At 70.7% G+C, this 47,454-nt stretch carries 31 protein-coding genes, 1 rRNA gene and 1 pseudogene (1 of these 33 running past the window's edge); 25 read left to right on the top strand and 8 right to left on the bottom strand.

The window, feature by feature from the left end; genetic code table 11:
* The first annotated feature begins 143 nt into the window (after nucleotides 1–143).
* The 4 genes from rrf to EDF19_RS15390 all read left to right on the top strand — a co-directional run bounded on the left by rrf (nucleotide 144) and on the right by EDF19_RS15390 (nucleotide 5,759).
* Nucleotides 144–260 (top strand): 5S ribosomal RNA (rrf, locus tag EDF19_RS15405).
* A 97-nt stretch (nucleotides 261–357) separates the two neighbouring features.
* Nucleotides 358–1,488 carry an ROK family transcriptional regulator gene (locus EDF19_RS15400; protein ID WP_123681728.1) on the top strand — a complete coding sequence of 377 codons (1,131 nt, stop codon included), beginning with the start codon at nucleotides 358–360 and terminating at the stop codon, nucleotides 1,486–1,488.
* Between the two features lie 96 nt (nucleotides 1,489–1,584).
* The gene (locus EDF19_RS15395; RefSeq protein WP_123681727.1) at nucleotides 1,585–3,600 is read left to right on the top strand and encodes a beta-galactosidase; all 2,016 of its coding nucleotides are present in this window, start codon (nucleotides 1,585–1,587) and stop codon (nucleotides 3,598–3,600) included.
* The gene (locus EDF19_RS15390; protein WP_260217231.1) at nucleotides 3,597–5,759 is read left to right on the top strand and encodes an alpha-galactosidase; all 2,163 of its coding nucleotides are present in this window, start codon (nucleotides 3,597–3,599) and stop codon (nucleotides 5,757–5,759) included. Before EDF19_RS15395 ends, EDF19_RS15390 begins: the two co-directional genes overlap by 4 nt.
* A 340-nt stretch (nucleotides 5,760–6,099) precedes the next feature.
* On the opposite strand, the gene EDF19_RS15385 is transcribed toward EDF19_RS15390, so the two are convergent.
* On the bottom strand, nucleotides 6,100–8,757 hold the full coding sequence (locus EDF19_RS15385; RefSeq protein ID WP_123681726.1) for a glycoside hydrolase family 2 protein: 2,658 nt from the start codon (nucleotides 8,755–8,757) through the stop codon (nucleotides 6,100–6,102).
* A gap of 116 nt (nucleotides 8,758–8,873) precedes the next feature.
* Here EDF19_RS15385 and EDF19_RS15380 point away from each other — a divergent pair, with 116 nt between their 5' ends.
* The 6 genes from EDF19_RS15380 to EDF19_RS15355 are packed head-to-tail and all read left to right on the top strand — an operon-like array spanning nucleotide 8,874 to nucleotide 16,545.
* Nucleotides 8,874–10,559 (top strand): ABC transporter substrate-binding protein, encoded by a 1,686-nt coding sequence (locus tag EDF19_RS15380; protein WP_123681725.1) that lies wholly within the window; start codon nucleotides 8,874–8,876, stop codon nucleotides 10,557–10,559.
* A 34-nt stretch (nucleotides 10,560–10,593) separates the two neighbouring features.
* On the top strand, nucleotides 10,594–11,583 hold the full coding sequence (locus EDF19_RS15375; RefSeq protein WP_123681724.1) for an ABC transporter permease: 990 nt from the start codon (nucleotides 10,594–10,596) through the stop codon (nucleotides 11,581–11,583).
* A 12-nt stretch (nucleotides 11,584–11,595) separates the two neighbouring features.
* Complete coding sequence (locus tag EDF19_RS15370) at nucleotides 11,596–12,636, top strand: ABC transporter permease (protein WP_123681723.1); 1,041 nt, start codon at nucleotides 11,596–11,598, stop codon at nucleotides 12,634–12,636.
* Complete coding sequence (locus tag EDF19_RS15365; protein ID WP_123681722.1) at nucleotides 12,633–13,550, top strand: ABC transporter ATP-binding protein; 918 nt, start codon at nucleotides 12,633–12,635, stop codon at nucleotides 13,548–13,550. The genes EDF19_RS15370 and EDF19_RS15365 overlap by 4 nt, the downstream gene beginning before the upstream one ends.
* On the top strand, nucleotides 13,547–14,440 hold the full coding sequence (locus tag EDF19_RS15360) for an ABC transporter ATP-binding protein (RefSeq protein ID WP_123681721.1): 894 nt from the start codon (nucleotides 13,547–13,549) through the stop codon (nucleotides 14,438–14,440). Before EDF19_RS15365 ends, EDF19_RS15360 begins: the two co-directional genes overlap by 4 nt.
* Entirely contained in the window at nucleotides 14,437–16,545 is a 2,109-nt protein-coding gene (locus EDF19_RS15355; protein ID WP_148071117.1) for a glycoside hydrolase family 36 protein, read from the top strand. The genes EDF19_RS15360 and EDF19_RS15355 overlap by 4 nt, the downstream gene beginning before the upstream one ends.
* 255 nt (nucleotides 16,546–16,800) lie before the next feature.
* Here the strand turns inward: EDF19_RS15355 and EDF19_RS15350 are convergent, their stop codons facing one another.
* From EDF19_RS15350 to EDF19_RS15330, 5 genes and pseudogenes are all read right to left on the bottom strand, one after another.
* Nucleotides 16,801–18,510, bottom strand: coding sequence for an MFS transporter (locus EDF19_RS15350; RefSeq protein ID WP_123681719.1), 1,710 nt, complete (start codon nucleotides 18,508–18,510; stop codon nucleotides 16,801–16,803).
* Nucleotides 18,511–18,586: 76 nt separating this feature from the next.
* Nucleotides 18,587–19,223, bottom strand: a pseudogene (locus EDF19_RS15345) (response regulator).
* Entirely contained in the window at nucleotides 19,220–20,422 is a 1,203-nt protein-coding gene (locus tag EDF19_RS15340) for a sensor histidine kinase (protein WP_185022886.1), read from the bottom strand. Before EDF19_RS15340 ends, EDF19_RS15345 begins: the two are co-directional and overlap by 4 nt.
* 53 nt (nucleotides 20,423–20,475) lie before the next feature.
* Complete coding sequence (locus EDF19_RS15335; protein WP_123681717.1) at nucleotides 20,476–21,285, bottom strand: ABC transporter permease; 810 nt, start codon at nucleotides 21,283–21,285, stop codon at nucleotides 20,476–20,478.
* Nucleotides 21,282–22,121: an ABC transporter ATP-binding protein gene (locus EDF19_RS15330; RefSeq protein WP_123681716.1), complete on the bottom strand. Its 840-nt coding sequence runs from the start codon at nucleotides 22,119–22,121 to the stop codon at nucleotides 21,282–21,284. The genes EDF19_RS15335 and EDF19_RS15330 overlap by 4 nt, the downstream gene beginning before the upstream one ends.
* 153 nt (nucleotides 22,122–22,274) lie before the next feature.
* Here EDF19_RS15330 and EDF19_RS15325 point away from each other — a divergent pair, with 153 nt between their 5' ends.
* On the top strand, nucleotides 22,275–24,344 hold the full coding sequence (locus tag EDF19_RS15325) for a DUF262 domain-containing protein (RefSeq protein WP_123681715.1): 2,070 nt from the start codon (nucleotides 22,275–22,277) through the stop codon (nucleotides 24,342–24,344).
* 94 nt (nucleotides 24,345–24,438) lie between these two features.
* On the opposite strand, the gene EDF19_RS15320 is transcribed toward EDF19_RS15325, so the two are convergent.
* Nucleotides 24,439–25,011, bottom strand: a complete 573-nt coding sequence (locus tag EDF19_RS15320) for a hypothetical protein (RefSeq protein ID WP_123681714.1) — start codon at nucleotides 25,009–25,011, stop codon at nucleotides 24,439–24,441.
* Nucleotides 25,012–25,339: 328 nt separating this feature from the next.
* On the opposite strand from EDF19_RS15320, the gene EDF19_RS15315 reads away from it, so the two are divergent.
* The 10 genes from EDF19_RS15315 (at nucleotide 25,340) to EDF19_RS15270 (ending at nucleotide 43,572) form a co-directional block, all read left to right on the top strand.
* Complete coding sequence (locus EDF19_RS15315; protein ID WP_260217230.1) at nucleotides 25,340–26,083, top strand: NADP-dependent oxidoreductase; 744 nt, start codon at nucleotides 25,340–25,342, stop codon at nucleotides 26,081–26,083.
* A gap of 453 nt (nucleotides 26,084–26,536) precedes the next feature.
* Nucleotides 26,537–26,734 (top strand): DUF4190 domain-containing protein, encoded by a 198-nt coding sequence (locus tag EDF19_RS19420; RefSeq protein ID WP_258375073.1) that lies wholly within the window; start codon nucleotides 26,537–26,539, stop codon nucleotides 26,732–26,734.
* 70 nt (nucleotides 26,735–26,804) lie between these two features.
* Nucleotides 26,805–27,218: a hypothetical protein gene (locus EDF19_RS15305; protein WP_111224966.1), complete on the top strand. Its 414-nt coding sequence runs from the start codon at nucleotides 26,805–26,807 to the stop codon at nucleotides 27,216–27,218.
* A gap of 35 nt (nucleotides 27,219–27,253) precedes the next feature.
* On the top strand, nucleotides 27,254–30,025 hold the full coding sequence (locus EDF19_RS15300; protein ID WP_148071116.1) for a hypothetical protein: 2,772 nt from the start codon (nucleotides 27,254–27,256) through the stop codon (nucleotides 30,023–30,025).
* 55 nt (nucleotides 30,026–30,080) lie between these two features.
* Nucleotides 30,081–33,632: a tubulin-like doman-containing protein gene (locus EDF19_RS15295; RefSeq protein ID WP_123681712.1), complete on the top strand. Its 3,552-nt coding sequence runs from the start codon at nucleotides 30,081–30,083 to the stop codon at nucleotides 33,630–33,632.
* Nucleotides 33,632–36,232, top strand: a complete 2,601-nt coding sequence (locus tag EDF19_RS15290) for a hypothetical protein (RefSeq protein WP_123681711.1) — start codon at nucleotides 33,632–33,634, stop codon at nucleotides 36,230–36,232. Before EDF19_RS15295 ends, EDF19_RS15290 begins: the two co-directional genes overlap by 1 nt.
* Before the next feature lie 39 nt (nucleotides 36,233–36,271).
* The gene (locus EDF19_RS15285) at nucleotides 36,272–38,671 is read left to right on the top strand and encodes a hypothetical protein (RefSeq protein ID WP_123681710.1); all 2,400 of its coding nucleotides are present in this window, start codon (nucleotides 36,272–36,274) and stop codon (nucleotides 38,669–38,671) included.
* Nucleotides 38,661–41,411, top strand: coding sequence for a hypothetical protein (locus EDF19_RS15280; protein WP_123681709.1), 2,751 nt, complete (start codon nucleotides 38,661–38,663; stop codon nucleotides 41,409–41,411). Before EDF19_RS15285 ends, EDF19_RS15280 begins: the two co-directional genes overlap by 11 nt.
* Complete coding sequence (locus EDF19_RS15275) at nucleotides 41,411–42,406, top strand: hypothetical protein (protein WP_123681708.1); 996 nt, start codon at nucleotides 41,411–41,413, stop codon at nucleotides 42,404–42,406. Before EDF19_RS15280 ends, EDF19_RS15275 begins: the two co-directional genes overlap by 1 nt.
* Nucleotides 42,403–43,572, top strand: coding sequence for a TRAFAC clade GTPase domain-containing protein (locus EDF19_RS15270; RefSeq protein WP_148071115.1), 1,170 nt, complete (start codon nucleotides 42,403–42,405; stop codon nucleotides 43,570–43,572). The genes EDF19_RS15275 and EDF19_RS15270 overlap by 4 nt, the downstream gene beginning before the upstream one ends.
* Nucleotides 43,573–43,626: 54 nt before the next feature.
* On the opposite strand, the gene EDF19_RS15265 is transcribed toward EDF19_RS15270, so the two are convergent.
* Nucleotides 43,627–44,862, bottom strand: coding sequence for an excalibur calcium-binding domain-containing protein (locus EDF19_RS15265; RefSeq protein ID WP_260217229.1), 1,236 nt, complete (start codon nucleotides 44,860–44,862; stop codon nucleotides 43,627–43,629).
* An 89-nt stretch (nucleotides 44,863–44,951) separates the two neighbouring features.
* On the opposite strand from EDF19_RS15265, the gene EDF19_RS15260 reads away from it, so the two are divergent.
* The 4 genes from EDF19_RS15260 to EDF19_RS15245 form a co-directional block, all read left to right on the top strand.
* Nucleotides 44,952–45,467 (top strand): hypothetical protein, encoded by a 516-nt coding sequence (locus tag EDF19_RS15260; RefSeq protein ID WP_148071114.1) that lies wholly within the window; start codon nucleotides 44,952–44,954, stop codon nucleotides 45,465–45,467.
* Complete coding sequence (locus tag EDF19_RS15255; RefSeq protein ID WP_123681704.1) at nucleotides 45,464–45,877, top strand: hypothetical protein; 414 nt, start codon at nucleotides 45,464–45,466, stop codon at nucleotides 45,875–45,877. Before EDF19_RS15260 ends, EDF19_RS15255 begins: the two co-directional genes overlap by 4 nt.
* A 100-nt stretch (nucleotides 45,878–45,977) precedes the next feature.
* Nucleotides 45,978–47,249 carry an exonuclease domain-containing protein gene (locus EDF19_RS15250; RefSeq protein ID WP_123681703.1) on the top strand — a complete coding sequence of 424 codons (1,272 nt, stop codon included), beginning with the start codon at nucleotides 45,978–45,980 and terminating at the stop codon, nucleotides 47,247–47,249.
* Between the two features lie 166 nt (nucleotides 47,250–47,415).
* Nucleotides 47,416–47,454, top strand: the 5' portion of a protein-coding gene (locus EDF19_RS15245; protein WP_185022885.1) for a DUF4839 domain-containing protein. The gene runs 672 nt beyond the window's last position; 39 of the gene's 711 nt are visible here — the first part of the coding sequence; it begins with the start codon at nucleotides 47,416–47,418; its stop codon lies off the right edge, out of view.

Here is a 47,454-nt window from a genome sequence, read left to right as displayed (position 1 = left end):
ATTTCCGTGCACTTGTTGCACGGGCTCGCGTCCACTTTGTGGTTCCCGACAGACGATCGGGAATCAAACTGAATACACCGCTCTGGGTGGCGACACCCAGCAGTCGGGACATGTTTGAGACCGTGATTCATGGTCGACAGTGTTCCGGTGGTCATAGCGAGAGGGAAACGCCCGGTCACATTCCGAACCCGGAAGCTAAGCCTCTCAGCGCCGATGGTACTGCAAGGGGGACCTTGTGGGAGAGTAGGACGCCGCCGGACTTAACGTTGCAACACCAGGAAACCCCTGACCAAGTTTTGGTCAGGGGTTTTCTGCGTTTCCAGGGAAGCCGTAGGATCAGCCGACGACGGAGGAACGATGACCGAAGCCTGGCCGGCTCTCCCCGACGGCTCCAGACTGGCGCTGCGGGAGATCCTCATCCACGGGGTGCTCTCCCGTGCCGAGATCGCGCGGTCGCTCGGCCTGTCGCGAGCGAGCCTGACCCGGGCGATGCGGATCCTCGTCGCCCACCGGCTCGTCGTCGAGGTGGGCACGGACGTCCGCGGTGCAACAGGCCGGCCGTCGGAGCTCCTGCAGGCGAGTACCGGGGTGTGGGAGTTCCTCGGGGTCAAGCTCACGAAGGACCGCCTGTACGCCGCGGTGACGGACCTCGGCGGGCGGGTGCTCGCGCTGCACGAAGAGTCGATCGCGGCGACGGCGCCGGAGTCCCTCGCTGACCAGATCAGCGCCGTCACGGATCGGCTCCGCAAGGCCCACCCAGCACTCTGCGCGGTCGGGGTGTCGCTGCCCGGTGACGTGCTGTCGCGGGCCGGGGAGTCGATCGTCGCGGCGTCACCGTTCCTCGGGTGGCGGGACGTGCCGTTCGCCGGCATGGTGCTCGAGCGCACGGGCCTCGCGACGTTCACGGTGAACGACGTCCACGCCCTGACGGCGAAGGAGCACTGGTTCGGTGCCGGGGCCGGCCGTGACTCGATGGTGCTGGTGACGGTCGGCGAGGGCATCGGGCTCGGCCTCATCGCGAACGGGCAGGTCTCGACGGGGGAGCACGGACGGCTCGGTCGGATCGGACACCTGCCGGTGCTCGGCGGTGGCCCCGACTGCGGCGTCGGGCACTCGGGTTGTGCGTCGAGCTACCTGCCGAGCCCGGTGATCGTCCGGAACGCCGGCCACGAGGGATCGTCGTACGAACAGGTCGTCGAACTCGCGCGCAACGGTGACGCCGGTGCGTTGGCGGCGTTCGAGGATGCCGGCCGGGCGCTCGGTGCCGTGCTGGCGACTGCGGCGCACATCGCCGACCCCTCCGCGATCGTGCTGACGGGCGACGGGTTGCCCGTGTACGACCTCGCGCGGTCCACGGTGGACGAGTCGCTGCGCGCGGCACTGGCGCCGTACACCGAGCCGGTGACGGTCCAGGTGCAGCCGTTCGAGTTCTCGGAGTGGGCGCGGGCAGGTGCGGTGTTCGCGATCCGGCGACTGCTCGGAGAATGAGGGCATCCTCGCAGGACACGGGCCTTAGTTACACACGTTGACAAACTCGTGCGGAGACGGGAGGCTTGACTGGTCCACACCATCGAAGGAGATGCCGTGACCGCTGCCCCCACCGTCCCGTGGCCGACCGACGGCCTGTCGTTCGGCGGCGACTACAGCCCCGAACAATGGCCCCGCGAGACCTGGCACGAGGACGTGCGGCTGATGCGCGAGGCCGGGGTGAACCTGGTCACCGTCGGCGTCTTCTCGTGGGCGCTGCTCGAGCGGTCGCCGGGGGAGTTCACGTGGGAGTGGCTCGACGAGGTGCTCGACCTGCTGCACGCCAACGGCATCGCGGTCGACCTCGCAACGCCGACCGCCGCTCCGCCGAACTGGCTGCTGACGGCGCACCCCGAGATCCTGCCCGTGGACGCCACCGAACGGCGTGAGCGACCGGGTGGCCGCCTGGGGTGGTGCCCGGCCTCGGAGCTGTTCCGGGAGCACGCGCTCCGGATGGTCGACGCCCTCGCCGAACGGTACGGCCAGCACCCCGCGGTGCGGCTCTGGCACGTGAGCAACGAGCTCGGCGGCGGCAACGGCCGGTGCTACTGCGAGGAGTCGGCCGCGGACTTCCGGCACTGGCTCATCGCGAAGTACGGCGACGTCGAGGCCGCCAACGCCGCCTGGGGCACGGCCTTCTGGGGGCACACGTACACGTCCTTCGACGAGGTCTCACCCCCTCGTGGCGTCGGCGGTGCGCCCAACCCGGGCCTCTTCCTGGACTTCGAGCGCTACTCGTCCGACGCCCTCCTCCGGCAGTTCGACGCCGAGAAGGCCGTGATCGAGCAGTACTCCGCCGTCCCGGTGACAACGAACTTCATGGTCGGTGCCGGGTCGCAGGTGGTCGACTACGCCGGGTGGGCGAAGCACGTGGCCATCGTCGCGAACGACCACTACACACTCGTCGACGACGTCCGCCGCGAGCAGGACCTCGCGCTGGCCGGTGACCGGATGCGGGGCATGTCGGCGGACCGCCGTCCCTGGCTCCTGATGGAGCACTCGACGGGCGGCCCGAGCTGGCAGCAGCGCAACCGCGCGAAGGAACCCGCCGAACTCGTCCGGAACGCCCTGGCGCACGTGGCGCACGGGTCCGACGGGGCCCTGTTCTTCCAGTGGCGCGCCTCCACCGCGGGGGCAGAACAGTTCCACTCCGCGATGCTCCCGCACGCCGGCACCCGGACACGCATCTGGCGGGAGGTGCTCGCCCTCGGCCGAGCGCTCCGCGACCTCGCTCCGGTGCAGGGCAGTCGTGTCGAGCCGGCCCGGGTCGCCATCGTCGTCGACGAGGCCTCGGGCTGGGCGGTGCAGTCCGGCCTGAAGCCGCACCGCGGGCTCCGCTACTCGCGTGAGGTCCGCGCCTGGCACCGCGCGTTCCACGACCGCCAGGTCCTGACCGACGTGGTCCCCGCCGACGCCGACCTCGACGGGTACGACGTCGTCGTGGTGCCGACGATGCTCATCATCGACGACGCCACGGCCGCCCGCCTGTCCGCCGTCGTCGACCGGGGTGCGACCCTGGTCGTGACGTACCTGTCCGGGGTCGCCGACCAGGACGCCCGCATCCGCACCGGCGGGTACCCCGGAGCCTTCCGGCAGGTGCTCGGTGCGTGGTCCGAGGAGTTCACGCCCCTGCAGCGCGACGAGCAGTGGGCCCTCGACGACGGCGAGGTGGTCACCGACTGGGCCGAAGCGGTCGTGCTCGAGGACGCCGAAGCCGTCCTCCGCTACGCGGACGGCCCGCTCGCGGGGCGTCCGGCGGTCACCCGCCGCGCCGCCGGCGGCGGCGCCTGGTACGTGTCCGCGACGCTGTCCGACCAGAGCACCCAGCGGCTCGTGGACCGGATCGTCGAGGAGCGAGCGCTCCCGCGGACCGTCACCGCGCCTCCAGGCCTGGAGGCGGTGCGTCGCGTCCACGACGACGGATCCGCCTTCCTGTTCCTCGTCAACCACCGCGCTGACGACGTCACGGTCGCAGCGTCCGGTACGGACCTGCTCGACGGCTCCGGCCACGGGCCGGAGACCGTCGTGCCCGCCGGTCGCGTCCGCGTCCTGCGCGAGGAGCGTGCGTCGTGACCGTCCTGGAACGCGACCCGGCGCGCGCACAGCCCCGGGACGGACGCCGGCTGCACGTGCTCCGTGCCGCGGGGGTGTCCGTCGTCCTGGCGACCGCTGACGACGGACTGCCCGAGGTGCTGCACTGGGGGCGGGACGTCGGCGACCTCGGCGCGCGTGACACCGAGGAACTGCTCCTCGCACTCGGCCGGCCGCTCGGCCCGAGCGCCCTCGACGCCTCGTGGCCGCTCACGCTGCTGCCGACCGAACGCGACGGCTGGGAGGGTCGCCCGGGCATCGCCGGACACGTGGCCGGCGAACCGCTCGTTCCACGGTGGCGCGACGTCGAGGTCAGCGGGGACGCGGCCCGGATCGTCGTGACCGCGGTGTCCGAGGCCCTGACGCTCCGGAGCGAGCTCGACCTCGACACAGCCGGGGTGCTGCGCGTGCGGCACGCGGTGACGAACGGTCACGCCGAGCCCGTCCACCTGCAGGCACTCGAGGCCACACTCCCCGTGGACGAGCGTGTGGCCGAGGTCATGGACCTGGCCGGCCGGTGGACCCGGGAACGCACACCCCAGCGGCGTGCACTGACCGGCGGGAGCCACGCCCGCGAGAGCCGTCGCGGCCGGACCGGGCACGACGCCCCGACGCTGCTCGTGCTCGGGACGGCCGGGTTCTCGGACGCCGAGGGTGAAGTCTGGGCCGTGCACCTGGCGTGGAGCGCTGACTCCGTGCACCGCCAGGACGTCCTGGCCGAGGCCCGTCCGCTCCTCGGTGCCGGGGAACTCCTGCGCGCCGGCGAGGTCGTGCTCGGGCTGGGCGACTCGTTCACCACGCCCGATGCGGTGTTCGTCTGGAGCGACGCGGGGATCGACGGCATGTCGGACCGACTGCACGACTCGATCCGGAGCCGCCCTGGCCACCCACGACGACCGCGGCCCGTGGTGCTCAACACCTGGGAAGCCGTGTACTACCGCCAGGAGCTCGCGCCGCTGGTGGCCCTGGCCGAGACCGCGGCGGACATCGGCGTGGAGCGCTTCGTCCTCGACGACGGCTGGTTCCTCGGCCGGCGCTCCGACCGCACCTCGCTCGGCGACTGGCGCGTCGACACCGACGTCTGGCCGGACGGGCTCCGGCCCCTGGTCGACCGGGTCCGCGCGCTCGGCATGGAGTTCGGGCTGTGGTTCGAGCCCGAGATGGTCAGCCCGGTGTCAGAGCTCGCCCGGGCGCACCCCGAGTGGCTGCTGCAGCGACCCGGCGACGACGTGCGCACCTGGCGGAACCAGTACGTGCTCGACATGGCGAACCCGCTCGCCCGCGCGTTCGTCCTGGAGAGCATGTCCGCGGTGATCGGCGAGCACCACGTGGACTTCGTGAAGTGGGACCAGAACCGCGACATCGTGCACGCCGTGCACGCGGGACGAGCGGGCATCGACGCGCACACCCGGGGCGTCTACGCGCTGATGGACGCGCTCCGTGCCCGGCACCCGTGGCTCGAGATCGAGGCGTGCGCGAGCGGCGGAGCGCGCGTCGACCTCGGTGTGCTCGACCGCACCGACCGGGTGTGGGCGTCGGACTCCAACGACGCGTTCGAACGGCTGCCGATCCAGCGCTGGACCGAGGCTCTGCTGCCGCTGGAGCTGATCGGGTCGCACGTCGGGCCCGAGGTCTCGCACACCACCGGCCGGCACCTCGACCTGGACTTCCGGATGGCGGTGTCGCTGTTCGGCTCGGCGGGCATCGAGACCGACGTCACCCGGCTGTCACCGTCGGAACTCGACCGGCTGCGGGCGTGGACGGCGCTGTACAAGCGGGAGCGCGGACTGCTGCACACCGGTCGGCTCCGGCACCTGGCCCTCGGTGACCCCGGGCTCGTGGCGACCTCGGTGGTCGCGCCGGACCGCTCACGGGCGCTCGTGCGGGTCGCACGGACCGAGACCGGACCGCAGTCGCTCGCGGTGCCGCTCCGGATGCGGGGCCTCGACCGGGCCCGGCGCTACCGGGTCGCACCGGCGCAGGGCATCGGCGTGCCGCACGGGCTCGACATGGTGCCGCCGCCGTGGCTCGTCCGTGGAGGCGTGGAGCTTCCGGGTTCGGTGCTCGAGGACGTCGGCGTGCGGCTGCCGATGCTCGCGCCGGCCACCGCGATCGTGCTCGAGCTGCACGCCGTCGACTGACGCGCGCCGGCCGAGCGCCGTGGCGGTGCCGGCGCGCCGCCGCCGAGCGCGCCGCAGCCGAGCGCGCCGCAGCCGAGCGGGCGATACATCCGGGTGCGCGACGCGCGGATGCTGGTGTTTCGCCCGTTCGCGGTGGTGGGCGGCCGAGCGGGCGATACATCCGCGTGTGCGGCGCGCGGACGCTGGTGTTTCGCCCGCTCGCGGTGGTGGGTGCGAGGCTGCCGCGGCGCTGACGGTTCTGGTTCGCGACCGTCGAGGATCGTGAACCAGAACCGTCAGGCCGCTGGCAGAACTCGGCCTGCTCCGGGCACGGGCGAGGGTGCGAACGAGGGCGCCCTCGTCAGGGGAGGAGCGAGCCCGCGTGCCGGAGGACGAGCGGGCCGACGAGCGCCTCCGTGTCGATGCCGGGCGCACCCGTCACCGTGAAGGTCACGGACTCGCCGGCGAGCAAGGACACGAGGCCGTCGTCCACCCGGGCGGCCTGGTCCACGCGGTCCGGGAACAGCGAGACGTCGCGCGCGTAGGACGTCGCCGTCACCGTCACGACCGCGCCGTCGTCCGTCGCCACGACCGAGGTCGACAGCGGTGAGCGAGCGAGCACCTGGTCGACGACCTCGGCGCGGTCGAACACCGTGCGGGTGCCCGCGCCGGTGACGACGAGCACCTCGGACCCGGCGTCCCCGAACTGCGCGAGCGACGACGGCAGCACCACCCGGCCGGCATCGGCGGGACCGGCGGCGAGCGGGAACGACGACGAGTCGAGCACCGTGCCGTCGAACGCCACGCGGGACACCGTCACGTCGTCGGCGACCGGCACCCCCGAAGCGTTCACGAGCACGACCGCGAGCCCGGACGTACCCGCAGGGCCAGCAGCGCCGGCAGCGCCGTCCGCGCCGTCCGCGCCGGCAGGGCCGTCCGCGCCGTCAGCGCCCGCGGGCTGCACGGTCAGCAGCACCGGCTGGTACGCCTGCCGCACCGCGTACCAGACCGGCTTCCGGATGCCTGCGTGGTCCACGAGCGCCCAGGACACCACTGGCCAGTCGTCGTTGAGCTGCCAGACGATCATCCCGGTGTTGTCGGGCGTGCGGGACCGGAACCACTCCATGCCGAAGCGGATCGCGTGCGCCTGGTTGAGCTGCGCGGCGAAGAGCCAGTCCTCGATCGAGGTGGGCGCGGGCAGGTGTCCGCGCATGCCGTCGGCGAGCTTCCGGTTGCCCTGGTCGGCCTTCTGGTGCACGAGCATCTCGTGGCCGTCCGGGTCGAGGGGCTCGTCGTGCACCACGGCGGTCAGGGTCGACCAGGCGGGCGGGCCCTGGAACCCGAACTCCGCCACGAACCGCGGGTTCCAGTCGGCGTAGGCGCGGTAGTCGAGCCGGTTCCAGACGTCCCAGATGTGCACGCTGCCGTTCCGCTCGTCGTTCGGCGTCAGGTACTCGTCGAACGAGAACGGGCTGCCCGGCGTGTACGGACGGGTCGGGTCGAGCTCGGCGACGACCGCCGGCAGCAGGTCGCGGTAGTACCCGTTGCCCCAGGTCCGGCCGACGAGCGACGGCCGCCAGCCCCACTCGGCGTACGCGACGAGGTTCTCGTTGTTGCCGTTCCACACCACGAGCGACGGGTGCGGGCTGAGCCGGGTGACGGCCTCGCGGGCTTCGGGCTCGACCTCGTCGGCGAGCCAGGGCTCCTCGGCGTAGGCGGCACAGGCGAACAGGAAGTCCTGCCAGACGAGCACGCCGAGCTCGTCGCAGCGGTCGTACAGGTCGTCGGACTCGTAGATCCCGCCGCCCCAGATGCGGAGCAGGTTGACGTTCGCCTCGATCGCGTCGTCGATCCGGTCGGCGTAGCGCTCCGGGGTCATCTCTGTCAGGTAGGCGTGGTCGGGGATCCAGTTCGCGCCCCGCACGATGACGGGCCGGTCGTTCACCCGGAGCAGGAACGGCGCGCCGCCCGCGTCGGCCGCGGTGTCGAGCGTGACCGTGCGGAAGCCGACGCGGCCGGTCCAGACGTCGTCGCCGACCTCGACCCGGACGTCGTACAGCGGCTGGTCGCCCTCGCCGCGCGGCCACCAGACGGCGACCTCGGGGACCTCGAGCCGCACGGTGGCGGAGCCGGTGGTGACGTCCGGGCCGGTCACGACGGGGCGCGCGCCGACGACCCGGCCGGCGGTGGCCGCGGTGTCGACGGGGCGGACGGGAGGCTCGGTGTCGGAACCGGGGTGCGCTGCGGACGGGTGGTGCGGGGCCAGGGTGATCCGCGCCTCCAGTCCGGCACCCGCGTCACCACCTGCGGACGCGACGGGCGCGCTGCCGATGGCCTGCGAGAAGGCGCCGGAGGAGCCGGCGAACTCGACGTCGACGTGCGCGGTGAGCACGCCGGTCGTGCCGTCGACGTCGACGAGCGGGCGGACGGCCGCGATGCGGGCGCCGCTCCAGGACTCGATGCCGATCGACTTCCAGATGCCGCTCGTGGCGACGTCGATGCCCCAGTCCCAGCCGAAGTTCGACGCGTTCTTCCGCAGCGCGTTGTACGGGTGGTGGTTGACGTGGGGGAGTTCGCCGCCGTGCAGCGCGGACAGCCGCTCGGCCGCGGGGACCGGGGCGTCGAAGGTGACGACGAGTTCGTTCGTGCCCGGTCGAAGCAGGTGCCCGACGGGGAACCGGTAGGAGCGGTGCTGGTTCGCGGTGGCCCCGACGACGATGCCGTTCAGCTCGATCGTCGCGAGGGTGTCGAGCCCGTCGGCGACCAGGTCGTGGCGCTCGTGCGTGCTCGTGCCGTCCCACTCGAACGTGCGGCGGTAGCGCCACACCGTGTCGCCGATCCACTGGGTCGCTGCCTCGTTGTCGCCGTCGAACGGGTCCGCGATCAGCTCTGCCCGCAGCAGGTCGGTGTGCACGCAGCCGGGGACGAGTGCCGCCGTCGGCTGGCGGTGCCGATCGGACTCCGGCGGCCCGTTCACCGCCTCGACCGTCCACGTGCCGTCCAGGGTGGTCCGCTCCATTGCGTCTCCTCATCGTGACGGGGTCGTGACACGACCCCTTGACCGCCTTAGTTTACCCGTGTAACAATCACGCTCACAACGTGGACCCTGCGACGACGCAGACCGAGAGGACAACGATGTTCAACCCAACCCGTTCACGGCTCGCCATCGGCGCCGCCGTTCTCCTCGCCGCCGGCCTCGCGCTGAGCGGCTGCAGCTCCAGCGGCACCGCCAGCACGAACGACGACGCGGCCTCGACCCTGATCGCGTACACCGGACAGTCCGGCGACTACCAGATCAACTTCAACCCGTGGTCGCCGTCCAACATCGGCGGCGTCGGCACGATCTACGAGTCGCTGTTCTTCATCACGAACGTGAACAACAACGACCCGAAGCCCCTGCTCGGCAAGTCCTACGAGTGGAACACGGACGGCACGCAGCTCACGATCACCCTGCGCGACGGGGCGACCTGGAGCGACGGCGAGCCGTTCACCTCGAAGGACGTCGTGTTCACGCTCGACATGCTCAAGAAGCAGAAGGCCCTCAACTCGATCGGTTACGACGGCACCGCGAAGGCCGACGGCGACGACAAGGTGGTCGTGACGTTCGACAAGCCGTCGTTCGTGCTCGGCCCGAACCTGCTCGGCAAGACCTGGATCGTGCCGGAGCACCTGTGGAAGGACATCGACCCGACCACCGACGTCGTCCGCGAACCGGTCGGCACCGGCCCGTACACGCTCGGCACCTTCAAGGCGCAGGCGTTCACCCTCGAGGCGAACAAGAAGTACTGGGACGGCGCCCCTGCCGTGAAGACCATCCGCTACCTGTCGCTCTCCGGCAACACCGCTGGCGCCGACGCCCTGTCGCAGGGGTCGATCGACTGGCAGACCGGCCCGGTCCCCGGCATGTCCGACATCGCCGCGAAGTACCCCGGGTACGACGGCATCACCATCCCGCAGAACCAGATGGCGCTGCTCACCTGCGCGAACAGCGACCTCGGCTGCACCGGACCGCAGACCGACCCCGCCGTCCGTCACGCCATCGCCGACGCGATCAACCGCAAGCAGCTGAACTCGCTCGCGTTCGAGAACACCGCCAGCGAGATCTCGCCGACCTTCGCGCTGACCAGCACCCAGAAGGACACCATCTCGCCGGACGTCGAGCCCGCCGTGATGCCGGAGACCGCCGACACCGCTGCCGCGGCCGACGAGCTCGAGGGCGCCGGCTGGAAGAAGGGCTCCGACGGCATCTACGCCAAGGACGGCAAGAAGCTGTCGCTGACCGTCGAGGTCGTCACCGGCTGGACCGACTACATCACCGCCATCGACACGATGACCCAGCAGCTGAAGGCCGCCGGCATCGAGCTGAAGGCGCAGCAGTCGTCGTGGAACGAGTGGACGGACAAGAAGACGAAGGGCGACTTCGAGCTCGCGATCGACTCGCTCGGCCAGGGCCCGGCGTCGAACCCGTACTACCTGTACAACAACTACTTCACGACGGCGAACACCGCCAAGGTCGGCGAAGCAGCCCCGATGAACATCTCGCGGTACAGCAACCCGGAGGTGGACGCCGCCCTCGCGAAGCTCGCCACGATCAACCCGACCGACACCGCCGCGACCCAGCCGCAGTTCGACGTCATCCAGAAGAACATCGTCGAGGACCTGCCGTACATCCCCGTGATGACCGGCGGTACGACCAGCGAGTTCCACTCGTCGAAGTTCAGCGGATGGCCCACGAAGGACGACCTCTACGCGTTCCCCGCCGTCTGGGCCAGCCCGGACAACGCCGAGGTCTTCAAGGCACTCAAGCCGGCGAAGGGCTGACCACGATGGGATCGCGACCGAGGAGCACTCGACGATGACCTACTTCCTGCGCAAGATCGGCTTCTACATCGTCGCCCTCTGGGCGGCACTGACGCTGAACTTCATCATCCCGCGGCTGCTGCCCGGGAACCCCGTGGACATCCTGCTCGCCAAGCTTCAGCAGCGCGGCGGGCAGGTGACCCCGGCGACACGGCAGGCGTACGAGCTGCTCCTCGGTGGCGATTCCTCGGAGCCGCTGATCTCCCAGTACGGCCACTACCTGGTCAACGTGTTCCGCGGTGACCTCGGGGTGTCCGTCAGCTACTTCCCGGCACCGGTGACCGAGGTCATCGCGAGCTCGCTGCCGTGGACGATCGCCCTGGTGGGGATCGCCACCGTCGTCGCCGCGATCATCGGCGTCGGCCTCGGTGCCTTCGTCGGCTGGCGTCCGGGCACCTGGCTCGACTCGTTCGTGCCGGCGACCACCCTGCTCGCCGCGGTGCCGTACTTCTGGCTCGCGCTGATCCTGGTGTACTTCTTCGCCACCGGGCTCCACCTGTTCCCGGCGCAGGGCGGCTACGACGTCGTGCTCACCCCCGGCTTCAACTGGGACTTCATCGCCTCGGCGATCAAGTACGGCGTGCTGCCGGCCGTGACGATCGTGCTCGCGTCCCTGGGCGGCTGGCTGCTCGGGATGCGCAACATGATGGTGTCGACCCTGTCCGAGGACTACATCACCACCGCCCAGGCGAAGGGCCTGTCCGACGGCAAGATCCTGCGGAACTACGCCGCCCGGAACGCCGTGCTGCCCTCGGTCGCCGGGTTCGCGATCTCCCTCGGGTTCATCGTGTCCGGCTCCGTCGTCACCGAGCAGGTGTTCTCGTACCCGGGCATCGGGTCGAAGCTGCTGTCCGCGGTGACCAACAACGACTACGCGCTCATGCAGGGGATCTTCCTGTTCATCACCCTGGCGGTCCTCGGCGCGAACCTCGTCGTCGACCTGCTGTACGGGCTCATCGACCCGCGGACGCGGGCGCGGAGCTAGGGAGGACACGCCATGACCAACATCCAGCAGGACACCGAACCGACCATCGGCGCACTCGCCGAAGAAGCGGACACCACCACGTCCATCGCCACCCGGCGCGCGACGAAGGGCGGGGTCAAGCGCTTCCTCCCCACCCTCACGCCGTGGCTCGTCACGGGCATCGCGCTCGTCGCCGGCGTCACGCTCTTCGGGGTCATCGGGCCGCTGCTCGTCGGCGACCCGACCACCATCCGTGACTCCGGGCTGCAGGGGCCGAGCGGTGAGAACCTCCTCGGCACCACCCAGACCGGGCAGGACGTCCTCGCCCAGCTCGCCTACGCCACCCGGGGCAGCCTGCAGATCGGCCTGATCGTCGGGCTCCTCGCCACCGTGCTCTCCGCGTTCTTCGGGATCCTCGGCGCGTACCTCGGCGGGATCATGGACGAGGCGTTCTCGCTCTTCTCGAACGTGTTCCTCGTCATCCCCGGCCTGCCGCTCGTCATCGTCATCTCCGGCCTGGTGCCGCGTGAGGCCCGCGGGCTCTGGACCATCGCCGTCGTCCTCGCGATCACCTCGTGGGCGGGTTCCGCCCGGGTGCTCCGCGCGCAGACGATGTCGATCCGGAACCGCGACTACGTCTCGGCCGCACGGGTCGCCGGCGAACGGCCCTGGCGGGTCATCGCCGTCGAGATCCTGCCGAACCTGCTGCCCGTGCTCGCTTCGCAGTTCGTGTTCGCGGTGATCGCGGCGATCCTCGGGGAAGCGGGACTGTCGTTCCTCGGCCTCGGGGCGTCGAACTCGTCGACGCTCGGCACCATGCTCTTCTACGCCCAGAACGGCTTCGCGCTGGCGAACGGTGCCTGGTGGTGGTTCGTGCCACCGGGTCTGCTGATCGCCCTGCTCGGCATGGGCCTGTCCCTGGTGAACTTCTCGATCGACGAGGTCATCAACCCGCGACTCGCGAACGTGCGTGCGCAGCGACGGCGCGACCGTCGTGCGAAGCGTGCGGCCCGCTCGGGAGGCCCGGCCCGCGTCGCCACCGCCGGTCACGACACGAAGGGGGTCGCCCGATGAGCGCCACCGACACCGCACGTCCGGTCACCTCCGACGCCACGGGCGACGGCCGCCGCCCGGCCGTGCTGACCATCGACCACCTCGACGTCGTCTACGAGACCGAACACCCCGTGCACGCCGTCAAGGACGTGTCCCTCACCCTGGCCCCCGGCGAGATCCTCGGGCTCGCGGGGGAGTCCGGTTGCGGGAAGACGACCCTGGCCTACGCGATCACCCGGCTGCACCGGCCGCCGGCGAAGGTCGCGTCCGGCAGCATCACCTTCCACGACCGCGACGGCACCGACATCGACCTGCTCGGCCTGCCGCACGAGCAGCTGCGGGCCGTGCGGTGGTCGAAGCTGTCGATGGTGTTCCAGGGCGCGATGAACGCGCTCAACCCGGTCACCACGATCCGCGCGCAGCTCGACGACGCGCTGAAGGAACACCGGCGCGACCTGTCCCGCAAGGAACGGCGCGCGATCGCCGAGGACGCCCTGAGTCGCGTCGGCGTGGACCCGTCCCGGATCACCGCGTACCCGCACGAACTGTCCGGCGGCATGCGGCAGCGCGTGATGATCGCGATGGCGATGCTGCTCGAACCGCAGATCATGATCATGGACGAGCCCACCACGGCCCTCGACGTCGTGGTGCAGCGCGAGATCCTGCGCGAGATCGTCCGGCTGCGCGACGAGCTCGGGTTCGCCGTCGTGTTCATCACGCACGACCTGCCGCTGCTGCTCGAGATCAGCGACCGGATCGCGATCATGCTGCGCGGCGAGGTCGTCGAGTGCGACCGGGCCTCGGTCATCCAGCACGACCCGAAGCACCCGTACACGCAGAAGCTGCTGCAGTCGTTCCCGTCCCTGTCGGGCGAGCGCGGTGCGTTCATCCGCACCGGCGTCGACGCGGGACCCACCCAGGAGGTCGTTCGATGACCAGTGTGACCGTCAGCCACCTCGGCAAGGACTTCCACACCCGCAAGGGCTTCACGCGCACCACCCTGCGCGCCGTCGACGACGTGTCGTTCGAGCTGCTGCCCGGGAAGACCGTGGCGTTGGTGGGAGAGTCCGGCTCGGGCAAGTCGACCATCGCGCGGATGCTCGCGAAGCTCGAGAGCACCACCCGCGGTTCCATCGACGTGCGGCTGGAGGACGGCACCCCCGTCGTCGGCAGCATGTACCGGCGGCACGTGCAGATGGTGTTCCAGGACCCGTTCGCCTCGCTCAACCCGTTCCACTCGATCGAGCACCACATCGCCCGGCCGCTGCAGCTGCACCACCGTGCCCGCGGCGCCGACGAGACCGCCGAGAAGGTGCGGGAACTGCTCGGCCGGGTGAACCTGGACGAGGACTTCGCGACCCGACGGCCGCACGAGCTCTCCGGCGGGCAGCGGCAGCGCGTCGCGATCGCCCGCGCGCTCGCCCCCGGTGCACAGGTCCTGATCGCCGACGAACCCGTCTCGATGCTCGACGTGTCGATCCGCCTCAGCGTGCTCAACCTGATGGGGCGGCTGCAGCGCGAGGACCACCTCGCCGTGCTCTACATCACGCACGACCTGGCGACCGCGCGGCACTTCTCCGACGAGATCCTGGTGCTGTACCGCGGCCGGGTCGTCGAGCGCGGGCCGTCCGACGCCGTGATCCTCAACCCGCAGCACGACTACACCCGGCTGCTCGCCGAGGCGGCCCCGGACCCCGAGCGCACCGACCGCAGGGTGACCTCGGGGAGTGCCCTCGACCGCTCGAAGATCGACAACACCACCTGCTACGACCACGGCGTCGGCGCTTGGGTGTCGAGCGAGCCGGCACCGGTCGGCGCACGGTGAGCGGGACGTTCGCGGACTGGGTCACACCGGGGTTCTCGGCACGGTTCCGGATCGGCGACGACCAGCCGGCCGCACTCGTGTCGTTCGTGCCGGCCGGTGGGGCGCTCGCCGACGGACCCGTCGATCCGCAGCCGCTGGTCGAGCTGACCACGATCGGCCACGGGCGGTTCCCGGGCGGGTTCCGGCACGTGGACTCCACGATCGGAGCGCGACTGCGCCCGGTGTCGCACCGTGTGTCCGACGACGGGACCGATCCGTGGTTCCGGATCGTGCAGGCGGACGCGGCCACGGGCCTCCAGGTCGAGTCGGTGTTCCGGGCGCGCGCCGACGTGCCGGGCTTCCAGACCTGGACCGAGGTCTCGACGCCGGAGGGCGGCGAGCACGTCGTGGACTTCGCGTCCTCGTTCGCGACGGGGGCGTTCCTGACCGACTCGGGTGCGACGGTCGACGACCTGTCGCTCGCGCACGCGGACAACGACTGGGCGGCCGAGAGCCGGTGGCGGACCGATCCGCTGCGGTCGATCGGGCTGGCGCGCATCGACCGCGAGGCGCAGCACCACCCGCCGCGCAGTCGTGCCGTCGTGCAGAACCGAGGATCGTGGTCGACGGGCGAGGCGCTGCCGATCGGCGTGCTGACGCCTGCTGCGTCCGCTGGTGCTGGGCCCTACGCGCTCGTCTGGCAGGTCGAGCACAACGGACCGTGGCTGTACGAGCTCGGCGAGACCCGGCGGCACGCCTACCTGATGCTGAGCGGGCCGACCGACCAGGAACACCAGTGGACGGCGGTCGTGGCACCCGGGCAGCCGTTCGTCTCGGTGCCGGTTTCCGTCGGGATCGCCTCGTCGGTGGGGTCCGCCTTCGCCGTGCTCACCGCGCAGCGTCGGGCGTTCCGGCACGTTCGCGAGGCCGACCGCACCCTGCCGCTCGTGTTCAACGACTACATGAACACGCTCATGGGCGACCCGACCACCGAGAAGCTCCTGCCGCTGATCGACGCGGCCGCCGACGCCGGCGCGGACCTGTTCTGCATCGACGCAGGCTGGTACGCCGAGGGGCACTGGTGGGACACCGTCGGTGCGTGGGAGGAAGCGGCGTCGCGGTTCCCGACCGGGCTCGGGTTCGTCATCGACCACATCCGTTCGCGGGGCATGCAGGCCGGGCTGTGGCTCGAGCCCGAGGTCATCGGCATCCACTCGCCGCTGGCGATCTCACTGCCGTCGTCGGCCTTCGTGCACCACCACGGGGTGCGGGTCGCCGAGCACGGACGGCACCTGCTCGACCTCCGGTCACCGGCCGCGCGGGCACACCTCGACTCCGTCGTCGATCGACTGGTCGGGTCACTCGGGGTCACCTTCTTCAAGATGGACTACAACACGATGACCGGCCCGTGGGTCGGCACCGTCGACGGCGGACGGGCGCTGCTCGACTGGCTCGACGACGTGCAGGAGCGGTACCCGTCGCTGCTCATCGAGAACTGCGCCTCGGGAGCGATGCGCGCCGACTCCGCGATGCTGTCCCGGTTGCACATGCAGTCCACCTCGGACCAGCAGGACCCGGTGCTCTCCGCCTCGATCGCCGCCGCGGCACCCGCGGCGATGCTGCCCGAGCAAGCGGGGAACTGGGCGTACCCGGCGCCGTCGATGGCCGACGACCTGTTCGAGATGTCGCTGGTGAACGGGGTGCTCGGGCGGATGTACCTGTCGGGCTACCTGAACGAGATGTCTGCTGCGCAGCGGGCGGTCGTGCGTTCTGCGATCACGGCCCACCGGACAGTACTCGAGGTCATCGAGTCGTCGGTGCCGGAGTGGCCGCTCGGGTTGCCGGCATGGGAGGACCCGTGGCTCGCGCTCGGCTTGCGCGCGCCCGGCGGGGACCTCTACCTGTCGGTCTGGGCGCTGCCCGGGGCCGGCTCGTCGGTGTCGTTGCCGTTGCCTGGCTTCGTGGGGCAGGCAGTTGTCGTCGAGCCGCTGTTCCCGACGGCGCTCGGGTCGTGGTCCGTGGCGTGGGACGCAGCCTCGGGCTCGCTCGAGGTCACCAACAGCGGGGCGACCCCCACAGCGCGGGTGCTGCGCGTCCGACCGGAGGGGGCGGACGCGGAGCACTGAGCGGGGCGCGCGTCGCGATGGCAGGGCGCGCGCTGGAGCGGACGGGAGGCACGGTGCAGGCAGGCACCGTGCCTCCCGGCCCGTCGGTGGTCCCGTCCACGGCGGGTGCAGGCAGGCGCCGTGCCTCCCGTCCTGTCGGTGGTCGCGTCCCGGCGCGGGGGACGCGGGTTCGTGTCCTGCCGGTGACGGTTCTGGTTCAGGATCCTCGGGGATCGTGAACCAGAACCGTCAGGAGCGCGGCAGGAAGGGCCCCGGTCAGGCGCGGGTCTCGTGATCGGCGCGGGTCTCCTGATCGGCGTCGGCGTCGGCGTCTGCGTCTGCGTCGGTGTCGGTGTCGGCGTCTGCGTCGGTTTCGGGGTCGTCGTCGGTTTCGGGCTCGTCGTCGGGGCGGCGCGGGGCGCGGAGCCGAAGGGTCGCACCGAGGCCGATGACCAGGAAGCCGGCGGCCGAGAACGCGGCGGCGCGGGTGCCGTCGGAGAACGCCTCGGCGGCGTCGGCGCGGGTCTGCCCCTCGAGGCCGGCGATCGCTCCGCCCGAGGACTGCACGACGGTGTCGGCGATCTGCTCGGACTGGGCGGTCGAGACGCCGGCGTCCTGCAGGCGGTGCTCCAGGATGGTGCCCGTCGAGGTGAACAACACCGTGCCGAGGACCGCGATGCCGAGCGCCGAACCGATCTGGCGCGCGGTGCTCTGGGCGCCCGAGGCTTCGCCGCTGCGCTCCACGGGGACGTCCTGCAGTACGACGCCGGTGAGCTGGGCGGTCGCGAGTCCGACGCCGAAGCCGTAGACGAACAGGCACGGCACGATCGCCCACCACGGGGTCGACGAGGTCACGACGAACCCGATCGCGGCGACCCCGACGATCTCGGCGCCGATGCCCATCCGCACGATCGGCAGCGCCCCGATCCGCTGTCCGACCGTGGCCGCGAACCCGCTCGCGACGAACGACCCGATCGCCAGGGCCAGCAGCACGAAGCCGGTCTGCAGCGCCGAGTAACCGAGGACGTTCTGCAGCCAGAGGGGCAGCGACAGGATGATGCCGAACTCGCCGAGCGACACGATGAGCGCTGCGATCGAGCCGTTCCGGAACGAGCCGATGCCGAACAGGTCGAGCGCGATGAGCGTCGACCGGCCCGCGCGCTGCCGTCGCCGGGAGCGGACGACGAACGCCAGCCCGGCGGCCACCGCGACGACGAACGCGACGGGGATCGGCGAGACCGGGCCGTCCCACGACCACGAGCCGATCGTGAACGGTGTCGACGACGGAGCCCACCAGCCGTAGGTGCGACCCTCGATCAGCCCGAAGACCAGCGCAGCGCTCGCGATCACGGACAGCAGGGCACCGACGAGGTCGATGCGGCCGGTGTGCTCGGCGTCGCGCGACTCCCGCACGGCGACCGCGAGACCGACCAGGATGATCGCCACGATCGGGACGTTGATACCGAAGGCCCACCGCCACGAGAAGTCCGTCGTCAGCCAGCCGCCGAGCAGCGGACCGACCGCCACCATCCCGCCGATCGTGGAGCCCCACACCGCGAAGGCGATGCCGCGCTCCCGGCCGGTGAACGTCGCGTTGAGGATCGACAGCGTGGTGGGCAGGACCATCGCGCCACCCACACCCTGCAGCACGCGGGACGCCACGAGCAGTTCGCCCGTCGGGGACAGCGCCGCCAGGACCGACGCCACCGCGAACAGGATCACGCCGATGATCAGCAGGCGTCGGCGACCGAAGCGGTCGGCGACGGCACCGAAGACGAGCAGCAGCGCGGCGAAGACCAGCGTGTAGCTCTCCTGCACCCACTGCACGAGCGTCGAACCGATGTCGAGGTCGGCGACGATGCTCGGGATCGCGACGTTCACGATCGTGGAGTCGACGATGATGAGCGCGACCGCCAGGCTGATCACGACCAGACCGATCCACCGACGGCGATCCGGGGTGGTGGGAGCTGCGGCTGCGGCGCTCATGTGCGTGTCCTCTCAGATGATCAGCATGCTGACTACCTGACGGTACACCCGCTCCCGATGACCGGCGCACCGGGGATCAGGGGAGGAGGCGGAGCTCCATCGCGCGGGTCACGGCACGGGTGCGGTCGTTCACGCCGAGCTTCTCGAACACGTGGCCGAGGTGCGTCTTCACCGTCGTCTCGCTGAGGAACAGGGCGCGGCCGATCGCCGGGTTCGAGTTTCCCTGGGCGACGAGCTGCAGGACCTCGATTTCGCGCGGGGTCAACGACGGGCCGGTGGCCGCAGCCGACGAACCGGTCGCCCGTCGGACCAGCGCCGCCGCGGCCGAGGGAGCGAGCGCCGTCTCGCCCCGCGCGGTCGCCCGCACCCCGGCGAGGATCTCGGACTCCGGGGCCGCCTTGAGCAGGTAGCCGGTGGCACCGGCCTCGATCGCCGACAGGATCTGGTCGTCGGACTCGTACGTCGTCAGGATCAGGACACGGACACCCGGCTCGGCCGCGAGGATCTCCGCCGTCGCCGCATCACCGTCGAGCTCCGGCATCCGCAGGTCCATGAGCGCGACGTCGGGCCGTTCGGCCAGCACGACGGACACCGCCGCGCGGCCGTCGCTCGCCTGGCCGGCCCACCACATCGATGTCGTCGGCGTCCTGCAACAGCGCGACGATGCCCGACCGGACGATCGGGTGGTCGTCGGCGACCACGACGCGGATCACCGGGTCACCTCCGCCACGGGGTGCCGATCGTCGGACTGGAGGCCCGGTGCGGCTCCGGTGGGCAGGCTCGCCTCGACGACGGTGCCCCGGTCCGGTGCGCTCGTGATCGAGCAGGTCCCGCCGGAGAGCGCCAACCGTTCGTGGAGCCCGCGGAGGCCGTGCCCCGCGGTCGGGACGGCCGAGTCGAAGCCCACGCCGTCGTCGGTCACGCGCACCCCGACGCGTTCGGGCGACTGCCGGAGGACGACCCGCACGGAGGCGGCGTCAGCGTGGGCGCGGATGTTCGCGAGGGACTCCTGGACGACCCGGAGCAGCACCACCTGGGCGTCACGGTCGAGCGGGCCGTCGGTCGCGTCGACCGTCACCGGCGTGCCGGTCTCGCGGGTGTACCGCTCGGCGAGGCGGTGCAGCGCTCCCGCCAGGCTGCCGCTCGTGGCGCCGGCGACTCCGGCGGCGATGAGGGCGCGGGAGTCCTCCAAGGCGGCGCGGGCGGATTCCTCGAGGACGGTGAGCCGTTCCTCGAGCGCGTCGGCGCGGTCGTTCGCCAGGTCCTTCCGAGCACGTTCGGTGAGCATGACGATGCCGGCGAGGTTCTGCGCGACGGTGTCGTGGATCTCGCGGGCCAGGCGTTCCCGTTCGCTCGCGATGCCGGCGGTGCGGTTCGCGTCGGCGAGCGACTGCTGGGTGGCGCGGAGTTCCTCGACGAGCTGGGGGCGCTCCTCGGACAGGCCGGCGACGCTCGAGATCCACACGCCCATCGCGCAGGCACCGATGACGCTGATGCCCTCGATGAGCAGGGTGCTGACCAGGGCGTCGGGGCCGCTCGACAGTTGCAGACCGATGCCGCTCGCGAGCCCGACTGCGACGGACAGCAGGACCGCGGTGCGGACGCGCTCCGTCTGCACCCACACCAGCGGGAACACGATGCACTGCACGAACGCGGTGCTCGGCACGACAGCCGGCAGCACCAGGGCTGCGACGATGACGAGCGGCAGGAACGCGGCGGCGGCTCGGGGGCTGTCGTAGCCGCGGTGCCCGTACCCGATGTACGCCACGACGAGGACCACGACCGCGAGGTACGCCGGCCAGCGGGTCGACCACGGGGACCAGCCGAGCGCGGTGATCACGGCGGTGAGGAGCATCGTGCCCGCGAAGAAGACGTGCAACCACCGGCCCCGCACCCACGTCTCGCCGCTCATGACGACAGCATCCCATCGATGCAGGACCGCGGAGCGGTTCTCCACAGGGCCCATCAGGAGTCCTTGCGGTTCCAGCGGAAGGTGAGGGCGCAGGCCACCGTGCCCCCGACCAGCCACGCGACCAACACGAGGGTTCCGAGGGCGAGGTGCCACGCGCCTCCCGGCTCGGCGGACGCGAACGCGTCTGGCAGGAAGACGGACCGCATGCCGGACGCCATCCAGCGCAGGGGGAAGACGGACGCGATGTTCTGCAGCCAGTCGGGCAGCTGCGTGAAGGGCAAGTAGACGCCGGAGATGAACTGCAGGACCAGGACGATCGGGACGATCGTGGCGGTGGCGCGGCGGCCCTCGCGGGGGAGCGCCGAGATCGCGATGCCGAGGACGCAGCTGGTGGCGATGCCGAGGACCATCACGCCGGCGAAGACGCCCCAGTTGCTCGCGTCGGTCGGCAGGTCGACGCCGAACACCAGGCTCGCGATCCCGAGCAGCAGCGCCGTCTGCACGATGGTGGTGACGAGGACCATGCCGATCTTGCCGACGAAGTACGACAGCACCGGCAGCGGTGTGCCACCGAGGCGCTTCAGGGTGCCGTCGCTCCGTTCGGTCGCGATGTCGACGCCGAGGGATTGGGTGCCGGAGAGCAGGATGCCCGTCGCGACCAGGCCGGGCAGGTAGTAGGTGGCGTAGTCGACGCTGATCGGTCGCCCGTTGCTGGCGACGGCGCGGATCGGGTCGGCGTCCGCGAAGGCCACGGAGAAGAGCGCCAGCATGATGATGGGGAAGAGGAAGGTGAAGAACACGGCGTCGGGGGCGCGGAAGTAGGAGCGGATCTCGTACGAGATGCGGCTGGTTGCAGTGGTCACTTCTGGCCCACCATTCCGAGGTAGACGTCCTCGAGGGACGGGCGGATGACTTCGAGGTCGTGCATGGCCGTGGTGCTGCTGCGGACGAGCGCGGTCGGGTCGGTCGTGCGCTCGTCGTGGTGCGTGCCACCGTCATCGCGCCATCGGACCCGTGGTGTACGGGCTTCGGCCCCACCGATCTCGTCGATCGGGGCGATGTCGAGCAGCTTCCCGCCGGCGATCACCGCTGCCCGGTCGGCGAGCTGTGCGGCCTCGTCGAGGTAGTGCGTGGTGAGCAGGATCGTCGTGCCCTCGGACTGCACCTGGCGCAGGAGGTCCCAGAACTGCCGGCGGGCCTCGGGGTCGAAGCCCGTGGTCGGTTCGTCGAGGAACAGCACCTCGGGGCGGCCGATGATCCCGAGGGCGACGTCCACGCGGCGGCGCTGGCCACCGGAGAGTCGGGCGATGCGGGTGTTGCGCTGCTCGGTCAGCCCGACCGCTGCGAGGAGTTCCTCGGTGCTGCGGTGCTTCGGGTACAGCGTCGCGAAGTGGTTCAGCTGCTCGGCGACCGTGACGTTCGGGGACTCGGCGCTGGTCTGCAGGACGATGCCGATGCGTGCGTTGTGACTGCGGCTGGTCCGGGCGGGGTCGTGGCCGAGGACGCGGACCTCGCCAGCGGTGCGGGACCGGTAGCCCTCGAGGATCTCGACCGTGGTGGACTTGCCGGCGCCGTTCGGGCCGAGGAGGGCGAAGGTCTCGCCGGGCTCGATGACGAAGCTGACGTCATCGACGGCGACCTTGCCGGTCGCGTACTGCTTGCTGAGGTGCTGGACCTCGATGGCGGGGGACTCGGGCATGGGTCCAGCCTGGCCGGTGGGGTGCCGCGGGGGATCGGTGGGGGCGGTGGTGCTGCATCCTCCGATCGGGGGATGCGGACGCAGCCGCCGGTCATGCAGCATCGCCGATATCCGTGACTTCAGATTTCGACGACGCTCTGCTTGGCTCGCCGGATGGACGTCCGTGAGACCACGCTGCAAGAGCTGTTCGGAGGACCGAAGCAGTACCTCGTCCCGCTCTACCAGCGGCCCTACGCGTGGGAATCCCGCCAGCGCGAGCGGCTCTGGGCCGACGTGCTGGAACTCAGCGAGACCCGACGCACCGATCCCGGAGCCACGCACTTCACCGGGTCGCTCGTGTTCTCGACCGGCACGATCGTCCCGACCGGCATGGAGTTCCTCGTGGTCGACGGTCAGCAGCGGTTGACGACGCTCTCGATCCTGCTCTGCGCCGTGCGCGACACGTTCCGGGAGCGCCGCCCGGAGTGGCCCGTGCTCGCCGAGAGCATCCACGAGCAGTACGTCGCCGATCGATTCAAGCCCGGCGACGCCCGCCTCAAGCTCCTGCCGACCCAGGCTGACCGCGATGCGTACCGCAGCGTGGTCGACGGCGGCGCCGACCTGCCGGACGAGCCCGACGCGTCGGTGTCCGGCGTCCGCGACGCGTACACGTACTTCCGACGCGAGCTCGGCCGGGTCGACGACCTCGAACTGACCCGCGACGCCGTCCTCGGGGGTCTGGTCTTCGTCTCGATCACCGCGAAGGACGAGGACAACGTCTACCGGATCTTCGAGTCCCTCAACAACACGGGGATGCGGCTGACGCAGGGCGACCTGGTGCGCAACGACCTCTTCATGCGACTCGGGCACCGAGGCGAGTCGGCCTACTCGTCGTGGTGGCTGCCGATGCAGCGTCGGCTCAGCGTGAACGACCTCGAGTTGCTCTTCTGGTTGGACGCCGTGGCCGAGGAACCACTGCTGAAACAGGGCGACATCTACAGCTCGCAGCAGGCGCGCCTGGCGGCGATGGACGACGAGCAGATCCTGGCCGAGATCGAACGGTTCAGCCGGCTGTCCGAGCACCTCATGCGCATCCGGGATCCGTCGCAGGAGTCGGACCCGGCCGTCCGGAAGCACCTGCGACACCTCGCCGAGTGGTCCTCCACCACGACCGTCCCGCTCACCCTGCGGCTGCTGTCCCGTCGCGCGGCCGGAACCAGTACCTCGGCCGAGGTCGCCGGGGCGCTCGCGACCCTCGAGGCGTACCTCGTCCGGCGCACCCTCGTCGGACGTCCGGGCCAGGGACTCAACCGGATCATCCTGCAGGCCTGCGGGGAACTCGACGACCGACCCGTCGACCAGGTGCTGCTCGACTACTTCTCCACCGGCCGGAAGCACTTCGCGACCGACGATCAGGTCCGCGAAGCGATCCGGACGCAGCCGTTCTACCTGCGCGGGCTCCGCAACCAGCAGAAGCTCATCCTGAAGTGGGTGCAGGAGGAGCTGAACCCCAACGAGCCGATCGACGTCGAACGGTCCACCATCGAGCACGTCCTGCCGCAGACGCTGACCCCGGACTGGCGGGCAACGCTCGCCGCAGACCTCGACGGGGAATCCGTCGACGCCGTGCACGAACGACTCGTCCACTCGCTCGGCAACCTGACGCTCACCGGGTACAACGCGACGCTCGGCAACCGCCCGTTCTCCGAGAAGCAGACGGAGTACCGGCAGAGCAGCTTCACCGCCCTCAACCGGCTGGTGCTCGATGCGCCGGTGTGGGCTCGAACGCAGATCCTGGCGCGGAGCGAGTGGTTCGCCGACCGCATCACCCGCCAGTGGACCGGCCCGAACGAGCGCGCCCGGGCGGTCGGCGGCCGCCGGGACTGGTCGGTCGTGCACCGAGCGATCACGGCGATCCCGGCGGGGCGCTGGACGTCGTACGGTGACCTCGCGGCCCTCATCGGCACGCACCCCGCTGCGCTCGGCGTGCACCTGGCGGGGACCCACATCCACGGGACGCACCGGGTCCTGCAGGGGAGCGGCACGGTGGCTCCGGGGTTCCGCTGGCCGGATCCCTCGGACTGCCGCGATCCCCGGGCCGTCCTGGAAGCCGAGGGACTCGTGTTCTCGTCGAGCGGCGTCGCACGCGCTCGGGATCGGCTGTCCACCGCTGCGCTCGCGGTGCGGATCGGCCTGATCGACGGCTTCGTCGACGGCCCCGTCGACGGGCTCGTCGATGGGTGAGTCGGGATCGGGCGAGCGGCGGTGTTCTCGTTCCGGAGCGCTGACGGTTCTGGTTCGCGATCGTCGGGGATCGTGAACCGGAACCGTCAACGCCTCAGTACTGCGGCCGGATCCAGTCCGTCAGCGGAGCGAAGCGGGCGCGGGGCAGGACCTCGTCCGGCTCGGCGGTCCGCACACTCGTGATGATCGTGTCCTCGCCGTACTCCGACAAGCGACGGGCGATGCCGTCGCGTTCGTCGATCACCAGTGTCGCGCGGGTCGCCGGGTCCCCGCGGTGCTCGAAGGTCACCAGGATCGAGTGCTCGCCGATGTGCTGGACCAGGATCGGGTGGAAGCTCTCGGGGCCGCGACCCCATCGGAGCATCAGGTCGGGCACGGCCATCCGGACGACGGGAGACGAGACCGTGCTCTGGGCGAACGAGACCTCGTGCGGACCGTCGTCGGGGTCGTGCAGCACCCCGTCGCGGTAGGAGACCGGCTTGGCGCGCTGGCGGACCAAGGTCCAGGTCTGCGCGGCCTCGTCGACGTCGACGCGGAACTGCCAGAACTTCTGCCGGGACTCCTGGTGGATGCCCTCGAGGACGTACCGGGCCGGGCGGCGGAGGGCGGCGAGCTCCTCGGCGATCGCCGGACCGTCGGACCGCGTGAGGAGTTCGTCGAGACGCACGCTGCCAGCATGGCGCACCGCGGGCGGTGGACGTCACCGTGTCCTGACTGGAGGCCCGTGGCGGGGTGGTGCCGGGCCTCCCGTCCGATCCTGGGTCGCGTCAGATTGCATCAAGCAACGTGCGCGTAGACCGGGAGGATGCAGGTCGTCGGAGTCGAACAGTTCGGAGGGCCGGAGGCCCTCGCCGTCCACGAGGTGCCGGAGCCGCACGCCGGTGCGGGGTCCGTGCGGATCCGGGTGCAGGCGTTCGCCGTGAACCCGACCGACACGGGGGGTGCGTGCCGGGCAGCGGGACAGCTCGCAGGCCTCGCCGCCGTACGTGCCGGGGATGGACGCCGCCGGCGTCATCGACGAGGTCGGGCCCGACGTCACCGGGTGGTCAGTCGGCGACGAGGTCATGGCGATCGCGTTGCCGCTCAGCACGCACGGCGGAGCGTACGTGCAGGAGCTCGTGGCACCGGTGGGGTCGTTCACGCGGGTGCCGCGCGGGACGTCGCTGCTCGCTGCCTCGACCGTGCCGATGAACGGGCTGACCGCGCTGCAGATCCTGTCGCTCGCCGGGCTGTCGCGTGGGGACACGCTCGCCGTGACCGGGGCTGCGGGGCTGCTCGGGAACTACGTGGTGCAGCTGGCCGTCGCCGCTGGGCTGACCGTCATCGCTGATGCTGCTCCGGCGGACGAGGCGCTGGTTCGGTCGCTCGGGCCGGCGCACATCGTGCCGCGTGGTGATGGGTTCGCTGCCGCGGTCCGTGAGCTCGTGCCGGGCGGGGTCGATGCGCTCGCCGATGCTGCGGTGCAGCGGTCTGTCGTGGTGGACGCTGTTCGGGACGGGGGAGTGTTCCTGGACGTGCGGGGGTGGTCGGGGGACGGCTCGCGGGGGATCCGGTTCGAGCAGGTCGCGGTGTTCTCGGAGTACCGGTCGTTCGACAAGCTCGAGCAGCTGCGGCATGCGGTGGAGAGTGGGACGTTGACGCCGCGGGTGGCGGAGGTGTTGCCTGCCTCGCGGGCTGCGGAGGCGCATGAGCGGTTGGAGGCTGGGGGGACGCGGGGGCGGTTCGTGTTGACGTGGTGAGTTCCGTCCGGCACGATCCGACCGTCGGTTTCCCGCACTTCTCGCGCACTCACCGCCTCAACCCGATCGGGGGGCGTGTCGAGGAGCGCGGAATGTCCTGAGTACGTGTCAGGATCAGGACACATCCGTCCCCGAGGAGTCTCTGTGAAGCAATGCCCTGAGTGCGCCACCACTGCGCCTTCGGACATGAGGTTCTGCTCGGTGTGCGGCACCGCGCTCCGCGATGCACCGGCTCCTGTCGGGAGCACACCAGCGGGCGCAGGCGCTCCGCCACGTGCGCAGACGGCGACTCGCCCGCCGAAGCCGGTCCAGCGACCAGCGGCGGCACCGAAGTACCCGACGCAGTCGCCGCCGTCCGCGCCGCAGCGGCCTGCGTTCCGGCCGACGCCGCAGTACGCGGCCCCCGTCCACGCACCCGCGGCGCGCAGGGTCGGCGCACCGGGGACCAACGGCTTGGCCATCGCGGCGCTGATCGTCTCCCTGCTCGGCGCAGGGTGGCTCGCCGTCGTCTTCGGACACATCGCGCGGTGGCAGTGCCGGACGCGTCCGCAGCGCGGCAGCGGCATCGCACTCGCGGCGCTGATCCTCGGCTACATCGCGCTACCGTTCAACATCCTCTTCTTCATCGCAATCGTGTCGTCTGGCAACTGAGCAGACCGCGGACGACCACGGGGGATCGCATGACACGCACGGCGCACCGATGCGCAGGGGAGGAACCACGATGAGCGCGGACGACCCGTTCGGATTCTCGAGTCCGACGGAACAAGGGGCATCCGCTCGTCGGGATCCGTCGGGGACCGGGTTCGACGGCCCCGTCACCTCTGCGGAGCTCCCGGTTGCTCGGACTCCAGCGGGACTCCTGTACATCGCCATCGCGGTCGGCGTCATCGCGATCGCCATCGCGGTCGTGTTCGGAACGCAGCCGGCGATGGCCATCATCGCCTGGGCGCTCGCCGGACCGGTCGGGATCGGGTTGTACGCGTTCTTCCGACTGCGAGACACCAGCGCGCGTGCACGCCCGTTCTACGCAGCCACCACCGCGGGTGTCGTCGCCTCCTGGGCTGCACTCATCGTCCTGGTCGCCGGCGTGCTCCTCGCAGCCCTCCGCATCGCACAGTGGATCGGGCACCTGTGAACCAGTCGACGTCCCGGCGCACGGGGCGCCGCCTGATGACCGCGCTCGCCGCGGTGTTCATCACCGGAGCCGTCGTCGCCACGCCGTTCGTCGGCGCCGTCGCCCCGGCGTCCGGAGCGACGCCTGCTTCTACCTCGACCACGTCGTCACCGGATGCGGCCGTGACGGACTTCGGCGGGTGCATCGCCGGGGGCGGCTCCGGAGACCTGCTCCTGTTGATGGACGACAGTGGCAGCCTCAAGCAGTCAGACCCCGACGACGACCGGGTGCAGGCGGCGCAGTACCTCGTCCGACAGCTCGGACGCTTCGCGGACCAGACCGGCTCCGACATCGCAGTCCGTGTTGCGCGCTTCAGCACGAACTACGCGGACGTCGGTGGCTGGACAGCGCTCGACGGGAAGTCCGTCTCGACGGTTGCGGACACGGTCGCCGGGCTCGCCGACGCCGACGACGGTTTCGAGACCGACTACTGGTCGGCGCTCGACGGCGCACGCGGTGACCTCGCTGCTCGCGCATCGTCGCGGAGCGGCACCAGCTGTCAGGCCATCGCCTGGTTCACCGACGGCAAGGCCGAGTACGTCGTCCGGGGCACGCAGTCAGCGCAGGACTCCTACGGCACGACGAAGCCGTTCGCGCCCGGCGTCGAACTGACGTCCCAGTCCGGCGTCGACGAAGCGACCGCCGCCGCGGACAAGGACCTCTGCCGGGCCGGCGGGCTCGCGGACCAGCTCCGCTCCTCGGGCGTCACGACCTTCGCGATCGGTCTCGAGTCGTCTGGAGCACCGGCCAACGACTTCGCGCAGCTGGAAGCGATCGCGACGGGCAGCAGCGCGTCGCCGAAGACCACGTGCGGCTCCATCAACGATCCGATCCCCGGTTCGTTCACGCTCGCTTCCGACATCGACAACCTGCTCTTCGCGTTCGATGCGCTGAGCACGCCCGGCCAAGCGCCGTTGTCCCAGGAATCCGGCATCTGCCAGGTCTCGTACTGCACCGATCAGGCGCACGACTTCGTGCTCGACGACTCCACTCCCGATGTCCACGTGCTCGCCGCAGCTGATGTCGACGCCGTCGACGTCGACATCGTCGGACCTGACGGAAAACCGGTTCAACTGCCTCGGTCCGCCGTCGGGACCGAGGCCCGGGTGGCAGTCCCCGGCGGGACGGCGAGCTACACCTGGGAGTCGAACTCCGCGGTGTCGATCGACATCTCGCGCGCCGACGGAGCCACCGCTTGGGCCGGCCTCTGGAAGGTCGTCTTCATCGACCCCGCCGGCACGTCAGCGGACAAGCGCTCCCGGACGAACATCCACATCTCGAGCGACCTGGTGCCGACGTGGTCCGGATCGTCCGCCGCGCGGGTGCACCTCCAGGACGCCTGGCCCGGCACCTTCGGCATCGCGGACGGTGACGGCGAGGAAGTGCCGCCGTCGTCGGTACGAGGAACGGCAACCCTGACGGCAATCCTCGCGGACGAGGCCGGGCATCGTCAGACGGTGCTCGACGCGGCCGACAAGGAACACCTCTCCGGCCCGATCACCGCGGAACCGACTGGTCTCGACCTCGGCGCCGGCACCGTTGAGATGCGCCTCGACCTCACGACGGCTCCGGTCCTCGACGGGACGACCGTGGTCCACGAGGGAACGACCCTGGCACCGGCAGTGGTCCGTGTGCCGGTGTCGGTCCTCGCACCATCGCAGTTCCCCGAGGTCACCGACTCCGTCGACTTCGGCACCCTCGACGGCGAGACTTCCGCGACCGCCGTGCTCAGGGTGACCGGTTCCGGGTGCGCCTGGATCTCTGGTGAACCGAAGATCGCAGCCGCCCCGTCGGACACCGGCGACGTCGCCGTCACAGCAGAGGCGCACGACAGCTCGTCGACGTGCGTGCGTGCGTCGAAGAGCGGCCGACCGCTGGAAGTGACCCTGACCTTCGACGAGTCACAGAACGGGACGGTGAACGGAACCTTCCCCGTCCGGATCGCGTCAGCGGACGGATCCGGCGAGCCCTTGACGACGAACGTGTCGTTCACGGCGGACCTTCGTCGCCCGCTGAACGAAGCGAACTTCCTCCTGGCGCTCGTGGTGGCGCTCATCGCCGGCCCCGGGATCCCGCTCGCTCTGCTGTACCTCGCGTCGTTCCTCGTGGCGCGGATGCCGTCCGGCGGACTGCTGTCCCAGAGGTCGTCCGTCACGGTCGTCGACGGCAGGGTCATGCGTGACGGTGTCCCGTTCGCGTTCCGGCCGACGGACTTCACCACCATGCAGACGATCTCGGGCCGCAACGCGAGGTCGCTCGTCGTCGCCGGGCTGTCGCTCCGCGCCCGTCCGAGCAGGTCCCCGTTCACCGCGGGTTTCGTGATCGCGACCGAGCCGGGTTCCGCGGCCGCGTCGGACGTCGCACCCGCGTCGATCCGGCTCGGCGGTGGCTTGCGAGCACGGCTCCCGCTCGCGATCCAAGGGCACTGGGTTGTCCTGGCGCCGGTCGGATCGAGCGCGGGGACAGCAGAGGTCGTCGCGTTCGTCGGGTCGGGCGCGCCCGACTCGGTGCGGACCGCGATCGCGGACTCGATCCGTGACCGTCTGCCCGAGGTGTTGGACCGGCTCCGCGACGCAGCCGACGAGATGCCCGATGTCGAGCACGCCCTCGCCGGGGTGAGCACCGGGAGGGCCGACGCGTCGTCGCTCGGCTTCGGGACCGGTGCGCCGCCAGCGGACAGACCTGCTGAGAGCACCCCACCACCCTCGCAGTCCGGAGGCGACGACGTCGGCTTCGGATTCGGCTTCGAGGACGGCCCTCGCCGATGACCTCGTCGTCCTCCACCACCTTGCTCGATCCGACCACCGCAGAAACGGAAGTCGCATGAAGAAGTTCCTCATCGTCGGTTGCGGCGGTTCCGGTGGCGCAACGCTGTCGTACCTGATGGACCAACTGCAGTCCGACCTCGCGCGGCACGGCATCGAGTCGTTGCCCGCCGGGTGGCAGTTCGTCCAGGTCGACGTCCCGGTCGCCGCGAACGCCGAGGCGAAACCGCTCCCGACGGTGCCGGACCTCGGCGGCCAGTACATCGGCACCGGTGCGACCGGCGTCGGGTACTCGGTGCTGGACGAGGGGATCAGCGAGCGTCTCCGCTCGGCGGACGCTCTCGGTGACATCGGGACGTGGGCACCGCGTGCTCCGGGCGAGGTGCCCGTGGCGATCTCACAGGGTGCCGGACAGTACCGGGCCGTGGGCCGGATGATCGCCCTGAGCCGGACGGAGGACGTCCGCGCGGGGTTGCAGCGAGCGTGGACGGAGCTCTACCGTCTCGAGACCAACGCCGAGATGACGGCACTCAGCCAGCGTGTGCCCGGGCTGGGGGACTTCTCGCCGAACGACCCGCCCATCGTGCTGCTCGTGTCGTCCATGGCCGGCGGCGCCGGAGCGTCGATGGCACTGGACGTCGCACGGATCCTCGGACTCCTCCCGAACCTCGAGCCCGAACTCGTCGGCATGTTCATGGTGTCGGCCGACATCTTCGACGGGCTGCCCGAACCGGCCAGGTCCGGGGTCCGGAGCAACTCCCTCGCGATGCTCGGCGAGATCGTCGCAGCGCAGTCGGGCGCAGCGCGCGACCACGACGTGGACGTGCTCCGCGCGCTCGGGCAGACGGTGTCGACAGCCAGGGCCGTCCCGTTCCAGCGCGTGTTCCCGGTCGGGCGCTTCGTCGGAGCCGAGCAGACACTGTTCGGCGACGGCAGCCAGCAGGCCGTGTACCGCGGGCTCGGGCGTGGACTGGCAGCGTTGATCGCGAGCGGCACGGCCGCTGAGCAGTTCGCCGCGTACGACCTGACGAACACCGGTGGACTGGGTGGCGACCGGAACCCGCTGGGGTGGGGTGTGTCGTGGGACAAGCTGCAGTGGGGGTCGTTCGGGTTCGCCAGCCTCGGCATGGGCCGTGAGCGCTACCGCGAGTACGCGGCACAGCGCATCGCTCGCTCGGCGGCGGATCGGCTCGTCGTCGGACACATGCAGCGCGGTGACACCTCGTCGTCGCAGCAGCAGGCGTCTGTCCTCCTGGACGGGCAGTGGAGCCGAGTGCTCGCTGCGCTCGCCCTCCCGGCCGAGGACGGCGCTGCGCCCACTCCGCAGCAGGTCCAGGCCTGGTTCGCTGAGACCGCCTTCGACCGGGATGCCTCGGCGAAGGAAGCTGCTCGCCTGGTGGACCAGCACATCGCCAACGGGGTTCCTCGTGCCGACGGCGGTGACACCGTCGCCGCGGAGTGGCTCGGCACCGTTCGTGGGTTCCTGTCGCGGAACCGTTCCCTCGCGCTCAAGGCCGTGTCCCAGACCGCCTTCCGCTGGGCGTACGGGTGGCAGGAGTCCTTCGTCCGTCGTCTCACGGACGTCGTCGACGAGGCGATCGGGACCTTCGGTCTCGCGTACGCCGCGCTGCTGCTCGAACGGCTCGACATCTACATCGAGAACTCGGTCGCGCCGCTCCTCGAGCAGATCGGATCACGGCGTCTCGAGATCGACTCCGTGCCGAAGCGGTTCGCCGACCGCATCGCGGCGATGCGCGGCCGGATCACCAACAGTTCCGCCGTCGTCGACGAGCTGATCGTCGAGTTCCGCACGCAGTACCAGAACGTGCTCTGGAGCGAGTCGGCGGAACTCGCCGGCGCACTCCTCGCAGATGCTCGCGGCAACCTCGTCACGCCGCTCCGTTCGGCCGTCCTCGAGTCCTTGCGACTGCTCGAACGAGACCGTGAGGCGAGCACCGACGGCGTCGGGCTCGCTCGTCTCGAGACGACGGTGTACCGAGCGTGGCCGTCCGACGACGACGTCGTCGTCCCACCGCGTTTCGACGTCGCGCACAACGAGGTGCTGCTCACGCGCGCGTCCGAGTTCCCCGCACAGTACGAGGCGGACGTTCGTGGCGCAGTCGAGCCGGAGATCGGCACGTCGTTCCCCGCGGCGCGCTCCGCAGTGGTCCAGTCGGCGGTCCGTGGCCTCTGGAAGACGACCGGCGGTGACCAAGCCCCACGTGGCCTCGTCGAGCTGGACATCCCTTGGCGGTCTCGGGTGTTCTCCGTCAACCCGGAGACGGACGTCGTCGAGGTCCCCGCAACTGCGCGCTTCACGGTACACGCGAAGGTCGAAGAGGTCCTCGATCGTGCGAGGGCGTTCGTCCGCCGTCCGGACGAGAGCTTCGACGTGTTCTGCCGGACGTCGTTGAAGTCGTTCGTCCGCGGCGAGAACGCCACCGAGTTCGAACGAACTGAACGCGCGACCCAGATCGCGACCCGGTTCCGTGAGGCCCTCTCGCTCGCGCGGCCCCTGGTCAGTGTCAACGCCGTCGGCGTCCAGCGCATCCACCAGCGTCAGGTCGAGTACCGGTACAAGTTCTCGACCGTACCGTTCGCCGAAGAGGGGACGGTCACCGAGACCCTCCGCTCCGTCCTCTCCGAGGACCCGCGTGTCGACTCGACGAGCGTCGACAACTTCGCGAACGCCCTGACCGGCGCCGAGGGCGTCACTCGGATCGACATCTTCGGGTCCTACCCGAACTACTCGCCGTTGGTCTTCGGCTCCGTCCTCGGGCCGGTGGCGGCACAGTGGGGCTCGCTCCCGGCACAGGCGCGCGCGGACTGGTGGAAGTGGCGCAGGGCTCGCCCGCTCACGGCGTCGCTCCCGATGGGACCGGAAGAACGCCGAGCGATGGTCGCGGGTTGGTTCATCGGCCAGCTGACCGGGGAGATCGTCCTGCCGAACGAGCCGTACACGGACCCGGTCACCATCTGGGACCCGCAGACCAGCACCTGGGCACCGTTCCCGAATCCGCTCCTGACGCCGCCGAGCCGGTTCCTCGCTCGGAACGACTGGATGCCGGCGGTGCTCGAGTCATTGCTCATCGCGATCGCGCGCGTCCACGAGGGCGGGGGCTTCGACCTCACACCGCTCCGTCCGTACGTCCTGCTGAGATCTCTGGCCGACGCCAGTACCGACGGTGGCCCGGCGCAGGGCATCGGGACGACCGCTGCGCGCGAGCGGATCGCTGCCTGGGTCTGGGAGCCACGAACCCGTTCCGGCGTCGACGGCGTCGTCGCCGGCGTCGAGCGGACCGCGGTCGAGCGTGCCGACGGAGCTCTCGCCTGGCTCGACCGCATCCACGCCTTCATCGGTGAGAACTACGTCGGGCCCGAATTCTCAGGTCCTGCGGCCACCGGTACCTTCGCGAGGGTCCCGGATCGCGGGACCGCCTCAGCGACGCCGTTCTTCCGGGACCTCGCCGAGGACGCGTACGTCGTACTCGCGGAACTCCGCGCCGTCGTGCAGGATGCACGCGATCACCGCCCTTCGCCGACAGGGTCCGGGCCTGCTCCCGTGGCCGCGCCGAACGAGGTCGTCGTGCCGGACGGAGGTGCGTTCTAGTGGCGGACCTCGTCGTCGTCCTCGCTCCGTCGGGTGCGGCGGATCCCGTCCGCGAAGTCCTCACCGACTGGTCGGCCGCCGGTGTCGTGGACGACGTCGTCTGGGTGGAACCCCGCTCGGTGTCGGAACTCTCGATCGATGGACTGTTCATCGAGGATGGTGCCGTGCGCGGCGGGCCACTCCAGAGCGCGTTCACCGGGCGTGCGATCGAGCGCGTGCGGCTCGTCGTCCTCCTGCCGCTCCGATCCGGGACGGAGGCGCGGGTTGCTTCGGCCGTCGAGCAGCAGGTCGCGCAGACACTGGAGGCGAGCGGCAGCGCTGCTGGGCTCACCCGGATCCGCCTGACCATCGTGCGGGCTGGTGATCCCGCCACGACCGACGACCTCGCGCGGAGCGGCTGGCACAACGTCGTCGTCGCACCGGAGCAGACCACCGCCCCTGGTCGGGGGAGGATGTTGCTCACCGCGAACGTCGACGACCGTGTGCTCGCAGCCCACGCCGCGTCGGTGCTCGCCGGCCTGGCGGGGCTGTGGCGCGGCGTGACCGGCGGTCCACTCGATGACGAGTCGATCGCTCCGGGTGAGGTCGTGCGGCTCGCTCGGTCGTACTTCCGACGCCTCGACTCCACGGACGCGGAGCAGGAACTCAGACGACTCGTGACTTCGACCTCCGATGGACTGCCGCTGCCCGTCGGGAGCGGCCCGGCCGTCCTCGCGGTCGAGGACGTCCCACTCGCGACGTCGACCATGGCGAAGGCGCTCTGGAGTCGACACGCAGACGTCCTCCGCGGACCGCGTGAGACGGTCCGTGCCGTCGCTCCCAGACCGATCGGTGCGTGGACCGCAATCCGGATGTTCTTCGGGTTCCTCTGGGCTGCGCTGCGTTCTGCGCCTGCGCAGTGGTACCGACGCACCGTCAACCGGGTGTCCTCGGCAGTTGCGTCGCGCGTCCACCGTGCGGTGTTCGGCGCTGACCCGGCTGCGTACGCGGTCGTCGTCAACGGGGTCTCGGCAGATGGCGCTCCTGCTGATTGGGAAGCGCTCGGGCGGGCGGCCGAGGCGATCGACTCGGTGCTCGTCGACGAGGGGGAGACCCGAGCACACCTTGCCCCGACCGACCTGTCGGCGCTGTGGTCTGACTACGCGAGTGCCGCACTCACGCTCGCCGACGCTGGCGAACGTGTGACGGCACTCCCGCCGGTGACGATCGGGACGCAACGTGCCATCGTGACGGACCCCGCACAGATCGTTCCCCCGCGTTCGACCCGGTTCACGGACGCTGCACCGACGCTCGGCCTCCCGACGCTCGACGGCTACGACGTCCTCGGCATCACCGAGCAGCACAGGGTGCTGGTCCGGACCGAGAACGACGACGTCGCCCTCGGCCTCGACGCGGGGCGGACGCTCGGGCGTCTCCGAGAGTGGACGGCCCTACAGCGCACGAGTTTCGCAACCCAGGTGGCAGAGCCCCTGGGGGGTGCGGTGACGCGGACTGCCCAGGAGGTGCGTGAGCTCCTCGACCTGCTGCGCACCGGGGGGACGACCGACGTGGACGACAGCGCGATCCGTGCCCAGCAACGGTTCGCGCGGGCACTGCGGTTGATGACGATCGGCATGGTCGTCGTCCTCGTGGTGCTCGGAGTGCTCCGCTGGACGGACGTGCTCACCTGGAAGGCCGTCGGCATCACCGCCGCGGTCGTCGTGGTCGCGTGGTTGGTCATCGGCATCACCACGTTCGCCCGCAACCAGCGAGAGCTGTTCCGGATCCTCAATGCCCGGGACGCTGCGGCGTCGCAGGCAGAGGCAGCTCGGAGCAACCTCCGACAGGCCGTCCGCGACCTGAAGCGCACCACCGACGCGTACGGGCAGTTCCTCGCGTGGTCGGCGATCATCGGCGGTGTCCTGGAACGTCCGCTCGGCGAGGGCACGACGACGAGCGATCGACCGATCAGGCTCGGGGCGCCGCTGCCGCTCAGCGTCGCTGTCGGGTCGGTCCAGGTGGACAGCGCGGCGATCGCTTCGGCTGCCCTGACGATCCGTGACCACCTGTTCCGGGTGCGCTGGCTCGATGCGCCGTGGAACGCAGCGCTCGAGAGCGCCGCGAGCGTCGTCGGACCGGAAGGACAGCGGCTCCGTGGTGACGCCCGCGCACTGCTCCGCGAGACCTCGTCCGGACCTGGTTCGATCCTGACTCGGTTCGCCGACTCGGTCACGGCATCCGGCGTCGGGAGCGCGGTCGCGGAGCGGATGTGGTCCGAGACCCGGGCGCAGCTGCGCACGACGTTCCCGGAAGTGATCGCTTCCGTGCTCGACCGTGTGGACACGGAGACCGGACCCACTCCACTCGCCGACTTCGTCGGGGGCATCGGTGACGGTGTGACGGCTGGTGCGTTCGACCCCTCCGTCCTCACCGCGGCGGCGCAGGCGTCCGACGCCCCGACCGTGCGGACCGCATGGGGACGGCGCAACACCGACGGCCTGTCCGTGATCGCGACACAGACAGAGCTGACGACCGCGATCCCGATGTACGAGTTCACGGCTTGGGCGACCGAGGTCCAGCGCGTCACGCTCTTCGGCAGCGACGATGCGCCTCGCTTCTGATCACCATCCCATCTCCATGACCACACAGGAGCAGACCCCATGACCGGCGACACCACCCAGCAGCGCGAAGAGCTGTTGCGCGACTGGCTCGAGATATTCGCGCCGCTCGGGTTCCCGCTGCCGTCAGCCGCGCAGATGCAGGACATCGCCGCGGCGGGGTCCGTCGACGCGGTGTCGGATCGGCGCCCAGGCCGCGAGCAGGACGAACTGGTCGAGTCTTGGCGGCCCACCATCCAGTTCCTCCTCGATCAGGTCGCCGCCGGTGTCGAGGACATCGACATCCCGGTCGAGTACCAGCGTCCCGTGGCCGTCCCACAGGATGCTGCCGGCGGGGACGACGCTGCGGGGGAGTCGACGGCAGAGCGACGGTTCGAGGCGCTCACCGCCTGGCGCGATGAGGAGCTCGCCTCGGGACGTGACTCGGTCGCGGCCCTCAAACCGAGCACCCTCCGGACGATCGCCCGCTCCACGATCACCACGGTGGAGCAGGTGCGCGCTCGGCTGTCGGCCTCCGTCGCGGAGTTCGCCCCGGAGCTCGCCGACGTCCTCGCCTCGGTCGGGACGTCGCCCGCCGTCGACGCTGGCGAACCGGCACCGGCACCGCCGCGGCCCACCGTCCGACTCGACCACGCACCGTCACCGGTCGCGGGATCCGAGGCTGCCGCCGGCGGCGTCAGCGCTGGTGCGGGTGCTGGTGCTGCCCCGGGGCCGGACGCCCAGTTCGGCTTCGGTCGTGGGTTCGTCCAGTACGGCTACGCGGTGTCCGACCGTCAGCCGGTTCCTGTCGCCGCGACCGTGGCGCCGGACGGGACGCTCCTGTACAGCTGGTCCGCGGCGACGCCGACGTCCGGAACGGTGCTCTACCGGGTCGTGATCAGCGACGAGTACATGCCGTACAACCCCGACCTCGCGGACTTCGTCGCGGCGACGACCGGACTCTCCGCGACCGACACGATCGAGCAGACGAGCGCCGTCCGTTCGGTCCAGGTCTGGGCGCACGTGGGCACGGACGCCGACCGCGCCCGGGACGAACAGCCGGTGTTGCACGCCCAGGGTTCGATCGTCGTCACCCCGACCGGCTTCGTGCTCCGCGAGGACGAGGGGCGGGTCGTGGGACAGTGGCAGACCCTGCCCGGGGTCCGCAGGGTGCAGGTCTACCGGATCCCCATCGAGCGGGCGGCGATCGGCCGGGGCAACCCGCAGTACCGCATCGCCTCCGGCCAGGACAACCTGGGCGGCTTCGTCGACGATGCTGCGGAACGGGGACGGCGGTACCTGTACGAGGTGCTCGCAGAAGCTGACGTGGACGGTGCGACGCAGCTGTCCGCTCCGATCTCGGAGCCGAAGCTCATCTCGCAGGTCCACGAACCGGTCCGGGACCTCGAGGTCTCGATGACCGGGATCGACGACGGCCGCCGGTTCGACCTCCGGTGGACCCCGCCGCGCGGCGGTCGTGTCGTGCTCTACCGCACCGAGACCCCGCCCGCACCGGGGGCGGACCTCCGGCCGATCGACGAGGCCGCGCTCGAACAGGCCGCGCTGCCGGCCGAGGCTGCGCTCGGCGATCCGGTCGTGACGGAGGAGGACGGTCGCGTCTCGATGATCGCCGTGCCGTGGCCGCGCGGGTGGACGCGCGCGTACTTCACGCCGGTGACGTTGCTCGACGGACAAGCGTTCGTCGGGACCTCGGTGTCGCAGGCCGGACCCGGGTCGATCACCGACGCGCGGATAGTCGAGCGAGTGTCGCGTCAGGTCCTCACCTTCGCATGGCCGGAAGGGGCGGCGACCGTCCAGGTGTACGCATCGCCCATCGGGGCCTCGGCGACGGACGCGATCGCCGCGAGCACCCCGATCGAAGTGTCGCACGAACAGTACAAGCGCTCGGGTGGCTTCCGGTTCCCGGGCCCGCTGCCCGCAGGGGGAAGGGACCTGCACCTCGTCCCGATCGCGTTCCAGGCGGGCGATCGTGTGCCCGGACCGATCCGGACCATCACCTACTCGGGTCTGGTGCGGCTGCAGTACTCGGTGCGCGTGCTGCGGAACTTCATGCAGCAGGTGACCGGGGTGTCCTTCAGCGTCTGGTCGCCGGGAAGCCCGGTCGACCGTGCGCTCTCGTTCGTGCTCGTGCACAACCCGGACCGGATGCCGCTGAGCATCCGCGACGGACGAGCGTTGCCGGTGGTCCGTGACGACCTGGACGGTACGGCTCCGACCCGTCGCGCGCAGTTCGCGTCCGTCGGCGGCCCGGACAGCGCACCGTCCTACCAGAGCACCGGCGAGGCGTGGAAGAGCGAAGTGTCGAAACCCGCCGGCCACGTCCGGCTCTTCGTCGACCTGCCGCCGGACGAACTCCGCGGGATCGCACTCCTCGACCCGGCACCCGCGACCCTTCGTCTGACGTCGTTCGGTGAGAAGCTGGGGATCCGCGGTGGGCGCTGAGTCGCGCCACCGAGCCGAGCGGTGGGCGCAGTTCACCTACGCCTCGTTCGACGACGGCACCGCGCCCGGCGGGTGGCAGGTCAAGGAGACCGTCGGCGAGCTGACCACGATCGAACTCGACGCGCTCCGGTCGCGGATCGTCACCGCGTTCGGGGCGGTCGACCCGCTTCCGCAGTTCCCCACTCCGGCGCAGGTCGACGGGTTCGCCCGTCGCTTCACCTACGCGCCGACCGGCATCGGTTCCTCGTGGGCGTACTGGCACGCGGCGCAGGCCGGTTCCGACGGCACGGGGCGGCCGGGCAACGTCTTCTCGCACGTCGTCCTCGACCGGCTGCCGATGTCGGCGACCCCGACGATCCGACCGGCACTCGCGTGGCGGTCGGACTGGCTCGCGCCCTTCGGGCAACAGCAGGTCGTGACCTCCACTGCCGGCGGCAACCCGGTGCTCGGCGAAGGAACTGTCGGGCCAGGAGCGGTCGTCGCCTTCCTGTCGGATCCGTCGACGTGGCGGATCGGTGTGTTCGCGGTCCTGCTGGACGCTGTCCGCGACGCACTGTCCGGAGGTCCGACCGTCGTGCTCGCCACTGATGCTCCGGAGACCTCCGCGCTGTGGGCAGCAGCAGTCAGCCTGTTCATGTCTGCGGGCACGAGCCGCGGGTTCGCGTTCTCCCTCTTCGAACGCGCCACCGATCTCGACGGAGCGATGAGCCGCGGTCTGCACCTCGTCGCCGTTCCGCGGTCCGATGTGGACGCGATCGGTGACCGGCGCGACCTCGTCCTGATCGACGACCAGGCCGAGCCATCGCTCGGCGATCCCGGAGGAAGTCCACACGAGCTCTCCACGGGCACGACCGTCCCGGCTTCCAACTGGTCGGTCCTCGCGCAGGTCGCGTTGGCGGACTCGGGCCTCGCGCTCGGCGCCCTCCGCGCCGTGGACGAGGTCGCCGACGCGGTCGGTGACGTCGGGCTTGCTCCCGAATGGCCGCTCGCGATGGTGGTGGCCGCACAGGGCGAAGCGTTGGGGAACGGAGAACTGGTCGACGCGGCGGACGAGGCAGCGCTCGTGCTCGCCGAGCACTCGCCCGCCCGGCTCAGTGACCAACCGGAGTTGTGGGCCGCCACGGCAGCGAGGCTCCGGGGCCGCTTCGGGACGACCACCGCGGAAGCGTTCGCACAAGCCGACGCTGCCGACGGCGGAGCGCTCTTGTTGCCCAGACTCGCTGCGCGGGCGTACGTCGAACGTGCGCTCGAGGACCGCTCGTGGTTGGCACGAACCGGGCCGGTGCCGATCCCGGCGGCAGCACGCGACGCCGCGGACGCCAGCCTCCGCCAGCGCGCCGACGCGGTCCTCGTCGAGTGGCTGGAGCGTCTCAGCTCCGCGCCGCCGGCCGCCGGAGAACCGCTCGTGAGCGCCGCTGTGGAGGTCCTGCACCTCCTCGACCTGATGGACGGGGTCGGACTGCCGCTGGTCGAGGAGAACGTGCTGAGTCCGGCGGAGCGGATCATGGAGACGCTCGTCGCCCCGGTGCTGGTCGGTGGTGAGGGACACGGTCTGGTCGAGCGGACGGGCCCTGTCGGGCCGGGGGTGCGCGCGCTGGCACGGGACGTGACCGCCTCGATGCCCGAGGTACAGCACCGGGTCGTGGGCAACGTCCTGATCGGCCCGGTCCTGGCCTGGTTGTTCTCAGGCAGTGACCCGGTCGCCCCCCGCGCGGACGGCCTCCTCGCGCCCCTCGATCGGGAGCGGGTCATCTCTGCGTGCCGCAGTGGCAATGCGACCGCCGTCGAGGGGGTCCGGCACCTGGCGTTCGTGGACGTCGTCCGCGCCGACCGGAGCCAGCCGAGGACGTCCTTGAACGTCGGCCTCACACGAGCGCACGAAGCGCTCGTCCAGGGGGCGGCATGGACGCCCGAGCAGGTGACCGAGACCTGGCGGTTCCAGGTCGCGGTTCCCGACTGGGTCGTCGCGCGAGCGCTCGGCGCGGCTCGTGACTCCGCAGGCCTGGACGAACTCGTGGGGTTGCCGCTGCCGGAGCAGCTGGTCAGAGCGGCTCCACTCGGTCGGGTCCGAGCAGCGACACAGCAGCTCATCCGGATCAGCCGCGAGACGGTCGCGGCAGCGGACGGTCCTGCGACTCGACAGGTGGACGAGATCCTCAGCGCGCTCGCATCCAGCGGACCTGCCGCCGACGACCTCGATCCGATCCCCGAGATCGCAGACCCGATCGTCGCTGCGGTCGCCATCCGAGCTGTTTCGTCCGTCGTGCCGGTCAACGACGTCGCGTCCACCGTGGCCGAGAACCTCGCGATCGGTGCGAGCGCCGCCGGCGTGCGATCGGTGCTCGACGCAGTCGTCGCGGAGGGCGTGTTGCCGGGTGCTGACATCGGCCGTCTGCTCGAGCTCTTCCTCAGGGTGGAGTCGGAACTGGTCGAGCCTGTACCGCTCGGCAACTCGCTCTGGAACGTGAGTCGCCTCCGGCTCGGCGGACCGGCCGGACGCAGCGTCGCACGCGTCCTCGCTGAGACGCTCTTCGATGCTCGCCCAGCGGACGTTCCCGATGCAGTGGAGCGCGCAGCCCGGCTCGCCGACGAACTGACCCTTCCAGACCCCACCACCACACGGACGCAGCAAGGCGACGAGACCGCGCGGCGGTTGTTCGCCCGCTGGCTCGGCGATGCGCAACCCACGAAGACCCGGAGCGGCCTCCTCGGCCGGTTCGGCCGGAACGAGGTCAACTGATGCCCACGTACATGCTCGACGGTGATCGCTCGGTCACCATCACCGCGGGCCCGTTCCGGGCCGCGGCCATGTCGACCGCAGGCTCGGCCGACGTCGTACTCGTCCCGACCGGCCGCGCCGTCCACTCGATCGCGCCGCGACCCGGACTCCTCGTCGTACCAAGGCTGTCGGACGCGGCGGTGTTGCGTGTCGTGCCGATCGGTGCGACGGAGTTCGCCGTCGGCGCGTCGATCGGACTCACAGTCGAGCGCGAGGCAGCCGGCGGGGAACCCGAGCGCGTCGTCATCGGACCGATCGACGTCGCCGGTCTGCGTCACCGTGACCTGCTCCTCGTCGAACCCGCGGGCGACCGCATCGTCGTCGGCTCGGTCGCCGTCGTCCGTGAAGCCGAACTCACCGACGTCGCGGCCGCCACACGCGCAGCAGCGAGGGCCGCGGAGAACGCTTCGCCGTCGACGGCTCCGTCACGCGAACTCGCGATCGCCGTGGACGCATCCGCCTCGATGGCCGCGCGGTACCGGGACGGCGCCGTCGGTGCCGTCATCGAGATGATCGCCGGACTCGATGCGCTGGTCCCGAAGGGCTCGACGCTGCCGGTCGCACTCGTCGACCAACGGGTGGACTGGCAGTCGGAGGCGGACCCCTCACTGATCGTCCCGGCGCTCCGCTCCCTGCCGGACCGACGGACCCTCGGATCGACCGCCGACTTCCGAGGCGTCGCCGCGCCCCCGGCTTCGGACGGCCGTACGCGTGTCCTCGTCTGCGTGACCGACGAACCGTCCGCGGTGTCCACGCCGGGCGCGCACACAGTACTGCTCCTCGCGCGGTCCGCGGCGACCGTCGCTGGAGTGGACACCGCCGCCACCGTCATCGAACCGATCGTGGACGGCGCTCACATCCCTGAACGGCTCGGCGCGGCCCCTGCCGAGTTCCGAGCCGTCGTCGAATCACTGCTCCGCGGCCTCGCCGCCGCGGGCGAGGAGGTCTCCGCATGACCGCGTGCCCCAGCTGTTTCCAGCACCTCCCGGAGGACCGCCGGATGTGGATGTGCCAGAACCCGTCGTGCGAGAAGGCACACGACGTGGTGGCGTCGGCGTACCTCGGAGGGCCGGTCTCATCCGGCTTCGTCAACGTCGAGGTGAAGCCGGAGAACGCTCCACGTCGTTGGACCCCCAGGGACTCATCGTTCTGCGGGCGGTGCGGCAGCGCCCAGTCCGAGGTGTGCTGGATCTGCCACTACGGCCTCCTGCCGGGTTGGCGCGAGGCGGAGGTCACGACGGTCGCGATGAACGGCGCGCGGGCGACGGGGAAGTCGTTCTACATCGCCGTCGCGGTCCAGCAGCTCGGGCACCTCCTGGCCCATGTGAACTCCTCGGTCGACTACGGCAACGAACGGACCCGCGACGTGTACACGAGCGTGTACGAACGGCCCCTCTACGAGGAGCTCGGCATCATCGCGCCGACGCCACGAGCCGACACCGCGAACTCGTACCAGCGGGATCCGATGATCTTCCGTCTCGGGATCATCAACGGTGCGCTGCGGTACCTCGTCATCCGCGACGTCGCTGGCGAGGAGATGGAGAACGCGTCTGCGGACGCGCAGAACCTCTCCTTCCTGCGCCACGCGGACGCCGTGTTCTTCATGTTCGACCCGCTGCAGATCAGCGAGATCCGCGAGCGACTCCGTGACCTCGTCCCACCGCAGCTCACGACGGGCGGCGACCCGAAGGTGGTGCTCGGCAACCTGCTCCGGCTGATGGGCGATTCTTCGACGCGTCTCGGCGTGATCGTCTCCAAGTTCGACGCGCTGCAAGCCCTCCGCGACGTCGACGACGTCGACTGGAAGGCGATCATGTCGAACCCGGGTTCGGCGATGCAGCGGGACCCGAGTCTCGACACCGGTGCGTTCGACAAGGAGGACAGCGAGCTCCTCAGCCTCGAGGTCCGGAGCCTGTTGTTCACGCTCGGTGCATCCGGGTTCGTGTACACCCTCGACCAGGCGAACGCCGGTCGTGGTGTCGACCACCGCTTCTTCGCGGTGTCGGTCCTCGGTGATTCGCCGGACGGCGACACGCTCAGCCGGTTCGGGATCTCGCCCTACCGGACGGTGGACCCACTCAAGTGGGTGCTCCAGTCACGGGGTGTCCTGCTCGCGCAGTGACGGACGGGAGGCGCGGTGTCAGCTGGCACCGCGCCTCCAGTCCGATGTCGGTCGCTACTCGCAGCCGACACCGTCCCCATCGCGGTCGAGCTTGCGCGAGTACCCCGGATCGCCCGCGTGGATCGGCGCCGCCCCGGCGGCGCGGACTGCGTCGCAGTTCGCGTAGAACGCTGTCCCAGCTGCAGGTGCTGCGGGAGCCTCCTGCTGGGCAGCTGCGTCGGCGGCTGCGTCCGCAGCTGCCTTCTCCTGCGCCGCCGTCGCTGCTGCGGCCGCGGCCTCCGCCTTCCGGTCTGCTTCGGCCCGGGCCTGTTCGGCCGAGGGCGAGGCCGTCGACGTCGGGACGACCGAGCGGACGTCGATCGACGACTCCGTCGGCATGGTCTGGGTCGGGCACGCGGCGAGGATCCGCGCGATCGCATCGCGTTCGGCCGGTGCGAGCGAGAGGTCGTACTTCGCCTTCACCGCGACCTGGTGCGCGACGTAGACGCAGCGGAACGACTTGTTGGCAGGGAGCCAGGTCGCGGCGTCGCCGTCGCTCTTCTGCTGGTTGGACGGGCCGTCGACCGCGAAGAGGTTGAGCGGATCGTTCGCGAAGGCCTCTCGCTGCGTCGCCGACCATGCGTACGCACCCGTGCGCCAGGCGTTCGCGAGCGGAACGACGTGGTCGATCTGGACCTCGGCCGAGGTCTCCCACCCGCGCATGAAGTGCATCGAGACCGCGGTGTACGGGGACACCAGCGTGCCCGACGTGACCTCACACGTGCCGTCGAGCACCGTGTCGGTCAGGTCGCGGGTGAGGATGTCACCCCGGGTGTCGCAACCGTTGCCGTCGACGTCCGCCCAGGCGGTGCCGAAGGCCGCGCGCTCGTAACCGGTTGCTGCTGCCTTGCCCTTCACCGTCAGTCCGGCGAGGGCCGCGAGGGCGGTTCCGGGTTCCGGGGTGGGAGTCGGCGTGATCGTCGCGGTCGGCGTCGGCGTCGGCGTCGGTGTCGTCGTCGCAGAGGTCGACCCCGTCGGGAGTGCAGCCGTCGTCGGCTCGGGAGCGAGTGAGCCGATCACACCGAGGACGACGAGCAGCGCGGCGGCCCCTCCAACGAACCAGGGCCAGCGGCGTCGACGTCGCCGCGGCGCCGCCGACGGGAACGGCTCGCCGAACCCTGGTCGGGTCAGCGGTGGTCCGGGGTACGGCGAGGTCGGCTGCGCCGGCTCGTCCGACCCGAAACCGAATCCGAACGTCTGGTCTCCTCGGTCGGAGGAGTTGCGCTCGCGTCGGTCACGGGCTCTGCTCACGGTTGTGCTCCAAGGTGTTGAGGGCTCCTCCATTATTGTGCTGAACAGCACCGACAACGGACTCCCCGTTCGGGGCGGAAGGAGTGGCCATGCTGGTCGTTGCTGACGGAGTGGACATCGAGTTCGACGGGCACGTCTGCACGCTGCGGGCGCGATCTCGGTTCTCGTCGTGGATCATCGGCGGTCGAGAGCGGGTGCTCACCACCGACGACATCGGCCACCTTGCCTACAAGCGGCGCCGCAACGGGTCCGTCAGCCAGCTCTCCTTCGACACGCGGACCGGTCGGTTGGACCTGACCTTCACCAACACCGCTGCGGCCGACACCGATGCGCTGATCGATGCACTGCTGCACGCTGGACTCAAGGAAGTCCGACGGATCAAGCTCTTCGCGCCGACAGCCGCACCCGACGCTCAACCCGTCGAGACGCCGACCCCGACTGCGACCGATGCAGAGGCCCGTCGTGCGGCAAACCAGCGCTTCGTGGACGACCTCGTCGCGCTGCTGCGGAGCCGCGAGGACGACGCGCGGACGGTCGCGAGCGTGTCCACACCGCGTCGGATCCGTCTGACACTCGTCGGCGCCGAGCGAGGGACGACCCGATGAGCGCTGGCGGCGGATCTCGCTACCAGTCGCTCGAGGACGCCCTGCGCGCGCACCGCGTTCCACTCGAGAACCACCGTTTCATCGCGGAGCTCATGGCAGGCCTCGATCTCGAGGGCTACTCCGAGACCTCGAGCTACATCAAGGCCGTGCGAGCGGATGGCGGGCCTGCGCTGCAGATCGCGTCCGGCTACACGAACGGGTTCCGGTCGGAGGACGAGATCGTCAGCCGCGTCGGCGACGTCGAGCGGTGGCCGAGCGGACGTGGCTCCGGTCTCTGGGGGGTGTCCCACCCCGTCCACAGTCTCCGCAGCACGGGGGACGCAGCCGGTGGAAGACAACGAGAAGCCGCGCTGTGTCCGGTGTGTGGAAGCGTGATGCCGCTCAGCGGAGTCTGCGACATGTGCGCGTGAGGTCGTCGTCCCTCGAAGAGGCGCTCGCGCGACGTCGGTGGCCGGCACGAGGATCGTGGGGTACGCCGTGACGACTGCGGCGGGCGAGAAAGGACTGGGGATGCACAACGGGTACGCCGTCATCGACCTCGAGACGACCGGGCTCGCCCCGTCGTACGGGCATCGAGTGATCGAGATCGGCATCGTGCACGTGGCACCCGACGGGGCGATCGAGCGCTCGTTCGAGACCGTCGTGAACCCGGGGCGCGACCTCGGGCCGGTGCACATCCACCAGCTCCGCGGTGCCGACATGGTCGGGGCGCCCGCCTTCGCCGACATCGCCGGTGATCTCGTAGATCGTCTTCGTGGCCGAGTCGTGGTCGCGCACAACGCCGCCTTCGAGGCGCGCTTCCTCCACGCTGAGTTCGAACGACTCGGCCATCGCTCGCCGTTCAAGCAGGCGAGCACCGCGCTCTGCACGATGCGGCTCGCGCAGGAGTTCCTGCCCGGATCCGGCCGGAAGCTCGCCGACTGCTGCAGCGCGTACGACATCGATCTCGTCGACGCCCACGAGGCGCTCGCGGACGCGCGCGCCACCGCGCAGCTCCTCGGCGCCTACATCAGTTCCGCACCGCACGATCCGCGGTGGGGAACGTGGGGCGAAGCCGCAACGAGGCTGCAGTGGCCGGGTGTCCTGGGCACCGACCAGCAGTGGACCGCACGTCGCCGCGGCGGCGCGACCGCTGAACGCAGTCGGGTCGACCGTGCGACGGACTTCCTGCCGGCACTGGAGGGCAACACCGGAGCGCTGCTCTACGCGGCAGTCCTGGACAGGGCGGTCTCCGGCGACATGCTCGCGGCGACGGACGCCGAACAAGTCAACGAGTTCGCCGCGGAGTTCGGGCTCGGCGCCCCGATGCGGGCGGCCCTGCACCAGCAGTACTTCGGCGACCTCGTCGACGCCGTGTGGGCCGACGGCGTGCTGTCGATCCAGGACCACATGCAGTTGGAACGGGTTGCTCGTCTCCTCGGCGTGTCCAACGACGAGCTCGAGCGTGCGGTCCACAGCCGACAGCCAGCGAGGATGGGAGCGAACTCGTTCTCGGCGGCCCACATCGAGGACTCGGAGGATGCAGCCGGCGCGATCGACCTCGACGAGAACAGCATCGTGACGCTCACCGGCGACATGCGACGCAGCCGGAGCGAGATCGAGGCAGACCTCGCTCGACTCGGCATCCGGACAGCCCCGAACGTCACGAAGAAGACGACCGTGTTGATCGCGGCGGACGCGGACAGCCTCTCGGGGAAGGCCCGCAAGGCGCGGCAGTACGGGATCCCGATCATCGAGGAGGACGTGCTGGAAGGTGCGCTCGCGGCGGCAGTACGCGCCTGATCCTGCGGTTCACCGAAAGGATCTCGCGGGATGTCCCAACAGCGGGAACGTTCGTTCCGCGGGCACTCACCGCCCACCTAGGCTCTGGACGGCTGGCACCGCGCCGGCTTCGGAGTGATGGGGGTGGCGCATGGTCGGAGAACGCGTTCGGTACGAGACACGCACGGTGAAGTCCGTTCGAGGTCTGGAAGCCCGTACCATCGCG

The organism is Curtobacterium sp. PhB115, assembly GCF_003752025.1.
GTDB lineage: Bacteria > Actinomycetota > Actinomycetes > Actinomycetales > Microbacteriaceae > Curtobacterium.
The sequence above is the reverse complement of the archived record's forward strand: the minus strand, read 5'-3'. Positions and strand labels throughout refer to the sequence as shown.

Coding starts and splice junctions, on each gene's coding strand:
- EDF19_RS15400 (WP_123681728.1), top strand. CDS start 358: ATGACCGAAGCCTGGCCGGCTCTCCCCGACGGCTCCAGACTGGCGCTG.
- EDF19_RS15385 (WP_123681726.1), bottom strand. CDS start 8,757: ATGGAGCGGACCACCCTGGACGGCACGTGGACGGTCGAGGCGGTGAAC.
- EDF19_RS15380 (WP_123681725.1), top strand. CDS start 8,874: ATGTTCAACCCAACCCGTTCACGGCTCGCCATCGGCGCCGCCGTTCTC.
- EDF19_RS15375 (WP_123681724.1), top strand. CDS start 10,594: ATGACCTACTTCCTGCGCAAGATCGGCTTCTACATCGTCGCCCTCTGG.
- EDF19_RS15370 (WP_123681723.1), top strand. CDS start 11,596: ATGACCAACATCCAGCAGGACACCGAACCGACCATCGGCGCACTCGCC.
- EDF19_RS15365 (WP_123681722.1), top strand. CDS start 12,633: ATGAGCGCCACCGACACCGCACGTCCGGTCACCTCCGACGCCACGGGC.
- EDF19_RS15360 (WP_123681721.1), top strand. CDS start 13,547: ATGACCAGTGTGACCGTCAGCCACCTCGGCAAGGACTTCCACACCCGC.
- EDF19_RS15350 (WP_123681719.1), bottom strand. CDS start 18,510: ATGAGCGCCGCAGCCGCAGCTCCCACCACCCCGGATCGCCGTCGGTGG.
- EDF19_RS15340 (WP_185022886.1), bottom strand. CDS start 20,422: ATGAGCGGCGAGACGTGGGTGCGGGGCCGGTGGTTGCACGTCTTCTTC.
- EDF19_RS15330 (WP_123681716.1), bottom strand. CDS start 22,121: ATGCCCGAGTCCCCCGCCATCGAGGTCCAGCACCTCAGCAAGCAGTAC.
- EDF19_RS15325 (WP_123681715.1), top strand. CDS start 22,275: ATGGACGTCCGTGAGACCACGCTGCAAGAGCTGTTCGGAGGACCGAAG.
- EDF19_RS15315 (WP_260217230.1), top strand. CDS start 25,340: ATGGACGCCGCCGGCGTCATCGACGAGGTCGGGCCCGACGTCACCGGG.
- EDF19_RS15305 (WP_111224966.1), top strand. CDS start 26,805: ATGAGCGCGGACGACCCGTTCGGATTCTCGAGTCCGACGGAACAAGGG.
- EDF19_RS15300 (WP_148071116.1), top strand. CDS start 27,254: ATGACCGCGCTCGCCGCGGTGTTCATCACCGGAGCCGTCGTCGCCACG.
- EDF19_RS15295 (WP_123681712.1), top strand. CDS start 30,081: ATGAAGAAGTTCCTCATCGTCGGTTGCGGCGGTTCCGGTGGCGCAACG.
- EDF19_RS15285 (WP_123681710.1), top strand. CDS start 36,272: ATGACCGGCGACACCACCCAGCAGCGCGAAGAGCTGTTGCGCGACTGG.
- EDF19_RS15275 (WP_123681708.1), top strand. CDS start 41,411: ATGCCCACGTACATGCTCGACGGTGATCGCTCGGTCACCATCACCGCG.
- EDF19_RS15270 (WP_148071115.1), top strand. CDS start 42,403: ATGACCGCGTGCCCCAGCTGTTTCCAGCACCTCCCGGAGGACCGCCGG.
- EDF19_RS15260 (WP_148071114.1), top strand. CDS start 44,952: ATGCTGGTCGTTGCTGACGGAGTGGACATCGAGTTCGACGGGCACGTC.
- EDF19_RS15255 (WP_123681704.1), top strand. CDS start 45,464: ATGAGCGCTGGCGGCGGATCTCGCTACCAGTCGCTCGAGGACGCCCTG.
- EDF19_RS15250 (WP_123681703.1), top strand. CDS start 45,978: ATGCACAACGGGTACGCCGTCATCGACCTCGAGACGACCGGGCTCGCC.